Genomic DNA, 57,671 nt, shown 5'->3' with positions numbered 1-57,671 from the left:
ATGATTATGTTCTTAAATCTCTTGTTTTGGAAATAAAAATTAACGGGGACAGTTTTTGAATACACAACAAAGCCGATGCATTAAGTATCGGCTTTGTTACTTTTTAGGAGGGAATTTTATGACAAAAGGAGAACTAAAGGATTTAGTAGAAAAAGAGGGAGTAAAGTTTGTAAGATTACAAGTTACAGACATCAACGGCATGTTAAAAAATGTAGAGATACCAGTGGCAAGATTGGAAGAATCTTTGTCAGAAGGAACTATGTTTGATGGATCTTCTATCGAGGGTTTTGCAAGGATTGACGAATCAGATATGCTTTTAAAACCAGATATGGATACGTTTACAGTTCTTCCATGGACAGTTGAAAAGGGTAAAGTTGCAAGATTTATTTGTGATATCCTAACTCCTGAAGGAAATCATTTTGAAGGAGATCCAAGATATGTTTTGAAAAAAGTTATTAATCAATTGAATGAGTATGGATACGAAGGATATTGTGGACCTGAACCAGAATTTTTCTTGCTTCCAAGAGATGAAAAATCTAATCCTGTTTTAGAATTAGTAGATGATGGAGGTTATTTTGATTTACTACCTATCGATTTGGGTGAAGAAACAAGAAAGTATATCGTTGAAGCTTTTGGAGACATGAGAATTAATGTTGAAGCTTCTCATCATGAGGTTGCTCCTTCTCAGCACGAGATTGATTTTGAATATGACAAACTTTTGAGGACAGCGGATAACATCCAGACCTTTAAATTGGTTGTTAAAACGGTAGCTCTTTTGAGAGGGCTTCATGCCACATTCATGCCAAAACCTTTCGCAAATATTAACGGTTCTGGAATGCATACACACCTTTCTTTGTTTAACAATGGGGAGAATATTTTTTACGACAAGAATGCTGAAAGAGAGTTAAGCGATGAATTGAAATATTTTATTGGTGGAATTATTAAACATATAAAAGCAATTACAGCTATAGCAAATCCAACTATTAATTCTTATAAAAGACTTGTTCCGGGGTTTGAGGCTCCAACGAATATAGCCTGGAGTGTTTCTAATAGATCAGCTTTGATTAGAGTTCCTTCGACAAGGGGAAAAGGTACAAGAGCTGAATTAAGAAGTCCAGACCCAACTGCAAATCCTTATTTGCTCTTGGCTGTAGTGTTTGCATCTGGACTTGAAGGTATAAAGAATAAAATCGTACCCGAAGAACCTGTTATAGAAAACATCTACAAATTAAACGAGAAAGAAAAAGTTCACAGAGGAATAGATAATCTTCCTGATTCATTAGAAAAATCGATATTAGCGTTAAAAGAAGACAAATTTATTCAACAAGTTTTAGGGAAACACATAATTAGAAGTTTCATAGCAATAAAAGAACAAGAAATTCTTGAATACAAAACTCAAGTCACAGATTGGGAGATCAAAAAGTATTTAAAATATTTTTGATTAAGAAATTGCTTCCTAAATTTTTAGTGATTGTAAAAAAAATTAATAAATCAAATGATAGAATATAGTAAACAGAATAAATGGGAGGCAGGAATATGAATATCAAAAAAGCAATAATTTCTACTTATAATAAAGAAGGTCTTGAAGAATTTGCAAGATTTTTGTATGAAAATCACGTTGAAATTATTTCAACTGATGGAACTGCTGAGTTTCTTGAAAGCAAAGGAATCAAAGTTACCAAAATCCAAGATTATACAGATACACCAGAGATTTTAAATGGAAGGGTGAAAAGTATTCATCCAAAACTTTTTGGTGGTGTTTTGGCAAAGGTTGGAAATAAAGATCATGATGCTGATTTAAAGAATTTGAATATTTCAAGGATAGACCTTGTTGTTGTAAATCTTTATCCTTTTGACAAGGTAGCCGAAAAAACTACTAAAGAAGAACAACTCTTAGAATATATAGATATTGGTGGGTTTGCTCTTTTGAGAGCTGCTGCCAAAAATTATAGGGATGTTGTGCCCATTGTTGACCCTGCTGATTATAAAAGCGTTATAGACAGCATCGAAGACTGTGGAGATGTTCCTTTGCACAACAGAAGAAAACTCGCACTGAAATCTTTTTATTCAACATCCAGATATGATTCAACAATACATAAGATTTTTTCAGAACTTTTTGCTTCAGAGAAGTATGAACATGAGTTTTATGAAATTGTAGGGATGTTGAGATATGGTTCGAACCCCTTGCAAGATGCAACGTTACTTAAAATTGCCGAAAAGGAAAGTATGTTTGATTATCTCGAGAATTTAACAAAACACAAGAGCCCTACACTGAGAATTTTAAAAGATATTAAATTACTTTTCAACGTTGTATCAAAAACTGAGAAAGACTTTTTGGGTTTTGCAAAAAAAGGAGTTTTTGTTTTTGGTTATAACGACCCGTCTGAACAAGATTTTGAAAACTTTTTTAATCAAGCAAGTAAGATGAGAGGTGGAGTTATATTCACAAACAATGTTGAACTCATCAAAAAGCTTAAAGAGTTTAAAATTGACTGTATTTTGACAACTCAAGAGCTGGATAAAGAAAAGCTGTTGAGTTATAAATCAATGGTTTTCAAGATGGATAAAAAGATCATAAAAAAAGATTATGAATATTTAATAGATGAAGACCTTGTGATTAAACAAGAATATCGAGACTTGAATATCGATGCGGAGTACAACGAAAAGATAGCTTTTGAAATAGCCAAGCAACACAAATCAGATACTGTAGTTTATGTTAATAAAAATAGGATATTTTCAGGTGTTCAAAACGCTTTAAACAGAAAAATAGCCTTAAATATTTTAAAAATTATTTCAGATGAATACGACGGTGAATTAAAAGGTGGGACGCTTGTTTTTGATTCTCCAATTAACAGTGAATTTATTTTGAATAAAATATCAGAATGGGAAATTAAAAGTGTTATTGTTCCTCCGGCTTTACCTAAAGATGAACAATATCTTGAAATATTAAAGGAAAGGGAAATTAATGTTCTTGTTACTCCCAATAGATATCATAAGTATTGATTTTTTGATTATCTATGGTATAATACTATTCGGGACTTACAAGTGGCTGGGTCCCGCGCAACGAAAACTCGTGAATCTGGTCAGGCCCGGAAGGGAGCAGCCATAAGCGTTGTTTTTCGTGTGCCGCGGGGTGCTCAGCCACCTTTTTATATTTTTTTGATATAATGTCATTGAATAGATTTATAGGAGGGGTGAAATTGAAAAAATTGGTAATGATTCTAACTGTTATTATTATGTCTATAGGAGTTTTTGCCGAAGTATTCGCTGTATTGGATATTCCGCAGAGTATAGGTGCAGGATACAAAGATTCGAACAATTATTTAAAGATATCAAACAAAGACTTTTCTTTTTCTTACAGACAAACTTTTTTTGAAAACATTCAACCTTTTGTAAGCTTTAATTTTGCTATGGAAAATCCAGTACAAAACAATGATATAAATGTTGGACTCGATTTGATCTATGATAATTTCGATTTTGGAATAGGACTTTTTAACTCCTTCACTGAAACAGCTACTACCACTGATTATGCAGGCTATTTAGGAACTAACGTTTTTTTCAACGGGAAACTTTCTAACCTGATATTTGGGGCAAATTTATCTTATAGAATGATGAATGTAGTTAACACCGATGGCTTAAATTACTATTTTCAAGTTTTTCCTGAAGACTTAGCTCAATTGCAAGCTTTTAATGGGTATGTTGGCTATGAATTTTTTAATACAGAGGAATGGGATGTAAGATTTTATATAAACTTTCTTGGAAACTATTCTGTTATACCAGGAGGATTTATTTTTTATAAATTTGATCAAGATTATACTTTTACTTTAGAATTGACTTATATAGGTTTTTAAGAAATAAGGAGGAATATCTTTGAGTAAAAACAGAAAAGATAAAAAACAAAAGAGAGAAGATGTTCAAATTTTAGGACCTGAAGACTTAGCACATTTAGATGTTGACGAAGTTTTAGATTTAGTGGATAAAAAAGCTTTGAAAAAAAACAAAGAAAAAAAGAAAACACAAAAACCAGATAAATTTGAACACTATTATACAAAAAATCCAACATCAGAACTGACAACAAAAATATTGAACTTAAAATTAAAAAATGATCATGAATATACTTTTGAAGCTCCTTCAGGTGTTTATGGTAAAAAGAGAGTTGATAGAGCAACTATAGCTCTTATTGAGAATATGGAAATGGACGGTAGAAGGATTTTGGATATAGGTTGTGGCTATGGAGTAATAGGAATAACCATAAAAAAAGAGTTCCCCACTACCGAAGTATTTATGAGTGATATTAATAAAAGAGCTGTTGATTATGCCGGGAAGAATGCAAAAGATAATAATGCAGATATAGAAATTAGACACGGCTATTTGTTTGAACCATGGGAAGAAGAAAAATTCGATATGATTGTTTCCAACCCTCCTATTGTTGCAGGGAAAGAAGTATGGATGAAATTGGTAGAACAATCTAAAGACCATTTAAACGAAAATGGAACTTTACAATTAGTGGCCTTTCACAATAAAGGTGGAAAAAGAATTATGGAATATATGAAAGAAATATTTGGTAACTCAAAAGTTATTGCAAAAGATGGTGGAGTAAGGCTATATAAATCAGTAAAGGAAGATTAATATGTTTTTTGGATGTAAAAATATGGGCTTTTCATATGGAGAAAACAAAATTCTCAAGGATATTAATATAGAATTTGAAAAAGGTGAATTTACAGGTCTTGTTGGAGACAACGGGAGTGGTAAGTCAACTTTGATGAAAATCATGAGCGGTATTTTTACCGAATATGATGGTGAAGTTGTATTCAAAGAAGAAAGTTTAAATGAAGACACTAAAATTAAAGTTGGTTATATTTTCCAAAATCCAGAGAATCAAATAGTTGGAGTTACAGTCGAAGAAGACGTTGCTTTTGGACTTGAGAATATTGGCACTGAAAGAGAAGAAATGCTTAGAAGGATAAAATGGGCTTTGGAAGTTGTAGGGCTTAAAGGCCTTGAAAAGTCTGATCCTAATTCTCTTTCTGGTGGTCAAAAACAGAGACTTGCAATTGCTTCAATAGTTGCAATGGATCCAGAAGTTATTCTCATGGATGAGCCAACTACTATGTTGGACCCTGTGGGAAGAAGAGAAGTTTACAAGGTTATAAAAAGATTGGTGAACCTTGGTAAAACTATTATTATTGCTTCTCATCATTCTGCTGATTTAGAAGAAGTTTCAAGAATAGTTGCTTTAAAAGACGGTAAAGTTCACTTCGATGGAAAAAGAGATGAATTTTACAAAAATCATGATTTTAATATAGAATATCCCATAGAATTTGAAATAAAGAAAAAGATAAATAAAAACTACGATGAGTTGGTGAAGTACCTTGGGGATTAAAGTAGATAATGTTTCATTTACTTATGCAAAAAACACTCCTTTTCAAAAACAAGCTTTGAAAAATATTGAATTAGAAATCCAAAATGGAGAGTTATGGTTATTCATTGGTCATACAGGTTCTGGGAAAAGTACACTTATAAATACTTTTAATGGTTTGATATTTCCAGAAGAGGGAGATATTTACATAGACGATGTGTCTATTAAAGACAAAAAGAAAGATATTAGAGAAATCAGAAAAAAGATAGGTATCATTTTTCAATATCCTGAGACACAATTTTTCTTACCTACGGTTAACGAGGAGTTTGAATATGCTCCTAAGAATTTTAACGTTGAATATAATTTAGAAAAAACGAAAGAGTATATGGATATACTGTCTTTACCACACAACTATTTGGAAAGAAGTCCTTTTAATCTTTCTGGCGGAGAGATGAGAAAAGTGGCCATAATATCAGTCCTTTCTTACGATCCTGATTTTATAATCTTTGATGAGCCAACAGTTGGCCTTGATTATAAAACAAGAAAATCTGTTTTTAAAATGGTTAAAGAGTTAAAAAATAGAGGTAAAACTTTGATTTTGGCTACTCACTGGATTAATGAATTTGTTGAATTAAAGCCGAAAGTGTTAATGCTAAAAGGAGGAGACATTGCTTTTAAAGGTGAGTTTGATGATTTTATATCATTAAACATCGAAGAATTAGAAAATGCGGGAATTATTTTGGATAAAAAGTTGGAATTGTACAGAAAAGCATTGTTGAAAAATGAGATAGACCTTGCAAATAAGATAGCTTCAATATAAGATAGGATAAGTCCTATCTTTTTTTATGTATGTAAAAAAACAATATAAGTTAAGAATTTTTGAGGTAATTATCTATTATCCTTAAAAATAAGGGATTTTAGCGTTTTGAATTTTGTATAAAATCTAGTATTTTTGTTTTGACTGAAAAAATTTTCATAGTGAAGGTGAAAATATGGAAACAAAGATTCCAGCAAGAAAGGTAAAAAGAAGAAATATAAAACTTGAATCAGAACCTTTTGTTTTTCTAATAATTTTAGCAGGCGTTTTTGTCCCTCTTTCTTTATATATGGGACCGGCAAATCTTTTTAAAACCCTTATGGCAACAGCACATGACCTATTGCTTAATACAGTGTTTTTTATAATGGCTGTTGCTGTGTTAACAGGTGCTTTAGGGGCACTTCTGTCTGAGTTTGGTGTTGTTAATCTTATAAATAGATTGCTGAAATATTTAATGAAACCTTTATATCATCTACCAGGGGCTGCTTCTATTGGAATTTTAACTACTTTTTTATCAGATAATCCAGCTATTTTAACTCTTACAAAAGATAGGGAGTTTATAAAGTTTTTTAAAAAATGGCAAATTCCATTACTGTGTAATTTGGGGACTTCATTTGGTATGGGGCTTATAGTATCCACATATATGATTGCCCAGTCAGGTGAAATGGGAGAAAATCTTGTGAAACCAGTTTTTATTGGGTTGCTTGGTGCTGTAGTCGGTAGTATTATAAGTGTTAGAATGTTTTCTATTTTTACCAAAAGAGAGTATGGGGATGTAGAAAATGAAAGCGAAGAAACTGTAACCTGGAGAAAAGTTCGCGAGGGTACTGCGGGATCAAGAGTTTTAGACGCTCTTTTAGAAGGTGGAAAAGGCGGAGTTCAACTTGGCTTAGATATTATTCCTGGAGTTCTTATCATTTCTACTTTTGTAATGATAATAACTTATGGGCCAAAAGATATTGCTACTGGTTATCAGGGGCTAGCCTATGAAGGCGTACCTTTTTTACCTTGGTTAGCTAGTAAAATATCTCCAGTATTGGAATTTCTTTTTGGGTTTGAATCTCCTAAATTAATTGCTTTTCCTTTGACTTCCTTGGGGTCAACTGGTGCAGCTTTAGCGTTGATACCATCTTTTATTAAGGAAGGAATTTTAACAGGTAACGAAGTTGCTGTTTTTACCTCAATTGGGTTGACTTGGAGTGGATACTTATCTACTCATGTTGCTATGATGGATGCACTTGCATCGAGAAAATTAGCCAGTAAAGCTATTTTATCTCATACAATAGCTGGTTTGTTAGCAGCAATGTTTTCTCATTTTGTTTATACAATTTTTTGATTATCTATGTTGACAAGTTATTCTTGTGATTGTCGTTTAATCGTTTTATAATTGAATCATTTTTTAAATGGTTATATAATTGAATTGATAAGAGGAGGTGTACTAAAATGAGAAAATATTTTATTATATTATTGATTTTGTTATTATCTTTATTTGGATTTTCAGAAGATATAAGGAAAACACTTGTCGTTTATACAACAGGTAACGCAAATGATGCTACAGTTTTGAGAGAAAGTATTGCCTCAAGATTGAATTCTCAAGGTAAATACAGAGTTGTTACTTCTAACGACTTTTTATATAGGGATGTAATTGAAAAAATAAGAGGCAACAACACAAAAGCTCTAAAAGGTATAGATGCAGATGCCTTAATATTCGTTGAAATTTATGATACTTTTGAAGAGAAAAAATATAATAAGGATATAGAACAGTATTATTGGGAGTATAATATATGGGTAAATTATAAACTCATAGACATAAATACTGCAGAAGTAGAAGAAAATCAAAGATTTATGGGAAGAGGAACTTCTTATATAGATGGATTTAAATCAAGTTTTTCTGCTAACAGAGAAGCAAGAGATTACGCGATTTCAAGTGTTTCTTCTAATATAGTTACAAAATTGAACGCATTGTTTAAAATAAAGGCCAATATTATATCTGATATAATAGATGATTTTGTGAAGATTGATCGAGGAAGAAACGCAGGAATTTATGAAGGTATGGTTTTTCAATTTGCAAGTAGTGTTAATATGGGCAATGAAAGAAGGACTATTTTAGATGGTAAGTTGTATGTAAAAGAGGTTAGAGAAGAAACAGCTATTTTGAGAATTGCTGAATATCCAACAAGGTTCAGAGTTTCTAACGCTAGCTATGTTTTAGAAAATCCATATATGAACCCGTTTAGAGGCAGAGTCAATATTTACTACACAAATTTCAACTCAAGTGAAAGTGGCTTAGGTTTTAAATTTGGTATGGATAACTATGAAGGATTTTACTTTGCTTTTGATTTTAACTTTGATATTGCAAGTGACCAGTTAGATACTTTTACAGGCATTGAATTGGGATATATGATTTATGCCAACAATATGAGTGTTACTCCAAATATTGATTTAGGAGTGAAAACATCATTCAAATCAAATTATCCAACTCAAATATTCAATTCTTTTTATCTTTCACCAGGTGCAATGATGGAGTACAAATTGACTAAGAATATTGGTTTCTTTGCAGAAACAACTTACATATTTGATTTTCCTATAAAAAATGAAACAAATGTAACTCCTCTTTCGCCTGAAAATGGTTTGAAGATAAATATTGGCACAGAATTTATGTTTTAATTAATTATAAAAATGGCCGAGAATAGATTTATTTCTATTCTCGGTTTTTGTTATAATAGTTATATAAAATTATACTGACTGGGAGTTGAAATTATGATAAAAGCTGTTATATTCGATTTGTTTGGAACTCTTGTTGATGCAGATAATCTTTTTAAGCCAATAACATATGAATTGTCAATAGAAACAAATATAGATTTTGATGAAATTGAAGGAACAATGTATAATTTATATGAAAAGGTGTTCGATGGGCACCACGAAAAAGAGTTTAAACCAGAGAGATATTATTATAGGATTTTGTTTAACAAATTAAAAGTTTTGTATGGATTAACAGAAAATTCAGATTATTATGTTGATCTGATGTACGAAACCTTTGGAAGATTGAAAAAATATGATGATGCAGATATAATTGAAAAATTAAGGGATCAAAAATATAAAATAGGCATTATAACCAATGCAGATATTTATTTTGTTAAAAAAGTTTTGCAAAAAAATGATATATACTATGATGATTTGATCATTTCAGAAGATTCAAAAGTGTACAAACCTCATAAAAAAATTTTTGAAAGCTCTTTGGACAATTTAGAGGTTAATAAAGATGAAGCTATCTTTATAGGAGATAACGTTGAAGCAGATTATTATGGGGCTAAAAATTTTGGGATGAAAGCTTTGTTAATAGATAGAAGTGACAAATACAAATTAGAAAATGTTGAAAAGATAACCAATTTAAAGCAAATAGAAGATCATTTGAGGTGATTTTATGTATCAATTAAAATCTGAATACGAGCCACAAGGTGATCAGCCTAAAGCTATAGAAGACTTGGTAAAAGGTATTGATAATAACGATAGATTTCAAACTTTGTTGGGTGTTACTGGTTCTGGTAAAACTTATACAATGGCTAATATCATAGCTAAAACAGGCAGACCAGCTCTTATCATGTCGCCTAATAAAATTCTGGCTGTACAGCTTTACTATGAATTTAAGGAATTTTTCCCCGATAATAGAGTAGAATTTTTTATATCTTATTATGATTATTATCAACCCGAGGCGTATGTACCAACCAGAGACATATACATAGAAAAAAATGCGGACATAAACGATGTTTTGGTAAAAATGAGATTGTCAACCTTAAAATCTATTTTAACCAGAAGAGACGTTATTGTTGTTTCTTCCGTTTCTGCTATTTACGCTTCTGGGAATCCAAGAGATTTTCAAAGAATAAACTTGTATTTGAGAGCTGGGAAAAGGTATCCAAGAAGACAAATACTTGAAAAACTTGGTAAAATGCTTTATACCAGGAAAGAAGACGATTTTTCAGGAGGTACGTTTAGATGGAAGGGAGAAGTGCTTGAAATATACCCTCCATATGAAGACTTTGGTATAAGAGTTTTGTTTTTTGATGATGAAGTAGAGTCAATAGAATCATTTGATTTGTATAACAGGACGCCAATTGAAGAGTTTGATAAAATAACGATTTATCCAGCAAAAGAATTTGTGACTTCTGAAGAGAAAATACAAAATGCCATGTCTAATATTGAAGAAGATTTACAGAGACAGATAGAATTTTTCAAATCACGGGGTAAATTATTGGAAGCACAAAGAATAGAACAAAGAACAAGACAAGATATGGAATTTCTTGAAACTATGGGGTATTGTAAAGGTATAGAAAATTATTCCAGATATTTTGATGATAGAAAACCTGGAGATTCCCCCTGGTCTCTTTTGGACTATTTTGAAGATGATTTCATAACATTTATAGACGAATCGCATATAGCTGTCCCACAAATAGGCGGTATGTTCAAGGGAGATTATGCCAGAAAGAAGAATTTGGTTGATTTTGGGTTTAGGCTTCCGTCCGCTTTAGATAATAGGCCATTGAGATTTGATGAATTTCTTGAAAAAATAAAGCAAACTATTTTTGTATCGGCTACCCCAGGTAATTTTGAAATGGAGGTATCTGATCAAGTAGTTGAACAAATAATTAGACCAACAGGTCTTATAGATCCCGAAGTTGTCGTTAGAAAAACTGAGGGTCAAATAGATGAATTTGTTTCTGAACTTAATACGGTTGTGAAAAGGGGGGAAAGGGCTCTTGCTGTTGTATTAACAAAGAAAGATGCAGAGATGCTATCTGATCATTTAAATTTGATGGGTATAAAATCTCAATACCTACACTCTGAATTGGATACAATAGAAAGGTCAGAAGTTGTTAAAAAACTTAGAAATGGTGAAATAGATGTTGTAGTAGGTATTAACCTCCTTAGAGAAGGGTTAGACATACCAGAGGTATCTTTAATCGCCATAATGGATGCCGATAGAGAGGGCTTTTTAAGGTCAGAAACTACATTGATCCAAACAATTGGTAGAGCTGCAAGAAATGTAAATGGAAAAGTAATTTTATTTGCTGATAGAGTCACAGAAGCTATGAAAAAATCTATCGAGGAAACTAATAGAAGAAGAGAAATACAAATGCAATTCAACAAAGATAATAACATAACACCAAAAACAATAATAAAAAAATTACCAGACGATGTTTTTGCACCATTTAAATCTGAGATGGATGAAGAAGATTATGTTTTTGCCGTTGGTGAAGGAATGAAACCAGAAGATTATTATTATTTCTTAGAGGAAGAAATGTACAAGGCTGCTTCAGAATTGAGGTATGAAGATGCTGCTAATTATAGAGATGAGATGCAGAAAATAAAAAACCAACACAATTTGAAAGTATAAAAAAAATCAGGAGCGTAGCTCCTGATTTTTTAAGATTTTCTTAGTTTTCTCTTTTTCAAGAATTTATCAGTATCAAAGAAAAATCTGTAAATTCCAAACATGAAAAGAAATAGCAAAAATAAAGTGATCCACAACATTTCAATTCCACCTTCTGCTAAACCAAAAACACCAGTTCCTCTAATGATGGACATAGCCATTCCAAGAAACCATTGCCTTGATATAACTGCAACTATTGCAATTGCAAATAAAACAATAGGTAAGTCTACCCATAAAGTAAACAAAAAGGTTGCGGCTAAACCAACTATCCACAGGATGATGTTGTAAAGCTGCATTTTGGACATTTTTTGTCCTTTAGAACTATTTGACAAAGGATACACCCCCATGCAAAATGATATCAATTTGTCTCTATTATACATTAAATATTATAGTTTTACAAATATATAAATTACAAATTAATAGTAACTACTGGCAATTAATTGTTATCTTCTTCATTAATCTTGAGTAGTGCAAGAAAAGCATCTTGAGGGATGTTAACACTACCAATTTCACGCATTCTTTTTTTGCCCTCTTTTTGTTTTTCAATTAATTTCATCTTTCTCGTTATGTCCCCACCATAACATTTAGAAAGAACATCTTTTCTAAAAGCCTTTATAGTGGACCTTGCAATAATTTTTCCATCCGAGTACGCTTGAATAGGCAGTTCAAATTGATGTTTTGGAATTAAATCTTTAAGTTTATCTACAATTTTTCTTGATGTTTCATACACTTTAGATTCATGATCTATAAAAGATAAAGCATCAATGGGTTCTTTATTAACAAGTATTTGGACTTTTTTAAGATCAGATTTCTTGTATTCGGTAAATTCATAATCCATAGATGCATATCCCCTTGACATAGCTTTCATTTTATCAAAAAAATCAAATATTAATTCAGCAATTGGTATTTCAAAATGAAGAACAATTCTATCTTTACCAGCATTAGAAACAGATAAAAATTCCCCCCTCTTTTCTACTTGAGCTAATTGAACTAAATTCCCCATATATTCAGGAGGAGTTATTATGTCAAGCTTAGAAAATGGTTCAAAAACTTCTTCTATTTGCTCTTGTTCTGGAAATTCAGCTGGGTTATTAATTTCAACCATTTCCCCATTTTTCATTTTTGCTTTATAAACTACACTGGGTGCAGTAAGTATCACAGCGATTTCAAACTCTCTCTGAAGCCTTTCTTTTATAACATCCATGTGTAAAAGGCCTAAAAAACCACATCTAAATCCAAATCCCATAGCAGGTGAATTCTCAGGTACAAAATCAAGAGAAGCGTCATTTAGTTTTAATTTTTCGAGTGCTTTCCTCAATTCCTCATAATATTTAGGTAATCCCGGGTAAAGTCCTGCGTAAACCATAGGCTTTGATTCCTTGTAGCCAGGCAATTTTTCTTCAATAGGGTTATTGGCTAAAGTTATAGTATCTCCTACTTTTGCTTCCTCTATATCTTTAATTCCAGCAATAATATATCCAACTTCACCAGCAGATAAATCTTTTGATTCAATCATTTCAGGGTGAAATTCTCCCACTTCTGATACTTCGTATGTCTCGTTAGTATTCATAAGTTTTATTTTGTCACCTTTTTTTACAGTACCAGAAAAAACTCTCGCATAAATAATTACACCTTTGTACTTATCGTATTTGGCGTCGAATATTAGAGCTTTTAGTTTTTTGTCTTTCTGATCCTTGGACGCTGGAGAAGGCACTTTTTTAACAATTTGTTCTAAAAGTTCTCTTACACCATCACCTGTTTTAGCAGAAATTTTGTTTATATCTTCTGTGTCTATCCCAACTAAATCATTTATTTCAAGAATAGTTTCATCTGGGTTGGCGCTTGGTAAGTCGATTTTGTTTATAGCTCCAATTATTTCCAGTTCGTTTTCTAAAGCCAAATAAGTATTGGTTACAGTTTGTGCTTCTACACCTTGAGAAGCATCAACTAATAAAACAGCTCCCTCACATGCAGCCAAAGATCTAGACACTTCGTAAGTGAAATCCACATGACCGGGAGTGTCTATTATGTTTATTTCATATCTATTTCCATCTTCAGAATCGAAGAAGATTTTAACAGGTTGAGATTTTATGGTGATCCCTCTTTCTCTTTCTAAATCCATCATGTCAAGATATTGTTCTTGCATTTTTCTGTCTTCAACTGAATGAGTCATCTCAAGTATTCTATCTACTAAAGTTGTTTTTCCATGATCTATATGAGCTATAATAGATATATTTCTAATCAGTTCTGGCTCGTACAAAGTAAGCACCTCCACTAAAAAACTTTTTTCAGCTTTTATTATATCAAAACATAATTACAGAAAAAATAAAAGCCCTGTAAAATATTAATACAGAGCTCAAGTTTCTCTAACTATTAATTTTGATTCTATTTTTTTATGAGTGATTTTCTTTTCTTTATTTTCAAGAAATTTCTTAAAAATACCAACAGCATTATCTGCCATGAGTTCTAAAGGTTGGTGTATTGTTGTTAGTCCTATGACCTTACTTATTGGTATGTCATCAACACCAATCAAATTATAGTTTTTATTCGGTAAAAGATTTTTTTCGTTAAAAAAGTTTCTAACACCAAAACCCAACATATCACAAGTAGCAAATACATTAACTTTGCTTTTATTTATTGAATTTTTTGACGAATATTTTTTCATAGCCTCATATCCACCATCCCAATAGAGATCTGCGTCTATCTTTTTAACTCTTTTTTTATGTTTTTTCATTGTGTCTAAAAATCCTTCGTCTCTATATTTGAACACATGAGATGTGAAATCATTTTCAAGTTCTTTAAAAGAAATTAATAAATATTTTTCTGTTGTTTTGGATTTAGATAACAAATATTCTGCTGCTTTTACTCCGATATCATAATTATCTATATATATAGAATCGAATCTATCATCTTTTGAGTCAACTAAAATCAGTTTTTTTTGAGGTATCTTATCTTTAAAAATTTTCCTGACAGAAAGAGAAGAAATAAAAACTGCATCTGTTTGATATATTAAATCTGCCTTATTTTTAATTTTGGCAAGCGATATTTCATCTACCAATGGGAAAACTATCACCCTATAACCCATTTGCGCAAGGTTTTTTTCTATATACTTGTATAAAATTCCGTAAAATTCTCCCATATCTGGAATCACAAGAGAAATAGAGTTACCTTTTTTTGAAGATAGTGATCTGGCATGAAGATTAGGGGTATATCCTAATTCATCTATGGCCTTTAAAATTCTATTTTTAGTATTCTCGCTAACTTTACCCGAATTATTTATAACTCGAGATACTGTTGCTATCCCAGTATGAGATTTTTTAGCAACATCTTTTATTGTTGGAGCTTTATTACTTTTCAAAAGACTAACCCCCCCCTTATAAATTGAAAGCGCTTCCTAATCATTATACTACAGCTTACAAAGAAATTTTACAATTTTAGTTAACTAAAATAAAAATGAGATAATGTTCATTATATACAAATAATAACATATATTTCGAATTATTAGCATTATGAAATAAATTGATAGGGTGATAACATATAAATAATTATTATCTTTATTATTACAATTTTTTTTGGATACTTCTGACACTTGAAATATAGATGCTAATAATGTATAATTATGATGGAATTAAGACAAAGGAGGATACATAAATGAGCACTTTAGGAATACTGATGATTATTGTACATATAATACTTTCTTTAGGCGTTATTTTTTTCGCACTAAAAAGAATGCAAAGAAATTCTGAATTAGGTGGAGCATTTGGTGGTGGTGCGTCTCAAGCCAATTTTGGAAGAGAAAAAGGTATGGATTCAAATGCAAAATGGGCATTAGGTTTAGGCATAGTATTCATGTTTTCTTGTTTTTTAACTACATTAGTTTTAGCTTAAGTGAGGTAGGAATATTTTGACTAATCCACAAGACCAACTAAAAATTTTAAAAGAAAATGCGATTGATTTTATAAACGACAAAGAGTTTATAAATAAATTGAATGAGAAAAAAAAATTAAAAATTAAATTAGGGGTAGATCCATCAAGGCCGGATCTACATTTAGGGCATGCAGTTGTTTTAAAAAAACTAAAACAATTTCAGGATTTTGGGCATGAAGTAATTCTTATAATAGGTGATTTCACTGCTCGAATTGGTGATCCATCTGGGAAATCAAAAACAAGACCAATGCTTACCAAAGAAGAAGTTATTGAAAATGCAAAATCATATGCTGAACAGGCTTTTAAAATTATTGATAAAGATAAAACTACTCTAAAGTACAATGGTGAATGGTTTGATAAAATGACTTTCGAAGATGTTTTAAAATTGTCTTCAAAATATACTGTAGCAAGAATGTTGGAAAGAGATGATTTTAACAAAAGGTACACCAACAACCAGCCTATAAGCATTTCAGAATTTTTATATCCTATAGCTCAGGGTTATGATTCTGTTATGGTCGAGTCAGATGTTGAAATAGGTGGAACAGATCAACTCTTTAATCTTCTTGTTGGTAGAAAACTTCAAGAAGAAGAAGGAATGAAACCTCAAATAGTTTTAACTATGCCAATAATTGAAGGAACCGATGGGAACCTAAAAATGAGCAAAACTTATGATAACTATATAGCATTTACTGATAAACCAGAGGATATGTTTGGAAAAGTTATGTCAATCCCAGATACATTAATAGTAAAATATATGAAATATTTAACAGACATGACATCTGAAGATATAAGAAAGATAGAGGAATTGTTGAAACAACCAGAGACAAATCCAAGAGACATAAAAATGAATTTAGGTATGGCAATAGTTAGCGATTTCTATACTAAAGAAGAGGCAGAAAAAGCAAAAGAACATTTTATAAACGTGTTTCAAAAGAAAAATAACCCAGATGAAATGCCTTATTTAAATATTTTAAATGGTGAAATAGAAATTATAGACTTATTAATGAATAACAATCTTTTTGAAAGTAAAAGTGAAGCAAAAAGAATGATAAAGCAAGGTGCAGTTAAAATTAACGAAGAAAAAATAACAGACTTTAGAGAATTATTAAACTTAAAGGGGGGTGAAGTTTTAAGGATAGGAAAAAGAAAGTTCTTTAAAATATTGGTTTCTTAATTGATTGTTTCTAAAGTATTTTTGATTTTTACGGAATTTGTAGTATAATTACATAGTGGTTACAATAATTAACAACACTTATAAAAGGGGGTAATGAAACATGAAAAAAACATTGGTTCTATTTTTGTCTTTACTTTTTGTGATTTCTGCTTTTGCAGTAGGATTCCAAGACGTAAAAGAGGATCACTGGGCTTATGACTATGTTATGAACCTTGTGAACAAAGGTGTAATCCCAACTGATCAAAACACATTTAACGGTTCTCAAGCTTTAACAAGATCAGATGCTTCAATTTGGTTAACAAGAGCAATCATGTATTTAGAAAATTCTCCTATGATTGCAAAAGCTGAAGACATTGAAAGAATGGAAACAACATTAAAAGCTTTAACTAAAAAGGTTTCAGAAGATCCTGCTTCTATGCAAGCTTTAGAAGATTACAAAGCAAGAAGCACAAGAGCAATTTTGAAATTAAAATATGATGTATTTGCTCAAATTGATGAAATCGGGAAAGATATTAATGCAACAAATAAAAGAATTGACGCTTTAGAAGATTCTTTAGCAGCTGATCAAGACTTAATGTCAGATCTTAGAAATACATATCCAGATGTTAAAAAAGCTGCTTACAGAGCTAAAAACACAAGCGATTCATTATCACAAGATTTATTATTTTTAATGGGAGATATCGACAAATTAAGAAATGAACTTGGAGATTTAAAAGCTGCTCCAAGATTAGACACAGATCAAATGATGGTATTGGATTCAATTATGTCAACTTACCCAAATATGGCTAAAAAAGTAGCAGTTAACACAGATAACATTGAAATACTAAATCAAGAAGTAGAAGCTGCTAACATGAGAATTGACGAACTTGAAGCTTCTTCAGGCAACACATTCTTATGGATAGTTGCAGTTGCAGGTTTAGCTGCTGGTGTTGCTGGTATATTCTTACCATAATTGAATTAACTATTTAGAAATTTTTAGTTAATAATTAATGTAATACTTATTGACAAATGAATTTAACGTATGATATAATAAATTGAATATTTTATATTCATGAAGACAAAAAAAATAAAACTTTCAAAGGGGGTTTGGTTTTTCATGAAAAAACTAGTGGCTATAATAGCCGTATTAGCAATGGCGTTAGCTTCATTTGCTGGGATCACAGCTACAGGACCTAATTTTACAACGGCTGTATCTGGCGGTGTAAGTTTCGGCCTTTTGTTTGAAGAAACAGGTTTTGATTTATTTGTAGACAATGGTGCATTATACACAGCTGATTGGAGTATGTCAGTTTCTATTTCAGGTGAAAATGTAGATGCTGATTATCCTGCAACATTAACAGCAAATTTCGCAGGTTCATTCCCTAATTATGATGCAGTACCAACATTTTTAAGTGCTACATATGATGATGATATGATGACTTTAGGATTTGTAAATAGCCCTTATACTGGCACAGTTAATTCATATTATTTAGCAAACTATGATTATGATGGTAATGGTCTTGTAGATGATCCAATTGGTACAAAATATATGACAGCTAATTTCAAAGCCATTGACTTAGATTTTACTTATATCACATTGGATAATTTAGATACAAGACATGCTACTTCAGAAGCTGCAACATCAGTTGTTGCTGGTGATGTTATGGCTGTTAACTATCCATTTGCTTACGAATTAGGATCAGGTAATATTAACGCTGCTTTCTGGGGTGCAAATACAGATAGAACTGCAGTTACTTTACAATCAACAACAACATCAGGAAAATTTATGGGTTTTGCTGCTGGTACAGATTGGGCAGGAGCAGACATGGTTGATGGATTATATATGGCAGCTGCATTCGGTTTACAATCAGCTACTGATATAACTGCTTTTGATGAATCAGCTTACAGATTTAACGTTGGTTATAACAAAGATTTCTCTGTTGTAGAAGATCCAGCAGTAACAGTTACTCCACATGCTGACTTTGAATACAGAACAGATAATCCATTCCCATTTAGAGATACAGCTTATACAGCTGCAGCTTCAGAAATTGCTGCTGGTGTAGATGCTGAAGCTAATTTAGGTATGGCTGGGGTATTTGGACTATATGACACAGTTACATATGACTTAGGCGCATCACCTGCATTATCCTATGAATATGGTGTTACTTACTCAAATGAAGAAATTCATGAATTATTCAATGTTTCAGCTCAATTTGAAAAAATGGACTCAACAGAAGTTGCTACTCCATTTGGTTTAACAGCAAAAGTATGGGGTGGAATGTCGGAAGATATGTATGCATTTAGTTACAATGTAGAATTAGCTGGATTAAGTGGAGCTTTAGTTCCATTAACAGATATGGCAAGTGCAACAGACAAATACGTTGCTTACGCTTTAAACGCATCTGTTTACCCAGTTGAAAAAGTATCAATTGATGCATCATTATACAACTATACATTGAATGACTATGGGTATGATTCAATCGCTAAACTTGCAGAACCAGTTTGGACTTTAGATGCAACATACAAACCTAACACAATATTATCATTAGGTGGACATTTAGGTACAGAAGAAAACTGGGGAGATTTCACAGCTATTCACTGGTACTTATTTGCTAAAGCTTCATTCTCATTCTAAGATAAACAATATTGATTTTTTATAAATCAAAAACCTGGCTTGAAATATAGCCGGGTTTTCTTTTATTAACTCGGGAGGTTAATTATGAAGAAAATATTTTTAATCTTTTTTATTTTGTCTTTAGCTTTAATTTCATTTTCGTTTGAACAAAACCCAAACAATATATTCACTAAATATAGATTATATTTTAGTCCTGATGGGTTAGACTCATGGGCATCTTTTGATGTAAATTTTACCTCTGAAGATTATTTCTTGGAAAAAGATTCTAAAATTAAATATAAAATAAACTTAGAATATGTTAATAAGATAATTGAAGACGATATTTATGGTCAAGAAATAGTAATTGATAATCTCGAATTAGACTTTGAACAAATAAAACTTCAAATTAATGAAGAACAATTCAAACTATTTCCTGATTTTATTTTACATAACTTATATTTTTATTATAAGGATTTAAATGGAAAGTATTTAGAAAATAGATATATGATAGCTTATAATGAAAATGAAAAATTAGAATTAGATAATCTAATAAGAGACGATGAATTTGGTATAGGTTATGAAACAAAAATTAACAAGAATGAATATGAATTTGAGTTGTCTTATATCGATGAGGTTAAAGAGAAGACGTCATCAATTGATAGTAAATATGAGGATATAGTAGAACATAATTATGAAATAACAGAATTTGATAATAATAAAGTTATTGATTATGTTTATGATAAGGAAGATTTTGATTATTCAGAAACCTTTTTTGAATACAGTGATGTTTCTTATAAATTAGATTTTAATATAGATATGAAATCAGGGATTTTTAAAGGTTTTAGAACAGATACCATTTTAGGTATAAATTATAATTATGATTTTGATTATGAAAATAAAGAGGTTGTAGTTGACTATTTAAAAACTGAAAAAGAAGTGGATTCTAACTCATCAACAGTTACTAATAATATGGAACAAGAAGCTTTCAGTTACAAAGAATATACTAATTTTAGTAAAGAGATTAATTATGACTATCTTTCAGATACTTATTATGTTTATAATTATTTAGGAAATGGATTTTTACTAAAACCATCAATTAATTTATATTTAAAAGATAACTATTTCATAGTGACAAATGCGTACGATCATTTTATGAAACTGAGATATGATTTTAAGGGATTAAGTAGCATGAAAGCAACTTCAACTACTCTAAGTTTTGATACATTTTTCTATGGTAAAGATTATAATATAAATATTTTAAATGGTATTCAGTTCAAAATAAATAATGATAGTGAGATAGAAAATGCTTTTTATCTTGATATAAACAATATTTATAGAGGTTTTGAGAATATCAGACCAGAATTTAGAGTAGAGTATTTCAATAGCAAAGATATTAAAAATCTAACTATTCAACCAAGATTATTTGCAAAATATGGTAATTTTAAAATCAATATAGAGGATTACATAGACTATGATGTGATAGAAGAAGAATTAGAAAATACTTTTTTGATCAATCCATATTATGCTGTAGATGATTTAGAAATTGGAATAAAATTGTTTAATTTTAAGTATAGAGCTTTTGGAGATGCATATTATAAAGAGTTTTTAACAAAAACAGAAAATTTAAACTGGTATGTTTATTTAGAATTTTTAAAGTATTTTTATTTATAAAAAAAGTCTTTCTTTTTTAAGAAAGACTTTAATATTTGCTAAATTCTATTTTTATTCCGACATTTTCCAGTTTTTCTTTTAATTTTTCATAACCTCTGAATATGTGGTCTATATTAGATATAATGCTTTCGCCCTCGGCACTTAAAGCAGCTATCAATAAGGCTGCAGCAGCTCTTAAATCGGTTGCTTGGATTGGTGCCCCAGAAAGATAATCAACTCCATCAATAATTGCTGTATTATCTTCGAGTCTGATATTTGCTCCCATTCTGTTTAATTCATCTATGTGGTTAAATCTACTACTAAAAATATTTTCTGATATCGTCGATTTTCCTGGTATTAAAGAGGCTAAAACAGATATTTGTGGTTGTAAATCAGTTGGAAATCCAGGATATGGAGCTGTATCTATGTTCAAGTTTCTAACTTTATCAAAATCTGTTTTGCTGATTTTCACATATTTTTCTTCTTCTGAGTGGTCAAATGTTATTCCTATTTCTTCCAGAATGTTCAAAAGAATTCTTAAATCATCTATGCAAACTTTCTCTATTTTCAAGTTATCTCCCAAAATCGCCCCCATGATTATATATGTTCCTGCTTCAATTCTATCTGGACTTACAGAGTATTCTATTCCTTTTAGCTCTTCTACGCCTTTTATGGTTATTATTGATGTGTTTTTCCCTTCTATATTTGCACCCATTTTTGAAAGAAAATCTATTAGGTCAGTTATTTCTGGTTCCATAGCACAATTGGATATTTTTATAGTTTTTCCTTTTAATAAAACTGCTGAGGTTATTAGATGTTCTGTTGCACCTACACTTGGAAAAGGTAAACTTATATTTATTTTATCTTTTGAGTTAGTTATTTTACCAATTACATAGCCATGTTCTGTTGTACTCTCAATCCCCATTTTTTTGAGCCCTTCAAGATGGTAGTTAACAGGTCTAACTCCCAAAGAACATCCTCCAGGTAGAGCGACTTTCGTTTCTCTTGTTCTTAAAGTTAAGGGTCCATATACATTAAAAGATGCTCTCATTTTTCTTACTGGTTCGTAAGGGATCTCACCTTTCAGTTCTTGAAACTCTTCTATGATAAGTTGATCATCAGATTTTTTTATTGATTTACCAGAGTATTCTAATATTTCCAGCATTGTTTGAACATCTGCAAGATCTGGTACGTTATTTAGAACTACTCTATCTTTTGTCAGTAAAGTAGCAGCCATAATAGGTAATACGGCATTTTTTGAGCCAGATATCTTTATCGAACCACTAGCAACTTGTGGCCCTTTAACTATTAGTTTATTTGAAGAATCTAAATTTATTGCATTCATTTAGTTAAACACCCCCCATATAAAATTAAAACTCTTCCAAAATTTTGTAAACATCATCTGTTGATATTTTGTCTCTTGGAATATAATAAGATTTTATTTCACAAGTTTCTGAATAATCTGTTAACATTTTTATTCTATCGTTTATTCTATTTATAATTTTATCAAATATATCTTCAAAAATGTCAGTTAGCAAGATAATGAAAGTATCTTTTGAATATCTAAAAATATAATCTAAAGGTATTCTTACACTTTCTCTTAGAATTTTTCCTAACTGTCTTTCAATTATTTTCTTTTCTTCGTTCAAATTTAATTTATTTAAATGAGGTAGTTTAATAATTACAATCCCCCATTCATTATTAGCTTCAAATGCTTTTTGAAAATAAATGGCAAAAAATTTATCAAAGAAATCTTTCGAATAAACCCTTGTATTTTCATCTATTATCTTTCTGTTTACAAGGTCTTCTACAAATTCTTCAAAACTCAAGAACTCTTGTTGGATTAGTTCGTTGTGTTGTTTTACAACTTCATCCATTTCTAATTCTTTCTTTTTCAACTCATCTAATTCTTTTTCCAATTTCACAATACGTTCTTTCATTTCATTATAGTTATCCCCCATTATAAACCTCCTTTTGATTTCTACCAGTTTTTATTACCAGTAGGCTGCTTGGTCCCATTCAAAACTTCTTCAGCATAGTCGCTTACTTTTTCAGAAAAATAAGTTACAGCTCTGTCGTTTGAATAGTTTAATTCTCTATAAAGAAGGATACTTTGATCTTTTCTGAATCCACTTAACACAACAGAATTTTCATATATTTTGATTAAATTATCATCGAAGTTTTCCTCTTTAACTTCCCAATTTAGTTTCAAATTATAATTTTTTAATAAAACAATTTTGCTATCCCTTTTGAAAAAATCAACATCTGAAATTTCATTAGAATATGATAAAAAAGAACCTGACTTAGAAAGTATTGATTGAATTACATTATCACCTGATTTTGAATCAACTTTTAAAATAGGATATACTCCAGCAGTTTCAAAACCTCTAATCATTCTATAGGTTATCTCAGAAATTATGTAAGGTGATTTGGCTATATATTTTAGCTTGTCTTCTTTTGAATCGTTTAACGGTTCAAGGTTACCAAATATAACAAAGTCAATTTTTTTTTGTTTTAGTAATACTCCAATATCTTTAAAAAATGATTCAATAAGACTATAATTTCTGATAGTTCCCAAACAAAGGTAACATAATTCCTCATCAAAATCATTCAAGTTTAAAATATAACCATTTAATGAATCGTTTTTTGGTATTATTTCTTCATAACTTTCATATACTTTCCCAATTATTCTGTTTTCTGTATTTATAAGATCTATAGCTGAAAAAGAAAATATGTTAATCAATATAAAAACCATTATTAAGAATTTTTTCAACAGCATAAGCAACACCTTCTTCATCATTTGAAGGAACTATATATTTTGCAATATTTTTAACTTTCTCATGGGCATTTCCCATTGCATAAGAATTTTCTGTTTTTTCAAGCATTGCAATATCATTTTCTGAATCACCAAAAATATGAGCCTTTTTTAAGTTTAAATTGTATATTTTAGAAAGCTTTTCTAATGCAATTCCTTTCGAAGCATTTTTTGGAATAATATCCAAAAATGAGTGGAATGACATTATTATATTTAAGTAGTTTCCAAATTTCGTGTTTAATTCTTTTTGAACTTTTAATAACCTTGAATTATCACCAACAGCTAAAATTTTTAAAGGTAGATTTTTATTTTTGTTTATATAATCTATTAAGTCATAAACTACTTCATATTTTACTGATGCGTGTTTTGCATAATCTTTTATTTCTTGATTATCTTCTTCAACAATCAATTCATCTTTTACATATATTTGCCTGTGTAAATTTATTTTTTTCAAATATTTCACTATGTCAATCGCAATTTGAGCATTTACGCCTTCTTCTACTAAAACTTGGTTTTGATTGTCTACAACGTAAGAGCCATTATAAGAAACAATATGTGCATAATTTTCAACAAAAGGGATATAATTATCTATAATATGCATCATAGAACTATACATTCTGCCACTTGCAAGTACCAAATTATTTTTATTTACTATAATATTTTTTAAAGCTTCTTTATTTTTATCTGATACTTCTATGTTTGAATTCAAAAGAGTTCCGTCAAGGTCAAAAACAAAAGTATTCATTTTTTAATCTCCTATTTATATTTTATCATATTATGTTTTTATTCGTTAATTAAAACATAATTGTTGTATTTTTTAAAATTATTTGAATCTATCAAATCAGATAGAGATTCAACATATTTTTCTCTTTGTTGGGAATAATAAAGCAGTCCTTCTGTTAATCTTTTGTTTTTTATTTCATTATTTCTTATTTTTCTAAAGTCTAAATAATAATCTAAAGTGTTTAATTTTAAAGCATAACTTTCCATAGAATCGACTAATGAATCAAATTTTTTAACTTCATAAGTTTCACCTTCTGGTCTTCCTGTAGGTACTATACCTGCTCCTTCTTCCCATGTCCACTCACCAAAAATATTGTTGCCTTCAATTGCAAATCTGGAAGTTCCCCATCCCGATTCTTTTGCAGATTGGCCAAGGGCTATATGTACTGGTATGGGTTTAACTCTCCTCAACAAAATATCTCTATCATCTGTTAAATATTTTTCAGTTAATCTTTCACTTACATTTCCATTCAAAATATTCTCCCGTTCAATTTCAATATCTTTGTTTACTTTATTAATTATTGGGAGCATTATTTTAATGAAGATATTTTTTCTTTTATTAACATCATAGATATCATTTAAATTATTTGGAAATTTTTCTACTACAACAGTTGGAATAATTTCATCTTCTAAAGTATAGTTGATTTGTTCAAAATAATTGTCCAGATCTTTCCAGTCTTTATAATAAACATAATCCCAATCTATTTTTTTTTGTGTTATTTCTCCTTCTGATTTGTAATTACCTTCCAAAGTAAAAATAAGATAAAAAGTAAAAATTATAGAAATAATTATGTAAAAAATTGCCCATTTATTCTTCATAAAATCACTCTCCAATATTTCTTAATAACCAGTATCTAACTTTTTCTTTTCCAGATTCTGTATCTCTGGCAAATATAGCAATTCTATTTAGCAATTGATTAGATGTAAAATAATTAGTAGAATAAATTTTATTACCATCTTTGACAGTATCCAAAAGTCCTTCTTGAGAAATGTATAATTTTGTGTCTCTTATGTTGTCGTTAGTTGTCAAAGATATTTGAAATTCTTCTCCTAACGTTATTTCAACTGGGTATCTGTCTTTGGTTAACAACGCTTTCCTATTCAAAATATAGCTTAGATGTGATTCAGTTGCCCAATCTAATAGTAAAGGTTCTCTTGGGATGAAATATTTTCCATATTCTTTGATATATGGTCCCATATCCTGAGTAAAAGCGTATTTGAAGTTGTTATCTTTTAATATATCGTCCATTCCATAAGTATAATACCCATAAGGATAAGCATATATTTCTGATTTATACCCCATTTCGTCTTCAAAGGCTTTTTGAGATTTTATTAGGTCTTCTTCAAAAAAGTTTAGAGTATATTCTTTACCATTTTGTTCTAACATATATAAAAAATTATCATGCTCATGAGAATGTAATCCCAAAGTTAAACCACTGAACTCATCTAATTGCCTTATTTGTTCCCAGGTGAGATAATCAGGATATCCCACATTACCTGTATTTATAAATAGAAGGTAAGGTATATTTTCTTCTTTAAAGAGCTTATGTGCTTTTGTGGTTGTTTTATATCCATCATCAATTGTAAATAACACTGCATTTTCATAATTTTTATCTCCATTCACATATGATAAAAAATCCTGGTGATCTAATATTTTATACCCTTTTTCTTTAACTATTTTTATGTGATTTTTAATTTCTTCAGTAGATGTACTAGTCGAGGGATATCTCTCATCATCAAATCTATGATAAAGAAAGATATAAACTTCTGAAAAAGACATTAGTGCAAATACTAAAGCAATCATAGTAAGTATAATTTTTTTCATTTTAGCACCTCTCGTAATTAAAATTTTATAATAAAAATGAACATATTTAATATTATCACATAAAGGTTTTCATTACTTTAAAATAATAAAAATATATCTTTGATAAAGTTTAATTTGGGAGGTGTGATTTTGAGATATATAGATACACACTCACATACTTATTTAAAACGTTTTAACGAGGACAGAAAAGAGCTTTATTCAGAAATATCTGAAAAGCTTGATTATATAATTGATATCGGGATAGGCAAAGATTCTATTGACAAGATTTTAGAAAGCGTTAATAAGTATGAATTTATTTTTGGAACAGTTGGTTTTCATCCAACAGAAACAGAAGATTTTGATGATGATGATATTTCTCATATGGAAGAGGCTCTAAAAGAAGAAAAAATAGTTGCGATTGGTGAGATAGGTCTTGATTTTCACTGGGATACTGATAGAAATAAGCAGTTTAAAGCACTTGGGATGCAGATGGAATTGGCAAAAAAACACAACAAACCCATAGTATTTCATATTAGAGATGCTTATGATGAAGCTTATGATTTTATTAAAAAAACAGGTATTCCTGAAGCTGGTGGGGTTGTTCACTGTTTTTCATCAAATTGGGAAGACGCAAAAAAATATTTAGACTTAGGCTTATATTTGGGGTTTGATGGTCCTTTAACTTATCCTAAAAATGATGATTTGAGAGAAGCATTGAAAAATACACCAATAGACAGGATATTGCCAGAAACAGATTCTCCGTTTCTTCCACCAGTTCCTTTTAGAGGGAAAAGAAATGATCCTTTAAAAGTTGAGTATGTTTATGAAGAAATTTCAAGAATTAAAGAGGTTTATGATGAAAGAATAGCTTCTCAGTTAAAAAGCAACTCAAATAAATTATTCAAGTTAGATAGATAAAAAAATAGAGATAGTTTTAAAAACTATCTCTATTTAATTTAGTATATCGTTTTCAGATATTAAATTCCCATTGAAAGCATCTTTCCCAGTCATAGGTTTTTTGCCGGGGAACTGAATTTTTGATATTTTCAAAACACCATTTTTAGTTTCAATCAAAAGATCACTATTTTTTAAACCTACTATTTTCCCTGAGGTTCCTTCAACTTTAGTTTTATAAATTTTACTTCCAAATAATTTCACTTTTTTGCCTTTATGCAATGCAAAAGTTCCAGGGAAAGGATCAAAAGCTCTTATCTTATTATGAGTCTTTTCTGCATCTTCAAAATTTAGCTTCATTTCATCTTTTGAAATTTTATTTGCATAAGTTGCTTTCGAATGATCTTGTTCAGTCAACTTTATGTTTTCAAAATTATTTATGAAATCTTCTAATGACTTTTTTGATATTTCTAACAATTTATCGTAGACTTTTTCTAAATTATCATTTTGTTCAATCTTAATTTTCTTTTTTAAAGCTATAGGCCCTGCGTCAAGTTCTTTAACAATTTTAAAAATTGATATGCCAGTTTCATCTTCACCATTTTCAATAGCCCTTTGCATAGGTGCTGCGCCTCTATATTTAGGAAGTAATGAAGTATGTAGATTCCAACAACCGTATTTAGGCATCGAAATTACCTTTTCTCTTAGAATTTTACCAAAAGCAACAGTTATAATAATATCTGGATCTATGAACTCTAAATCATCGTATATCCCTTTCATTTTTCCTGGTTGAAACAACTGTATTTTATTTTCCGCAGCGATTTTTTTTACTGGTGTTGGTCTTAATTTTTTTCCTCTACCAAAAGGTTTGTCTGGTTGAGATACTACTGCAGCAATGTTAAAATTTTGGGTTACAAGATGTTCTAATATTTTTGCAGCGAATTCAGGAGTACCCATAAAAATTATTTTTAAATCTTTGGGATTTTTCATGGTTCGATTACTCCAAGCTCTTTCCCTTTTTTCTTTCCTTCTTTTATTAATTCATTTAATCTTTTTTTAATTCTTTGTTTGGCAACTACACTGAGTTTGTCGGTGAATAAAATGCCGTTTAAGTGGTCATTTTCATGCTGGAATATTCTTGCAGTATAGTCTGTTAATTCTTCTTCTATTTTTTCGCCACTTTCGTTATAGTATTCAACAGTAATAGTCTTTGGCCTTTCAATTTCTGCAAAAACTTCAGGTATGCTAAGACAACCTTCTTCAAATATGATTTGATCTTCACTGAAAGATTTTATTTTTGGATTAATAACAGTTTTTTTATTTTCACCATCATCCATAACAAAAAATTTATAAGACATTCCAACTTGTGGAGCAGCCAGCCCGACTCCATCTAATCTATACATTTCTGAAAACATTTTTTCAATCAATAATTTTAATTCTTCATCGAATTTCTCGATTTCTTTAGTTTTTTTCCTTAACACAGGGTCACCAATTAACCTAACTTCCATAGTTTCACTCCTCTATTACTCTAATCAATTTATCTAAATACTCTTTATTTGTTAAGAAAACAGACAATGGAGTTATTGAAACATAATTTTTATTGACATAGTGATAGTCTGAGTTCTCCGTATCGTCATCTTCTACAATTTTACCAAGCATCCAATAATAAGAATTCCCATACGGATCTGTTCTTTCATCAAAATAGTCTTCATATCTTCTGGTGCTTTGCCTTGTTACTTTGAAACCTTTTATTTCATCTATAGGGATATTCGGAACATTTACGTTTAAAGTAGTGAATTCAGGTATCTTCTTAACATCTATTTTATTCAACAAGTCTATTATAACTTGACCTGCTGTTTCAAACATTGGATCGTTAAATTCAGCAGATGAAACTGCTATTGAAGGATAACCAGTAATAGCACCTTCCAATGCAGCAGATACTGTTCCAGAATATAAGATATCAGTCCCCATGTTTGCGCCCCTGTTTATGCCACTAATAACCAAATCAAAATCTATATCTTTATATATTGCCAAAGCCCCTAATTTAATACAATCAGCTGGTGTACCATTAACAGCATAACCAAAAAATTCTTGATTAATTTCCACTTTTTTTGCCCATAGAGGGTTTCTAATTGTTATGGCGTGTCCCGTCGCAGATCTTTCTACATCTGGAGCAACGATATAAACTTCATGGTCTTTTTCTAAATAATTTTTTAAAACGCTTATTCCAGGTGCCATTATACCATCGTCATTTGATATCAATATTTTCATATTACACCTCCATAAGTAATATTAACATTTTTGTTTTATGAGTCTATTAATAAGAATTTAATATTAACGCAAATTGGATAAAATTAATAAGAATTGTCTATATGTTATAATATCATAAAATAGCATAAGGGGGTATTTTTATGAAAACAGAAATGGAATTTAAGGAAATAAGTAAAAAACATTTTTACACAAAAACACCTACGGGGCACGATGTACACACAGACGCAAATATTGAAATAGGTGGTACAGATTCTGCCCCAAGACCTATGGAGTTAATGCTTTCTGGGTTGGCTGGATGTACTGGTGTGGATGTTTCTATGATTTTAGAAAAAATGAAAGTTGAGTATGAAGAGTTCAAAATAAAAATTGAAGCAGATAGAAGAGAAGAACAACCAAGAATATATACCGATATCAAGATAGTGTATATGTTTAAAGGTAAGGATTTACCTATGGAAAAATTGGAAAGAGCAGTTAATTTATCTCAAGATAAATACTGTGCTGCATCTGCGATTTTCAAAGGTACTGCTAACGTAGATTACGAAATAAAAATAATAGACTAAAATTTGGGGGGATATTGACCCCCTATTTTTATATTAAAAAAATAAAACTTTTACCCTTAGAATATAATATTTATGGTAAAATATCTTTGAAAGTAGGTGATTTTATTATGGCGAATGTTAATAACATAAATGTCGTTATAGAAAAAGCTAACGACAGGATGAAAGAAGTTAAAAATACTATAGTTGTTATGTCAGGTAAAGGGGGAGTTGGAAAATCAACTGTTGCAGTAAACTTAGCAATTGCACTTTCCTTAGAAGGTAAAAAAGTGGGATTATTAGATGTTGATTTACACGGCCCCGACGTAGCGAGAATGCTTGGGGGAAGAGGACAATACCCAACTCAAGTGGGAGATGAAGTAGTTCCCCCCGAAGTAAACGGAGTTAAAGTTATTTCTATGTCTCAGTTCTTGAAAGAAGAAACATCTCCTGTTGTTTGGAGAGGCCCTTTAAAAACAGGAACAATTCTTCAATTTATTGGAGATATTGATTGGGGAGAGCTTGATTATCTTATAATTGATTCACCGCCAGGAACGGGAGACGAACCTTTAACAGTTTTCCAAAATCTCAAAAATATAACTGGTTCAATAGTAGTTACAACTCCTTCTGTGGTTTCTCAAGATGATGTTGAAAAAGCCATTAACTTTTTAGGGATGATGAAACAAAAGATTTTGGGATTGGTTGAAAACATGTCATATTTTGTATGTCCTGATTCGAACAAAAAACATTTCATCTTTGGACAAGGTGGGGCGAAGAAATTGGCAGAAAAATACGATTTAAATGTTTTGGCTGAAATACCAATTAATCAGAAAGTTAGAGAAAATATGGATGATGGGAAGCCAACTGCATATTTTGGGGATCCAGAAATTGTAGCTCCATACATCAATTTAGCAAGAAATATTATTGATCAATACGACAAATAATTTAACATAAGGGGGTTATTTTCCCCCTTTTTATTTAGGGAGGGAAATTAAGTGAAGAAATTATCATTTATTTTATTATTGTTTTTAATGACTTTAATAACATTCTCAACAACTGTAACTTTTATTTTTGATGCAAAAGAAGCGGAAGAAGTATATTTAATAGGTGATTTTTTAGAAAATGGAAAACAAAAAATGGATAAATCTTTTACTGGATTATGGAGATTGAAAGTTAATTTAGAAGAAGGGAAATACTTATATAAATATGAAATAGATGGGGAGGAAAAAATCAATTATTCAAATACACAAATTGATTTTAAAAATGGCGAAGTTTATAATTATAGAATAGTAAAAGGAATGTATTTTGAATCAGTAGGAGATGGAATAGTTAAAGAAGCCATTCATGAAACAAGCAGAGAATATATTAATCCTGTAAAACCTGGCGAAATATATTTATCCCTTAAAGTTAGAAACAATGATGTTGAAGATGTTGTTTTAGAAGGGAATTTTTTATCGTCTAAAAAACAAGTTATAAATAATGATGATATGCTCGAATATAGATTTCATGTGTTAACAGATGCTTCCCTATTAAAGTATAGATTTAGAATTATTGACGGACAAGAAATTATAATTGGTTATAATAATACCGAAGCTCCATTTGAATTTGACTTTAATAATCCAAAAATAGCCTTCTTCAATGTACCTGATTGGGCAAAAGGTAGAGTATTTTATCAAATATTCACAGATAGGTTCAGGAATGGAAATAAGGAGAATGATCCGATTTACACCCCAAATTGGTATGGAGATCATACAAAAGACAAATTAATGTTTAACCATTATGGAGGAGATCTTGATGGAGTAATCCAATCAGAAGATTACTTCAAAGAATTAGGAATTCAGGGAATTTATTTCAACCCTATTTTTGAATCTATTTCTACCCATAAATACAACACTACTGATTATCTGTCTATAGATCATAGATTTGGTACAGAAAAGACATTTGAAAATTTAGTTGATATGCTTCATTCAAATAATGTGAAAATTATTTTAGATGGGGTATTTAATCATACAGGAACGGAATTTTTTGCCATGCAAGAAAATTTTGAAAAACAAAAAGAATCTAATTATCTTGATTGGTATTACATAAAACAGTTCCCAATTGAAGAAAAACCAACATCCTACGAATCTTGGCAAGGATATGCTTCTTTGCCAGAGTTAAATATAGATAATCCTGAAGTAAAAGCTTTTTTCAATAGAGTTATAGGAAAATGGATGATGAAGAATATAGATGGTTGGAGGCTTGACGCCGCTGATCAAGTTCCAAAATATTTTTGGAACAACTATTTTTATCCAAATGTAAAATCCATTAATGAAGAAACATTTGTTGTTGGGGAATATTGGAAAGATTCAACAGAATATTTCCAAGCACCCTCTTTTGATGGGGTTATGAATTATTTGTTTAAAGATGCAGCCTTATTATATGTAAAAAATGGTCAAGCTAAAACATTTGTAGATTCAACAAATCGTTACCTAAACAAATATCCTCCTCAGGTTGTTCATTCATTGTGGAATTTGTTAGGGAGTCATGATACAGAAAGAATATTTACTATGTTAGATGAAGACGTTGAAAGGATGAAGATGATTTCAGCTCTACAAATGACTTTTGTTGGGGCTCCTTTGATATATTACGGAGACGAAATTGGTATGACAGGTGGTAATGATCCTTTTGACAGAAAACCATTTCCATGGAAAAAAGAAATGTGGAATGAAGAAATATTTAACCACTATAAAAAGATGATCGAATTGAGAAAAATAAGAGAATCGCTTCAAATAGGTGATTACAAAGTTCTCGAAGCAGAAGATGGCTTACTGATTTTTGAAAGAAGCACACAAAAAGAAACAACAACAGTAGTAATAAATAGTAAAAACAGTCCTATTAAAACCAACATTTTGAATGGAGAATTTAAGGATTTATACAATGATGATATAATAGAAGGAGTAACAGAAGTTCCGGCAAAATCATTTATGATTTTAGAAAAAAAATAAAGTGGTGGAAAAATTGTATTATTATGAATTGATACCTTTTGGAGGAAGACTATACAATACTTATACATTTAAATCAAATAACCCTTTGGCTGTTGGTCAAAGGGTTATTGTGAATTTAAGAAATAAATTAACTTCTGCGCTGGTATACAAACAATCCGAAGAAATCCCCAATGTAAAAATTAAAGAAATAGAATTTATATTGGACGAGAAACCCTTGATTGATGCAAATCATATCAAATTTATAGAAAAAACTGCAGAAGATTTATTAATACCAATCTCTGAAATTGTAAAAATGATGTTCCCCTCTACATCAAATGATCTTTTTAGAATAAGAATAGTTCCATTGAATCCAATGGTGGGGTTTGACAAACCTATTTTTTTAAATGACTATTTCAGAAAATTCAAAAATAAATCTGAGGCGAGGAAAAAGTTAAAAAATCTTATTGATTCTAATTTAGTTGAATTAGAATCCTACACAAAAAAGCAAAGAACAAATAAAAAATCTGTGTATATTGGGTTGAATAAAAATCTTGATGGAGTACCCAATATTTCAAAAACTGCTGATAAATTGATAAACTATCTAAGAATAAATGGTGTAGTATCACTTGAAGAAATATATTCAAAAAATATAATCAAAAAAAGTTCTTCAACAATTGACACATTGTTTAAACACAAAGTTATAGTAGAAAAAAATTTGAAGAATACAAAAACCATTTCCAATACAGTTGATCTGACAGATGAACAAGAAAAAGCTGTTGAAAATATAAAGAAATTTAAAGACAAACCTCATCTTTTATACGGTGTAACAGGAAGTGGAAAAACTGAAGTATTTTTTGATATTGCTCAACCACTTTTGGAAAGAGGGAAAAAAGTTTTGATACTCGTACCAGAAATTTCTTTAACACCACAAATGTTTACAAGGATAAAAAAACGTTTTGCTTCTTATAAAGTAATCACATATCATTCAAATTTAAAGCCGAAAGAACGTCTAAATAATTGGTATGACCTTGTTAATGGAGAAATGGATGTTTTAATTGGTACAAGAAGTAGTATATGGATGCCCATAAAAGATTTAGAAATGATCATAATAGATGAACAGCATGATGATTCTTTTTACCAAGATGAACAGGTTATTTATGACACAATGCGAGTTTCTGAGATCAGAAAAGAAATTGAAGATTTGAATTTGGTTTTCGCCTCAGCAACTCCAAGGTTGAACGAGCTTATAAAAGCCAAAAATGGTGATTATTATTTACAGAAATTAGAAAAAAGATATCTAACTAAAATGCCAGATGTTGAAGTAATTGATATGAAAAAAGAGAAAAAAGTTAGCTGGTTATTTTCAAAAAAAACCTTGGTAAATATTAAAGAAATCCTTGACCAACAAAATAAGGTAATAATTTTCACGCCAACAAGAGGACATTCCAATTACGTTTTATGTACTGATTGTGGACATGTTTTTAAGTGTGACGATTGCGACGTTTCTCTAACATATCACAAAAGCGAAGAAAAACTTGAGTGCCATTATTGCGGGAAAGACTATCAAATTCCACAGAAATGTGAAAAATGCGGAGGATATAACCTTCAAACAAGGGGCTATGGAACCGAAAGAGTCGTCAACGAAATGGTTAAATTTTTTCCCTCTACAGAAGTTTTGAGGGTAGATAGAACAGTGATAAATTCATTTGATGATTTGAAAAAAACTTTTAAAAGGTTTTATGATAAAGGTCCTAAAATAATAGTAGGCACAAAAATGATCACCAAAGGATTGGATATCAGCGACCTTAAATTAGTAGTAATAATGGATTCAGATAGGTATTCCTATTTTCCCGACTATAGGTCTTATGAAACTACTGCTTCATTAATAATGCAAGTTGCAGGAAGAGCAGGAAGAAAAGGTTCTGGCAAAGTTTTGATTCAAACTTTTAACCCAGAAGATGAAATATTTCATGCCATCAAAAATCATGATTATAATTTAATAGCTAAAAAAGAGTTTGCAAAGAGAGAAAAATATGGGTACCCACCTTTTTCAAACTTAATATTGATAATGTTGAAAGATAAAGACAAAAATAAATTGGAGCAAAAAGCGCAAATAATAAAAAATGAGTTTAAAAATTTGAATATAAACATTAATGGTCCTATAGATCCACTTATAAAAAAGATAAAAGGGGAGTATAGGAAACAATTAATTATAAAACAAAAAGATATTTCAAAAAAAGATTTATTGACGATTCAAAAAAAATATGATAATGATATGAAGTTGTTTTTAAACCCTCCTACCACTTTTTTATAATTTGACTTAGAAACAAAACCGTGGTAACATGTTAATATAAGAGTAAAAAATAATATTTTTATTTAATTTTACAAATTATGCAGTCTTTGTCAATCAAACTGGAGGTGGTTATATGGAATTTAAAGTTTTTGTAAAAGATATTCAGTTAACTCCAGCACTTCAAAATTATATTGAAAAAAGAATGAGTAAGCCGGATCATATGTTGAAAAAACATGAGGATTTATTATCTCCTGCTGATTTTAGGATCCAAAAAGAAGGCGGTATTTATAAAGTTGAAATTACCGCACACTTTAAAAAATTCAATAAAATCATAAAAGTTGAAGAAAAAGATGGAGATTTATATGAAGCAATTGATAATGTGACAGACTCTTTAGAAAGAAAAATAAGAAAATTAAAAACAAGAATACAAGAACATGATTCTAAAAAACAATTTAACGAAGCAATTAAAGATACAGAAGAAAACGAAGAACAATCAAGAATTAGAAAAACAAAAAGATATGATTTATCTATGATGCCAGCTGAAGAAGCACTTTTACAAGCTGAATTATTGGGACATAATTTTTTTGTATTTAGAAATGCAGATACAAATGAAGTTAACGTAGTTTATAAGAGGAATAATGGTTCATTTGGATTAATTGAATTTGTAGAATAATTAGTATAAAAAAAAGAGAACTCTTTTGAGTTCTCTTTTTAGTATGTTAAATACCTAATAATCTTTTTATTTTATTTTGATCAAAACCAACAATAGTCTTGTTCCCGATTTCTATTACTGGGACACCCATTTGCCCAGTTTTTTTTATCATCTTTTCGGCTGCTCTCTTATCTTTTGATACATCATAATCCTTAAATTGTAATCCCAACTCCTTAAAATACCTCTTTGCTCTTTTACAATGAGGACAGCTTGGAGTGCTATAAATTGTAATTTTAGTATGTTGCATAATTCACGACCTCCTTATACCTATGTGTGGTATTTTTAAAATTATATCAGAAAAAATATATAATTTTTTTAAAATAATGTAAAACGTTAATAGTAAAATATTGAAGAAAATTAAAACCAGAAAGGTAGAGATGTTTAAATGATTTATGAATATGATAAAAAAATAAATGAAGTAAAAAAAGAAGTCAAAGAAAAATATACAGAATATACAATAAAAGCGCCATATGAAGAAAAGTTTCATAAAGAGAATGAAAACATGATTTTTAGAGTATTTGAAAATAAAAAAAGTTTAAAAGGGGACATAGTTTTTATTCATGGTATAGGCCCAAATAATATTAAATATCTTCAATGGTACGCGGAATATTTTAGTAAAAAAGGATACAGAACAACAATGACTATCTTGCCTTACCACTATAAAAGAAAAAATTCTGATCTGATAGATGGAGAGCCTTTTTATTCTGCAGAACCAGACAAATGTATCCAATTATTTCATAATGCTGTAAAGGATATAAGAAAAACTATTGATTATATCTCTAATTTTGATGGTTTTGATAATAATAAACTTCACTTGATGGGAGTGTCTTTTGGAGGAATTATCGGGACTTTAGTTTTAGCTTTGGATGATAGAATAAATAAGGGTATATTAACTATAACTGGAGGGAACTGGAGATGGATTAACTTTCATTCTCCTTACACAGATAAAGTTAGAGAAGAATATAGAACAAAAGGTAACGCTTATGGGTGTAATGGAGAGGAATTTTGTGCCAAAAATTTTAGAAGCGATGCACAAAAATTTGTCAAAGATAATTTCAACAGTGTGGATGATATTTTCACGAAATCGCCGATACCTTGTTATGCATATGATCCATTGTCTTTTGCCCCGTTTGTGGAAAATAAAGTTTTATATATCCAAGGTAAGTATGATAAAATAATTCCAAAGAGGGCGTCTGAAGATTTATATGAAATGTTTCCGAACGCTAAAAAGAAAGTTTTTCCAGCGGGCCATAAATCATCTATATTGTTTAGAAGAAATATTGCAAGGTGGGCCATAAACTTTATAGAAAACGAGTGAATGAAATGAACAAAGGTACTTATATATTATATATAAAAATTGAAAGAGATTTTTCTTTCAGAACATCGAAAAAATTGTTCAAGATCAAGAGAGGGATATACGTTTATGTAGGATCAGCTTTAAAAAACTTACATCAAAGAGTTGGAAGACATATTTCTTATAAAGAGGGAAAATACAAAAAGCATTGGCATATAGATAATTTACTTGAAAACGGAGAAGTTATAAGAGTGGTTCTAATTCCAGACGGAAAGTATAGAGAAATAGAAATATCAAAACTTTTTAACTCTGAGTTTTCACCTGTTAAAGGGTTTGGAGCTTCTGATATAAAAGAACTTGATTCTAATCTATATAAAATTGATAATCTTGAAAAAGCTTTTGATTTAATAAAGAAAATAAATTAAAGCCCTTGAATTAATCAAGGGCTATTTATAATCATTTTTTATATATGAGGTCTACTGAAATACTTGAGTTGGGGTTCATCTTGATCTTAATATTTATTTCACCTTTTTTAGAATCGTTTATTAGCGTATCGTAATCATCATTCACAGAGTAATCATCCAACTGTATATTAGCCGATTTTTCAGAAATCAATACCCATTTGTAATCATCCGAGTGGTTTGTTAAGTTGATATTTCTTTGAGTCATCCTTGTTTCATTATTTATTTTTACATCTGAAATAATGTTATTGGAATAGTAAAAGTTCCAACTTTTATCCATGTTTAGCACAATTGATTCACCGATCGAATAGGAATCTATGTTGATTTTGTTTAATGGAACAGTTTCATTATCAAATTTTTCGTTAATCCACAATTTACCTTGTGGTATTTCTATACCCAGGCCGTTTTCTTTAGTGTTCTCTATATGACGAATTATGTAAGGATTGGCATTTTGAGTTGTATAGGGAAGTGGTATTTCAAGGTAATCCTCAAAAAGAAGAATTTTTCTTGTATCTATATTTATGACAGATTTGTCAGAATTTATATCTAAATTACCTAAATCGAGTGTATAAATATTTTGAACTATGTCTTCCTGGAAATCATAAGATTTTGATTCTGCTGCTATGTTTCTTGTCATCAAGCTAAAATTCTGGATATTTTCTTGAAGGTAATCGTTAATCAAATAAACTCTCGAATTTTCAAGAGTTTCTGCACCCGATATTTCAACATTTTTTGTGAATTTTCCATCGGGGTATAATTCATAAATCATACTCCAACTAGCCTTTTTATATGTTGCAACTAAAACATTTTGCTTTGCGTAAATAGACAAATGTTTAGAATTTTTTATAAATGGAAAGTTTTTTTTATCTGTAGTGGCCCATTTTCCAAGATTAGAGTTGTAGAACAATATTTTGTTGCTATCAACCACTTCAAAAATATTATCTTCAATTTCTTTTATTTCACCTGTAAATTGATCTAAATCCACTAAATTAAAACTGAAGTTGTATTTATTTGTTTTAATACTCCATTTTTCACTACCTTCCACCCATAAAATATTTTCATCTTCTGACATTATGTGATCTCCTGGTTTCATTTCTTCAAAATTCACTATCGCATCTTTAAAAATCAGACTCAAAGGATTTGAAAAAGCTAAAAATGAAATAGTTAAAACCATTAAAAATGTGAGTTTTTTCATTAAAAATCCCCCCTTTTATCATTTAATTACATTATAACAAATTAATTTAAAAACTTATTAAAAGTTTTTATATATGGTATAATCTTTTGTGTTTTTAAATCTTCTCGGAGGTGTTTTTTATGAAAAAAGTTGCTTTGATTGGATTTGGTGCGGCAGCTATTGGGTTTTTAAAAGGGATGATAGATAATGGTAATATTAAAGATTATGAAGTAGACGTTTATGAAATGGGAAGAGATATTGAAAATTCTGGATTTGGTGGTCTAAAATACGATGGGAAATTATTCATATCAAAAAATATGGGTGGAGATTTAGAAATACCGACTAATATTCAGAGAGAAATTGTAGAATTTTTTCTTGAAAAGGCTGATATGATAAGTTATGAAAACGGGAAAAAGGTTTATAAGAAAGATATAGAACATGGATTATCTTTTGATGATGAAGATCTCTTTAAAAAGTTTTATAATGAAGGTTTTGAACCAGTAAAATCGGAATTTTTTCATATTGGGACCGATGCATTAGCTGACACAGTTAAAAAAATATACCAGGATTTTGAAAAAGAAGAAAATATAAATTTTCATTTTAACTCAAAAATAGAAAAGATCAATAAATTCGAAAGCCATTATACTATAAACAACATAAACAAAAATTATGATCACCTAATTTTGGCAGTTGGAAGAAGGGGACACAAGCTTGTTAAATCTTTGATTGCACAAGAGCCTAAAATAGTTTTATCAAACAATAAGGTAGATTTGGGGGTGAGATTCGAACTTCCAGATCATGTTGTTCAAGAACTAAACGATAAAATGTATGAATTTAAGTTAAGATTGAAAACCAAAACTGGATATACCGTAAGAACATTTTGTAATAACCCTTCAGGAGAAGTCACGTTAGAGAAATACGATGATTTCGTAACTGTGAATGGTCACGCAAAGGCGAATAAAAAAACTAAAAATACGAATTTTGCGATATTAGTAACTCATTCGTTCACACAACCATTTAATGACCCAATAGGTTATGGCTCATATATTTCTAAGTTATCTAACATTTTATCTGGTGGAGAAAAGGTAATTCTCCAAACTTATGAAGATTTTTATAATTCTAATAGAACTAAAAAGGTAGGAAGAGTTGAACCAACACTATCAGATGATTCTTATATTTTGGGCGACTTAAATTTGGTCTTTCCAAGAAAAACTGTTGAGTCTATAATTGATTTTATGGAAAGGCTAAATGAAGTGATTCCGGGAATAACTTATCCAGATAATCTTTTATATGGTGTAGAAGCGAAATTTTATGGAAATAAAGTGGACAATAGCTTATTTGATAACCTCAAAATAATAGGGGATTCTTCTGGTTGGACAAGATCAATTACTTATGCTGCAGCTCATGGATATCTAATATCTAACACTTTATGAATGACTTTTAAAAGCCCCAAATTTGGGGCTTTTAAAAATTTGTGAATTAATTATTATTAACTGTAATAATAGGTAAAAATAAATTAACTGTTAGGTTATTAACAGTTATTTTTTTTATGAGAAAATATTATCGATTTTGATGTATCGATTTTGATATATTTATAATGAGAATTTTTTCACAATAGGGGGGGTAAAAAATGAATAAGAAAAGTATAGTGGAAACATACATACTGAAATTTTTATCAAAAAAAGGGAAAGCCTCAGGATACGATTTAATTAAAAGTTCAAAAGATAAAAATATCATAATATCTACGGGATCTATTTATCCCAAGTTAAAAGATCTGAAAGATAGAAAAATAATAGACTTTGAAATTAATGGAAGAAAAAAAGAATATTTTCTAACATCAAAAGGTAAAAAGTATATAGACAAACTTAATAATAGTGATCAAGTTAATGATTATTTCAATAAAATAAAGCTTATATCTGAATGTAATTGTGCCAATGTTTCAGTAGAATTTAGGGAAGCAATTAACGAATTAATCAAATTATTTTCTTTTGCAGATTGGAACGGCCAAGATGATCTTAAAAAAATTAAGAATAAATTGAATTTTTTAAAAGATAAAATTGAAAATAAATTATTAGAAGAGGTGAAAGAATGAAAATAGTTATAGTTGGAGGAGTAGCAGGTGGTGCTACTGCGGCGGCAAGATTAAGAAGATTGTCAGAAGATGCTGAGATAATAGTTATAGAAAGAGGAGAATATATTAGTTTTGCTAATTGTGGGTTACCTTACCACATAGGAGGAACTATTGAATCAAGAGAAGAGTTATTGTTAGAAACCCCTGAATCATTTTTAAAAAAGATAAATGTCGAAGTCAGAAACCATACAGAAGCTTTATCAATAGATAGAGAAAATAAAAAAATATTGGTTAGAGATAGAAAAAATATGGAAGATTATAATTTAGATTATGATTACTTGATTTTATCCCCTGGAGCAAATCCATTTGTACCACCTGTTGAAGGATTTGACAAAGAAGGGGTCAAGACATTAAGAAATGTTAATGACATGGATAAAATAATTAATTATATAGAAGAAAATGAGGTTAAAAATGCGGTTGTCGCTGGTGGAGGTTTTATTGGTGTAGAAATGGCTGAAAACTTGACGGAAAGAGGTATTCGAGTTTCATTAATTGAAACGGCTGATCAAATAATGAATACAGTTGATTTTGAAATTGCTTCAATAATTCAAAATCATATGAAAGAACACGGGGTTAATCTAATAATGGGAAATGCCATAGAAAAAATAGAAGGCGATAAAGAATTTATTGTGAAACTTTCCAACCATAAAGAGATAAAGACCGAATTAGTCATTTTGTCAATTGGAGTTAGAGGAGAAATAAAATTAGCCATTGAAGCTGGGTTAAAGATAGGTAGAAAAGGTATAACTGTTGATAGGCATATGAGGACTTCAGATAAGAATATCTTTGCTATTGGGGACGCTGTTGAAATACAACATCTTATAAGCGGAGAAAAAACAAATATTCCTTTAGCAGCACCAGCAAACAAACAAGCAAGGATAGTTGCAAATAACATTATTAAAAATAACAGTGAAGAGTATAAAGGCAGTATTGGTACATCTATTGCGAAAGTATTTGAAATGGCAATTGGTTCTACAGGATTGAATGAAAAACAATTACAAGCTATGGGAATAGACTATATATCCTCGATTACAAATTCTAAAAACCATGCTGGTTATTATCCTGGCGCATCACTTTTAACAACAAAGCTACTTTTCAAAAAAGATGGGAAAATACTTGGTGGACAAGTCGTTGGAAAAAACGGAGTAGATAAAAGAATTGATGTTCTTGCCACTGCGATTAGCGGTAACATGACAGTTAGTGATTTAACAGATATAGATTTTGCTTATGCACCTCCTTTTGGATCAGCAAAAGATCCTTTAAATGTAGCTGGATACGTTGGAGAAAATATTTTGAATGGAGAGATTGAAACAATAGAATGGAATGAGTTAGAAGATTTAGAAAATTTTGTTTTGATAGATGTGAGAAATCGAGATGAAATAAACGAGAAAAACATAATTGGGTTAAAAAATGAAATAAATATTCCTTTCCCAAAGTTGAGAGAAAAATTAGATACTTTAGATAAAAATAAAACATATATAACATACTGTACACTTGGAATGAGAGGTTATTTTGCATACAGAATATTGAAATTGAACGGATTCAAAGTAAAAAATCTTAATGGTGGATTTACTGTTTATGCCAATGCAAAAAAAGCTGAGATAATGTTGAAAAATTCATAAAAAAAGAAAGCCAATTAATTTTGGCTTTCTTTTAATATTTTTTCCATTTGCACATGTGGTATTCCAGCTTCATAGAAAAATTCGTCAGATAAAGATTCAAAACCTAAAGATTTGTAGAAATCGATAGCGTTTTTTTGTGAGTTCAAAATCAATTTTGAAACTTTCTTTTTGCCAGCCTCATTTTCAATGTTTTCCATGATTTCTTTTCCAAAACCTTTACTCCTTTGTTCTTTGATAACTGCAACTCTTTCTACTTTCCATGTATCTTTATCTATATAACGTACTCTTGCAGTAGCAACAGGGGTGTTTTCATATAGCCCTAAAAAATGAATGCAAGCAGGATCAAGCCCATCTAATTCTTCTTCTACTGGAACTTTTTGTTCTTTTATAAAAACTTCATTCCTAATATCATAAGCTAATTTAAAAAATTCAAAATCTTTGAATAAAAATGTGAAAACTGATAAAGCCATTATAAATACCTCCGTTTTTTAATAAATTATAACATACATTTTATTGACAATTTACTATTATTATAATATAATAAAATTACCTATTACTCAGTTTTGGGATTTACCCATTACTTAGTTTTAGGAATATGAATTTAGGAGGAAACAATATGTCAAGAGGATTAGAAAATGATGTGACAAAAGGAATCGTTGAAGAATTTCAAATTAACGAAAAAGACACGGGGTCAGTAGAAGTACAAGTGGCTTTACTTTCTGCAAGAATCAAACACATTACCGAACATTTAAAAAAACACCCAAAAGATTTCCATTCAAGAAGAGGTTTAATGTCAATGGTTGGTAAAAGAAGAAAGATGTTAAAATACTTGAAAAAAGGAAAACCAGAGTTATATCAAGAATTAATTAAAAAACTTGGAATAAGAGGATAATTTTTAAAGCGGGGCTAAAAGCCCCGCTTTATTTTAATAAATACTGCTAATTATGGTAGAATATATAAGAATAGATATTAATTAAGAGGTGAAAATTAAATGAAAAAATGGGAAAAAGAAATTTTCGGAAGAAAATTATCTATTGAACACGGTAAAATGGCAAAACAATCATTGGGTTCAGTTGTATTAAATTTCAACGAATCGACAATTTTAGTAACTGCAAATGCGAGTGAAAAGCCAAAACCAGGTACAGATTTCTTACCTTTAACAGTAGATTTCAAAGAAAAATTCTATGCTGTAGGTAAGATCCCAGGAGGATTTGTTAAAAGAGAAGGAAGGCCAAGTGAAGAAGCAATATTATCTTCAAGATTAATAGATAGACCTATTAGACCTTTATTTCCAAAGAATTTTCACAATGAGATTCAAGTGATATCTACAGTTTTTGCAATGTTAAGTGATGACAGCATTGAAACTTGGAGTATTACTGGAGCATCATTAGCACTAAACTTATCACCAATTCCTTTTAATGGGGTTGTAGCAGGCGTAAGAGTTGGTTATGTGGATGGGAAATATGTTGTATTTCCAACTCAAGAAGAATTAGAAAAATCAAAAATGGATATAATCGTAGCAGGAACAAACGAAGCAGTAACCATGGTTGAAGGCGAATCTTTAGAAGTTACTGAAGATGAAATGGTGGATGCTTTGATGTTTGCACATGATGCCATAAAGGAAATTATAAAATTTGAAGAAGAAATTATAAAAGATTTCAACATTGAAAAATGGGAGGTTGAAGAACCAGAATGTCCAGAAGAATTTTTAAACGATTTTGAAAAACTAATAGATGAGGAAGAAATAATTAAAAGATTGTTAGTTGATGGAAAGAAAAATAAAGATAAAAATTTAGCTGAATATAAAAAATCAATTTTCGAAAAATTTGAAGAAGAATATTTAGATAAATGGTCAGAATCTTTCTATAACGAGAAAAAAGGTTTCTTAAACGAAAAATATGAAGAAATTTTTAAAAATACAATGAGAAGATCTATCCTTGATGAAAACAGAAGGGCTGATGGAAGAGGAGTAGATGAAATAAGACCCATTGAATGTGAGACAGGCCTTATTAACAGAGTTCATGGTTCAGCTTTATTCACAAGAGGTGAAACACAATCACTTGGTATTGTCACCTTGGGAGCTCCAATGGATGTGCAAATGGTAGATACTATTTTTTCTGATGAAGATAAAAGATTTATGTTGCATTATAATTTCCCACCATATGCAACAGGTGAATCAAAGCCATTAAGAGGACCAGGAAGAAGGGAAATTGGGCATGGACACTTAGCTGAAAGAGCGCACAAAAATTTAATTCCAAGTGAAGAAGAATTCCCATACACAATCAGAATGGTTTCTGAAATATTAGAATCTAACGGTTCTTCATCAATGGCTTCTGTATGTTCTGCTTCATTAGCTATGATGGATGCTGGAGTACCTTTAAAGAAACATGTTGCTGGTATAGCAATGGGGTTGATATTTGAAGAGGATAAAAATGTTGTTCTAACAGACATCTTAGGAATTGAAGACCATTTAGGGGATATGGATTTCAAAGTAACTGGAACAAGAGAAGGAATAACAGCTTTCCAAATGGACGTTAAAGTTGATAAAGTCACCAGAGAAATAATGAAAGTGGCTTTAGAAAAAGCCAAAATTGCAAGAAATCATATTTTAGATTTAATGTATGATGCTATTCCTGAACCTAAAAAAGAAGTTTCAAAATTTGTACCAAAAATAAAAACTGTTCAAATTCCTCAAAAGAAAATTGGAGACGTAATTGGTCGTGGTGGAGAAGTTATCAAAAAAATAATGGAAAATTACACAGTAGAAGTATTTATAGATGACAGTGGATTGGTAAAGGTAACAGGTTTTGACACTGATAAAATTGATCAAGCAATTAATCATATAAAAAATCTTACCACTGATGTTGAAAGAGGAAATATATTTGAAGGTAAGGTAACAAGAATAGAAAAATATGGATTATTTGTAGAAGTTTTGCCAGGTAAAACAGGATTATTGCATGCTTCTAATATGAAACCTAAGCCAACTGAATTTAAACTTGGGCAAAAAGTACAGGTAAAAGTTTTAAAAGTTGAAGGACCAGGTAAATTCCAATTAGAATTATTAGAAGAACCAAAAGAAGAAAAGGATGGAGGTCAATAAGATTGTTTAAAGTAAATAAATTAAAAAATGGATTAACTCTTTTATTGTTGAAAAGGAAGACAATGAGAAGTGCCTCCGTATCTTTTTGTGTAAAATCTGGTTCTGTTCATGAAGAAAATAATATTGCCGGTGTGTCTCATTTTATTGAGCACACCGTTTTTAGAAAAACTAAAACAAGAAATATAAAAGAAATCAAAAAGCCTTTAGAAGAAGTTGGAGGTTCATTAAACGCCTTCACAGCAAGAAATCTCACTCTTTTTTATTCTAAGGTTCCGAGTAGAAATATAAACATAGCTATTGAAATCCTATCAGACTTAACATTCAATGCTTCTCTTGAAAAAGACGATATAGAAAAAGAGAAGAAAGTTATATTAGAAGAAATTGCAATGTACGAAGATGATCCAGTTGATCAAATTTTTGAAAATCTTTTCAAAAATGTGTATGATGAAAATTTTGGTAGACCTATAATAGGTTATAGAGATACAGTTAAAAATATGGATGAAAAAACCCTTAGAGAGCATTATTCAAAAAACTTTATTCCTGCAAACACAATAGTTTCAATAGTAGGGAATTTTGATGAAGAGGAAGTAATTAGATACTTAGAATCAATGGAAATTAACAGAGATTCAAAAGAGCCAAACAAAATTTTAAGCCCAAATATATCAAAAGAAGAGATAAATGTAGTAAAAAAGAAAAAAGATCTATCTCAAAACTACTTAGTTTATGCTTACGAAGCTCCACCAAAATATAGTAAAGACTATTATGCAACACTTGTGTTGAATACCATGATGGGTAGTGGGATGAGTTCGCTGCTTTTTACCAACATTAGAGAAGAAGCTGGTTTAGTATATGAAGTAGCTTCTGATTACAATTCTTATAATGACAGTGGTTTATTTATGATATATGCGGCAACATCTGATGAGAATGTTGAAAAATATAAAGAAAAAATCGATGAAATTACAAAAGAGATTTATAAACGCGAAGATTTAGAAGACTGGGTGAATTATGGGAAACAAAGACTTATAGGTAAAATGACAATTGATATAGAAACAAACATGGCGTATGGTATGAAGATATTAGATTTATATTTGACATATGGTAAAATTGTTAATATAGATGAAATAGTAAAAAAAATTGAAGAAGTTTCTTTAGAAGATGTCGTAAGAGTATCGAAAGGTATTTTTAGTAATAATAAATTCGTATCTGAGTTGAACCCGGAAAAATAATAAAGGGGGCTTACTATGAAAAAAATATATATATCTGATGTTAATCCAGGTATGGTAATAGCAGAAGATATTGCTAGAAATTCAATAATTTTATTATCTGAGGGAAATGTGTTAACTGCGAAAGACATTGATAAATTAAAAAAATATGGTGTAAAGGAAGTTTTCGTGTACGATGAAGAAGATTTTACAATGGAAAGCAAAATCAACATACAATTTCCTGAACTACCTCCTGTAGTGCCCAATAAAAAATATAAAAAATGGTCTGATCAGTTTGAAAAAGTAATTGATATAACAAAACTTGATCAAAGTGACGAACAACTAAACCAGATTTCCGAAGACATTTACAAATCCTTTTTAGAAAAAGAAGATGTTGTGTTAAATCTTTTCCATAACATAGGTTCGGAAGCATTGTCTGCTCATAGTATAAATACCGCGATTATTTCTTCTATTATATCAGTAAAATTGAATATGCCTTTTGTTTTTACAAATCAGTTATTGAAAGCAAGTCTTTTACATGACATTGGTTACAGTTTAATTGGAGAAAGGGTGATCTTCGATTACGGGCATATCGACGATAAAATAGTGAAATCTCATGTTATATCTGGATATAACGCATTAAAAAACATGAAGGATAAGATATCTAAAGAAGTCATAGATGCCGTTTTTAATCATCATGAAAGATTTGATGGTACAGGAATATTGATGAAAAAAAAGGGAGACCAAATAAATCCGTTGGTTAGGATTTTGCAAATAGGAGATGCTTACGACGCGTTAATCGAATCAGAGCAAACTCCATATGAAGCTATTAGTTACCTTCTTAAACAATCAGGAAAAATGTTTGACCCTTATTATGTAAGTACTTTATTCTCAATAACAGGGTTATATCCCACCGGTACACAGGTTTTACTTAATAACGGTGATGTTGCCACAGTTGTTAAAAAAGGGAAGGCATCTGTTTTTCCCATTGTCAACGTAGATGGAGAAATTGTTGAAACCGGTTCTAATTCTGGTATATATATAAAAGAAGTTATTAAATCTTGAATCTCTTTGTATCAGTAGATAAAATAGAGCCTTGGAAATATATTTTAAATGCGAACATCCCTGAGTTAAAATTATCAAAAGGGATTATCATAACAGAAAAAATAAAAGAAAACCTTTTAAAAAAGGGAATTTTTGTTATACCAATTATAAAAAACAGTGCAATTGAATACGCTGTTTTGAGAAATGAACTTGTAGAGCAATCATATAACAAAGTAAAAGAATTTTGGAGTAGTTTATACGAAAAACAAAAAATTGATAAAGACCAATTTATAGATGTTTCACAAGATATAGCTGAATCGATTATAGATAATTTTGATGATGATGTAATATACATACCGTTGAAAAAATTACAAAATTTTGACGAATACACTTATACTCATTCTTTAAATGTTTCTATAGTGGCTACTTTAATCACAAAAGCAATGGGTTTTGATAATTTTCTTGTAAAAAAAGTTTCTTTATCTGCTTTACTACATGATATTGGAAAATCAAAAATAGATATTAACCTCATAAATGCTCCAAGAGGATTAACTAAAGAGGAATTTGAGCAAATAAAAAATCACGTGAAATACGGCAAAGAAATTTGCTATGAACAAGGTATAGATGATGAAAACATAATTTCTGGTATTCTTTATCATCATGAAAGATTCGATGGAAGAGGGTATTTAAGCCGTCTAAAAGAAGAAGAAATTCCTATTTTTGGAAGAATAATAGCTATTGCAGATGTATATGATGCTTTAACATCTAAAAGAAGTTATAAGGGGTGTTGGAATAACTACAAAGCGGTTTCTCATATAATTCAAAATTCTACAAAAATGTTTGATCCTGATTGTGTATCTGCATTTGTTAAGGTTTTTGGTATATATCCTCCAGGCACCAAAGTTCTTTTAAGTGATTATAGAATAGCTACAGTAATAGCAAGTAAAAAAGATAATGAATTACAGCCTTTACTTCAGATTGGAAATCAAATTGTTGTTGATTTAGCTTCTGAGAAGAGCTACATTTTAAAAGTTTTATAAGGAGCAATAAAAATGAAAAACATGTCAGAAAGTCTTGAAAACTATTTAAGAGCAATTTATATATTACATATTGATGGAAAAATACCGAGAATAAAAGATATTTCAAAAATGCTTGATGTTAGGGATGCATCTACTGTTGAAGCTATTAAAAGACTTGAAAAATCCGGAATGATTACACATGAAAAATATGGATATATAAATCTAAATGAAAAAGGACTTGCCTATGCTGAGAGGGTATACAGAAAATATATTACATTGATAGACTTTTTTGTCAATATACTTAATCTTTCCAAAGAAGAATCTTATAAATTATCATGTGGTATAGAGCATCACATGACAAAAGATTTTTTTACTTCATTAGAGGCGATGATGCTTTTCATAAAAAGGAATCCTATAGAATATACAAAGATGAAACAGTTTATCAAAAAATACTCAAATGAAATGCCTCATGTTTTTAGGACCACTCTTGAAGAGGTAGAAGAAGGAGAAGAGATAAAAATAATTAGTTTATCTGGAAGTGAAGATAAAAAACAACAACTTCTAAAACTTGGAATTTATCCAGGATTATCTCTCATATTGAATAAAATTAAAGATAATTATATTGAACTTTATTTAAAAGGGAAAAATATTTTGATTGAAAAAGAGAATGCAAAATTCATTATTGTAGAATAGGAGGATAGAAAAAATGCTATCTAAAGTAAAAAAAGCTGTAGAGTATATTAAAAACCAAACAGATGAAAAACCTTTAATAGGATTGATTTTGGGATCAGGTTTGGGCTATCTTGCAGACAAAGTAGAAAATTCAAAAGAAATTAAATATGAGGATATTCCTTTTTTCCCAAGTTCAACTGTGAAAGGCCACGAAGGGAAAATGGTGATAGGTAATTTGGAGGGTATCCCAGTTATAGCATTAAAAGGTAGATTTCATGCTTATGAAGGAATAAATATAAAAAAAATATCCTTTCCTATATACATAATGAAAGAACTGGGAGTTAAAGGTTTGATATTAACAAATGCTGCAGGGGGTATAAACAGAACATATAGTCCTGGAGACATAGTTGCAAATATTGATTATATAAACCTTTCAATGAAAAATCCTTTGATCGGTCCAAATTATGAAGAATTAGGGCCAAGATTTGTTCCAATGGCAAATCCTGTAGATAAAAAATGGCTGGATTCTATTATTGAACAAGCCTCTAATATAGATATAAAAATTAAGAAAGGTACATACGCCTGGTTTTTAGGGCCAACATACGAAACACCAGCTGAAATCAAAATGGCTGAAAAATTTCAAGCCGATTTAGTAGGAATGTCTACAATGCCAGAAGTTATTGCGGCAAATCATGCAGGGATTAGGGTTGTTTCGTTTTCTGCATGTACAAATATGGCAGCTGGAATACTGCCAGAACCTTTAAATCATGAAGATGTGATGAAAGTTACAGATAGGATAAAGCCTAAATTTGAAAATGTTGTGAAGATAGCCTTGAAAATGTTTTAAGGAGGGTAAAATGAGAGATAAAATTATAGAAGAAATCAAAAAAGCAGATACTATAATGATTGCTGGGCATATAATGCCTGATGGAGATGACATTAGCTCTGTATCGTCTTTGACATATGGTTTAACTATGTATGGGAAAAAAACAGTTGGAATAATAGATGATGAAATCCCTGAGTATCTCGAAGAATTCAAATTCGTTAAAAAATACATAAGAGATTTTGATTGCGCTAAAAAAAATCCTTCAGACTTGATAATAATTGTAGACGCTTCTTCTCCTGACAGAGTAGGAAGAGTACAAGAACTTTTTGAATATAGAAGAGTAATTGTTATTGATCATCACGCTACTAATACAAACTTTGGGAACATTAATTGGATAGATCCAAGTTATGCATCAACAGCTCAAATGGTAAAAGAAGTTTTAGAAGGATTAGATGTGAAATATAATTCTGAGTTAGCTACAATGAATTTGACTGGAATAGCAACAGATACAGGGTTCTTTAGATATTCAAATACCGATCAAAAAGTTTTTAGAGACGCGGCAGATTTGATCGAAAAAGGCGCAGAACTTAGCAAAATAACTAACTCAGTTTTAGAAAATAAACCTATTGAAAATTTACTGTTGTTAAAAGACGTGATAGATGAAATGGAATTTTATAACGATAATAAAATCGTTATATCTCATGTGAAGCTGGATATGATTGAAAAATACAATATTTTACCAAAAGATATCCCTCCTTTTGTTGGGGATTTAAGATCATTAAAGGGTGTTGAGGTTGCAGTTATGTTCAATGAACATGAAAAAGGAGTTTTTCATGTTTCTATGAGGTCAAAGGAATGGTTTGATGTTTCAAAAATAGCCTTTGAAATGGGAGGAGGAGGCCACCCAAGAGCTGCAGGGTTCTCTTCGGATAAACCTCTCGAAGAATTGAAAAATATTACGTTATTAAAAATCAAAGAGGTCTTTGAAAAAAAATGATTTATATTTTTCTGTTTTTTATTTGGATGGTATTAATTGGAGATTTCTCTGATTTTTCAATAATAATTGGAATCTTTTTTGTGGTTTTATCAAATTTAATAACTGGGATTTTCTTTGAAAGAAAAATAAAAGGCATGGTAGAAATTTTGATTTCTACCATTGGTTCTATTTTGAACATGTATAAAACGGCATTTCAATTTATACCTTTAATTTTTAAAAAACATTACTCAGGATTAACTTTTATTGATCTAAAAGGAAAAACAGATGTAGAAAAAGTAGCGATAGCAGACGCTATAACATTAACTCCAAAAACATTGTTCGTTGATGTTGATGATGATAACGATAATTTGATAATACATAGAGTAGAGAATACTCCTGAAAAAGCTCATTCATCTAAAGGAGTTTGGGAAGGTGATCTATTTGAATAACTATGTTTTAAATCAAATTTTGATAATCATTCCTTTTTTTCTAACTTTAATAAAATTATTTATGGGCCCAAATCAATGGGAAAGGCTTTTGGCATACACCTCATTTTCTTCAAAAATTACAGTTATAATGTTATTATATATTTTCTATACTGATCAATTTTTTTTGCTTGATATGATTATTATTTTCTCACTTTTGAATGTTTGGGGAGTTTTAATTGCCACTAAATTTTTAGAGAAGGGAAGGTAAAAAAATGATATCAGATATTTTATTTTATATTGGAATTTTTTTCTTCTTTATAGGTAGTATAGGTATGTTAACTATGAAAGATTTTTACACAAGGGTTCAATCAGCTGGAATAGCTGATACTATTGGAATATTTACAATACTCCTTTCATTTATGATAAAAAGCCCAGATAATATAGGAAAACTAGTATTGATAGCTTTATTAATACTTATAATTGAACCTGTTATTTCACATATTCTTGCATGGGGAGCTTCAAGAAGTGACATAAAAGTAGGCGGAAAGAAAAAATGATGATATTTAACTATTTTCTAATGACAGTAATAGTGGTGGTTGCTTTATACATATCATTAATCAAAAATCACATAAATGCGCTGTTAGCATACGGGATTTTTGGAGCTGCATTGTCAGCTATTTTTTTTATTCTAAACGCTCCAGATGTTGCAATTGTTGAAATAACAGTTGGAGCTGCATTTATTTTTTTCATATATCTCATTGCAATGAAAAAAGTTGGTAAAATAAAAGTATATTACGTTTTAACTCCTTATTTAGTGGAAAAAAAACAAAATACTTTAACAGGGTTCGAGTTTTATATTATTGATAAATTTGTTGAATTAAAAGGTTTAGAGGTTGAATATATTCAAGTTGAAGAGAATGAAGCTATAGAAAAATTAGAAAAAGATGGAGATGTTTTAATAGGTGGACATACTAACACAGGTGAAAAGAATATAATTACATCAAAAGAAATTTTGCCAACTAAGATATTATCTGTAGGAAACCCAAAAATATCTTCATATGGTTTATTTGAAGATGACAAAGATATGAAAAATGATTTAGAGAATTTCAATGATGACTTCCTAATAGATCTTATAAGATATAAATATTTATTATATTTAGGAAAGACATTTGAGAATAATGAAATAGGAGAATATAAAACGTCTGGTTATAAATTTGTTTTTAACTCAAAGAATGAATTTTTGAAAGAAGAATTTGATGAATTTATCGATGATTTAAAAAAGAATAGTCAAGAAGAATATCAAGAAATGATTAGGAGGTATATAGGATGATAAGAAAAATTCTTTCTATTATTTTGTTGACTTCTATTTTTTTTCTTTTTGTATTAAATGTAGATTTTGGAAGTTCTACTTCCTCTTTTACACCTGAGCTGATAACAAGAGAGAATGGTTCTCAAAACATGGTTTCGTCTATAGTTTTAGATTTTAGGCTGTTTGATACATTCTTTGAAGTGTTGGTATTTACAATAGCTATAATTGGGGTGTCTTTTTACATGGAAAAACTTCCAGAATATAAAGGAGAAGATACAATAGTATCTTCTCCTGTAATACAAATAATGACGCCTATACTCTTCCAAATAATAGTAATGATTTCACTATATATAGCTTTAACAGGGCATTTGGGGCCTGGTGGTGGTTTTGCGGCAGGAGTTATGATGGGTACAGGATTAATAGGAGTATCTTTTGTGAAACCCATGGACGAAATAGAAGACATTTTTAAAAAATCCAAAATAGAAAAATTTAAAATATTATCTCCGTTATTTATAATAATATACGGGATAATGGGTGTTTTATGGGGGGATGCTTTCTTCGCAAATTTCCCTTTTACAGGTAAAACTGGAGAACTATTGAGTGGTGGATCGGCAATTTTACTCAATTTTGTTATAGGTTTTGAAGTATTTGCAGGTACATGGACAATTTTATATAAATTTATAAAACACAGGGGGTTATTATGAGTTTATATCAAATCCTTTCATTCTTAGTTTTCATAATAGGTCTTTTTGGAGTTATTAACCAAAAAGATATGATACTAAAACTTTTAAACTTAGGAACAATACAATCCGGAGTTGTTCTACTCTTTATAACAATATCTTATAATGGCCATTCTCCAATAATAACTCCAGGGATTGAAACTTATTCTGATCCATTAATACATTCATTTCTCTTGACTGTTATTGTTATAGGTTTTGCAAACCTATCCTTGATGTTGGTTTTCTTAATGATTTTATCTAGTAAGATAAAGACTTATCAGATAGACGAAATCGAAAGAAAAATAAAATGAATTTTTTTATTCTTACTCCATTAATATTTTTTTCAACTTCCATATCTCTTTTTTTCTTATATAAACATAAATATTTTCTAATAAATTTAACTTATATCTCTACTTTTATGTTATTGATATTTTCGAAATATCAATCTTTTGTTTTGGGAGATTATGGAAGAAATATAGGTATTCAACATGTTCTAGAATATGAGAATAAATTAATACTTGTATTTTTTTTCTTGCTCTCTTTTTTAACATACACAATATTCTTCTTAAAAAAAGAAAAGTATTTTTTAATGATTTTTATGATTTTAAATGGAGCAATAATAAACTTCTTTTTAAGTAGAGATTATTTTAATATTTATGTCAGTCTTGAACTAATATCAATGTCCCTATTCTTGTTAGTTGCTTTTGATAGAGAGGTAAAAAAAGTCTGGGCCTCTTTAAAATATATGATCTTTTCCAGTATAGCCTTGAATTTTTATTTGATAGCTATTGCGATACTATATTCAAATACAGGTACATTAAATTTGATAGAAAATCTTAGCTTTGAAAAACCATTATTTTTTCATACATTTCTAATAACTAGCCTATTGATAAAATCAGGTGTTTTCTTTTTATCTGGTTGGGTTTTAGATGTACAAACTCATTCTGTCCCTGGAATATCTGCAATATTAACTGGTGTTGTAGAAAAGATGGGGCTATGGTTGATCTTTTTATTGTATCCTACGATGAATGATGGAATAAAAAATTATTTAACAATTTTTGCATTGATAACCCTTTTTTTAAGCTATTTATATCTCATTTTCCAGAAAAAAATTAAAAAAGTTTTTGCTGTATCAACAATGTCACAGGTTAGTTATGGATTACTTATAATAATTTTTTCCAGAGATTTATTTGTATATTTTTTTATATACCATATGATAACAAAAGGTATTATATTTATTTTAATAGATAAAATCTTCACAGAAAAAAACATTATCTATATAAAAAATATGAAAGAAAAAATAATTAGATATGACACATATTTGATGATATTTATATTATTATTCAATCTCACAGGAGTCTATCCTTCTATACTATATCTACTAAAAAAGAATATAGGTTATACATTATTCCTAAATTCAATAATATTTTTAGTTGGGATATTTTTTGGAAAAATAATAAGCAATCTGAATATAACTGAAAAGGCAAAAAAAATGAACAATATTATAATTCCATTATCTTCATTACTTATAATCATAAATTTATATTTACAATCAGAAAATATTTATGAATCTATAATAGGTTTCATATTTTTTATTTTTGGGTTTGTTATTTATAAAATATTCAAAGAAGAATCATTTGAAAAAGATTTTTCAATTTTTGACTTTGATAAAAATTTATACTATATATACACCTTCGTTTTAATAAGTATGATATTTGAACTAAAAGGAATGATCTAAATTGTTTTTATTTGCCGCTTTAATCCCGTTTTCAATTGGAATAATTCAATATCTATATCCAAAGAAAACTAAAGAATTTTCAATAGTAAATTATTTATTTACAATATTAATAATAACATTCTCTAAACCTCAAAGCCTATATCTATCTTCCAATAATATATTCAACGGAATTGAGTTAGAATTCAACATTGAAATAAAATTATTATTGATATTAATGAACATATTTTTTATGATAATTTTTTTCAAATCATATAAAAAATATTCTAAAATATTCATTTTACTATGGTTCATGTTGAATGGTTCTTTAAACACTTTTTTTACTACAAGAGATTTTTTTAATATATATGTACATTTAGAGCTAATTTCAATGTTGATCTTTCTTCTCATAGCTTTAGATAGAGATGAAAAAAAGATTTGGGCCTCATTGAAATATATGTTTTTAAGTTCAATAGCTTTTGAAATATATCTTATTGGTGTTGCGATCATTTATAAAGATACAGGAAGTATAAACATAAATTATGTAATAAATCATGGTAATATATCCCAGCTTGCTTTAGAATTTATCATAGTGGGGGTTTTGATTAAATCTGGCTTTTTCTTTATTTCAGGTTGGCTTGAAAATGCCCATGGAGAAGCTGTTTATGGAATATCACCTATATTATCTGGAATAATAGTAAAACTTGGATTGGCAATTATTTTTCTTATAATTCCACTTTTAAATGCTCAAAACAGAGAATTGCTTATTACTTATGCATACATAAGTTCAATAATGGGTGGAGTATTTATGGTCCTTGAAAAAAATTTGAAAAAAATGTTGGCATATTCGACCATGGTCAGTACTTCATATATGTTAATTGTTATAATTCAAAATCCAAATTCATTTTTTTACTTTTTTATAACTGATATGTTTATAAAAGGATTCTTGTTTATGGGAGCTGACGAAATAAAATCCATCACCAAAGAAAAAGTAATAAAAAAAATAAAAAAAACAAAAATACCTTTATCTTTATATGTGCTAATAGTACTTAATTTATTTTTGATAACTGGGATTTATCCATCGATCATAAACAATATAAAATATGAATTAATAATTAATAACAATATTTTGTATGTTGGTTATTTTCTATATGGTGCTTTTGTGTATAAGATATTAAAAAATTTATCATTCAATAAAACATTTAATTTTAATTATTGGTATGCCTATATAATTACTTTCTCATTCTTAATTTCGTCTTTTTTTATACTTGATTTTCATATAAAAGAATTTTTTATAGAAATAGTGTTATTTATATTAGGTGTTTTATCATACAGGATGATAGAAAAATCAGAAAAAATCAAAAAAATCGATTTATCAGTTGTTCATAAGTTTGACTTTACTATTATTTATCAGATAACCATACTGCTTATAATACTTATTATAAACACTTAAAGTAATTGATTAACAATAAATTGTAATTTTATTTACCATACGTTCATTGACAAAACAAGCGATAATGTGATAATATTATCTTCGGCTTTCGAAGCCGAAGGAAGAAGAAAGAAAAGAAGCTCTTTGACAAGTGGATAGAGGCCAAGCCAAGAAAGAAAAGATGTCAAGTGTAAGAAACAGTCAGTGACTGAGAAGACAGGAAAAAGGACTGGAAGAAGGGTTTGATCCTGGCTCAGGGTGAACGCTGGCGGCGCGCCTAACACATGCAAGTCGAACGGAGAAAGGGGAGCTTGCTCCTTGAGTATCAGTGGCGAACGGGTGAGTAATACGTAGGGACCTACCTCACGGACAGGGATAGCTACTGGAAACGGTAGGTAAGACCGGATAATATCGAGAGATAAAAGCAGAGAAGCGCCGGGAGAGGGGCCTACGACCCATCAGGTAGTTGGTAGGGTAAAAGCCTACCAAGCCGACGACGGGTAGCCGATGTGAGAGCATGATC

Annotated in this window: 57 protein-coding genes, 1 rRNA gene and 1 other RNA gene; 44 read left to right on the top strand and 15 right to left on the bottom strand. The window is 29.8% G+C overall.

What is annotated here, in order from left to right; genetic code table 11:
- Positions 1–118: 118 nt before the first annotated feature.
- The 11 genes from glnA (at position 119) to uvrB (ending at position 11,571) form a co-directional block, all read left to right on the top strand.
- Positions 119–1,441 (top strand): type I glutamate--ammonia ligase, encoded by a 1,323-nt coding sequence (glnA, locus tag BLS00_RS05420; protein WP_091403460.1) that lies wholly within the window; start codon positions 119–121, stop codon positions 1,439–1,441.
- A gap of 95 nt (positions 1,442–1,536) precedes the next feature.
- Positions 1,537–3,003 (top strand): hypothetical protein, encoded by a 1,467-nt coding sequence (locus tag BLS00_RS05415; RefSeq protein ID WP_091403458.1) that lies wholly within the window; start codon positions 1,537–1,539, stop codon positions 3,001–3,003.
- Positions 3,004–3,047: 44 nt separating this feature from the next.
- Positions 3,048–3,146: signal recognition particle sRNA small type (ffs, locus tag BLS00_RS05410), an RNA gene on the top strand.
- A 54-nt stretch (positions 3,147–3,200) separates the two neighbouring features.
- On the top strand, positions 3,201–3,851 hold the full coding sequence (locus BLS00_RS05405) for a hypothetical protein (RefSeq protein ID WP_091403457.1): 651 nt from the start codon (positions 3,201–3,203) through the stop codon (positions 3,849–3,851).
- Positions 3,852–3,987: 136 nt separating this feature from the next.
- Entirely contained in the window at positions 3,988–4,629 is a 642-nt protein-coding gene (locus tag BLS00_RS05400; protein WP_091403780.1) for a class I SAM-dependent methyltransferase, read from the top strand.
- A 1-nt stretch (position 4,630) separates the two neighbouring features.
- Positions 4,631–5,383, top strand: coding sequence for an energy-coupling factor ABC transporter ATP-binding protein (locus tag BLS00_RS05395; RefSeq protein ID WP_091403456.1), 753 nt, complete (start codon positions 4,631–4,633; stop codon positions 5,381–5,383).
- Positions 5,373–6,179, top strand: a complete 807-nt coding sequence (locus BLS00_RS05390) for an ATP-binding cassette domain-containing protein (RefSeq protein ID WP_091403454.1) — start codon at positions 5,373–5,375, stop codon at positions 6,177–6,179. Before BLS00_RS05395 ends, BLS00_RS05390 begins: the two co-directional genes overlap by 11 nt.
- A 172-nt stretch (positions 6,180–6,351) precedes the next feature.
- Positions 6,352–7,512, top strand: a complete 1,161-nt coding sequence (locus BLS00_RS05385; RefSeq protein WP_091403453.1) for a CD0519/CD1768 family membrane protein — start codon at positions 6,352–6,354, stop codon at positions 7,510–7,512.
- 107 nt (positions 7,513–7,619) lie between these two features.
- The gene (locus BLS00_RS05380; RefSeq protein WP_091403451.1) at positions 7,620–8,843 is read left to right on the top strand and encodes a hypothetical protein; all 1,224 of its coding nucleotides are present in this window, start codon (positions 7,620–7,622) and stop codon (positions 8,841–8,843) included.
- Positions 8,844–8,936: 93 nt separating this feature from the next.
- Positions 8,937–9,596 carry an HAD family hydrolase gene (locus tag BLS00_RS05375; protein WP_091403450.1) on the top strand — a complete coding sequence of 220 codons (660 nt, stop codon included), beginning with the start codon at positions 8,937–8,939 and terminating at the stop codon, positions 9,594–9,596.
- Positions 9,597–9,600: 4 nt separating this feature from the next.
- Complete coding sequence (uvrB, locus tag BLS00_RS05370) at positions 9,601–11,571, top strand: excinuclease ABC subunit UvrB (RefSeq protein ID WP_091403448.1); 1,971 nt, start codon at positions 9,601–9,603, stop codon at positions 11,569–11,571.
- A 29-nt stretch (positions 11,572–11,600) separates the two neighbouring features.
- On the opposite strand, the gene BLS00_RS05365 is transcribed toward uvrB, so the two are convergent.
- The 3 genes from BLS00_RS05365 to BLS00_RS05355 form a co-directional block, all read right to left on the bottom strand.
- Positions 11,601–11,939 carry a hypothetical protein gene (locus BLS00_RS05365; RefSeq protein WP_091403447.1) on the bottom strand — a complete coding sequence of 113 codons (339 nt, stop codon included), beginning with the start codon at positions 11,937–11,939 and terminating at the stop codon, positions 11,601–11,603.
- A 104-nt stretch (positions 11,940–12,043) separates the two neighbouring features.
- A complete protein-coding gene (gene lepA / locus BLS00_RS05360) occupies positions 12,044–13,867 on the bottom strand; it encodes a translation elongation factor 4 (RefSeq protein ID WP_091403445.1) in 1,824 nt (607 codons plus the stop codon).
- A 96-nt stretch (positions 13,868–13,963) separates the two neighbouring features.
- Positions 13,964–14,965: a LacI family DNA-binding transcriptional regulator gene (locus BLS00_RS05355; RefSeq protein ID WP_091403444.1), complete on the bottom strand. Its 1,002-nt coding sequence runs from the start codon at positions 14,963–14,965 to the stop codon at positions 13,964–13,966.
- Positions 14,966–15,258: 293 nt separating this feature from the next.
- Here BLS00_RS05355 and secG point away from each other — a divergent pair, with 293 nt between their 5' ends.
- The 5 genes from secG to BLS00_RS05330 all read left to right on the top strand — a co-directional run bounded on the left by secG (position 15,259) and on the right by BLS00_RS05330 (position 20,972).
- A complete protein-coding gene (secG, locus tag BLS00_RS05350) occupies positions 15,259–15,495 on the top strand; it encodes a preprotein translocase subunit SecG (protein WP_091403442.1) in 237 nt (78 codons plus the stop codon).
- 16 nt (positions 15,496–15,511) lie between these two features.
- On the top strand, positions 15,512–16,708 hold the full coding sequence (tyrS, locus tag BLS00_RS05345) for a tyrosine--tRNA ligase (RefSeq protein WP_205742439.1): 1,197 nt from the start codon (positions 15,512–15,514) through the stop codon (positions 16,706–16,708).
- 100 nt (positions 16,709–16,808) lie between these two features.
- Positions 16,809–17,660, top strand: coding sequence for an S-layer homology domain-containing protein (locus BLS00_RS05340; RefSeq protein WP_091403439.1), 852 nt, complete (start codon positions 16,809–16,811; stop codon positions 17,658–17,660).
- A gap of 144 nt (positions 17,661–17,804) precedes the next feature.
- Positions 17,805–19,322, top strand: a complete 1,518-nt coding sequence (locus tag BLS00_RS05335; RefSeq protein WP_091403437.1) for a hypothetical protein — start codon at positions 17,805–17,807, stop codon at positions 19,320–19,322.
- An 84-nt stretch (positions 19,323–19,406) separates the two neighbouring features.
- Entirely contained in the window at positions 19,407–20,972 is a 1,566-nt protein-coding gene (locus tag BLS00_RS05330; protein ID WP_091403436.1) for a hypothetical protein, read from the top strand.
- A gap of 28 nt (positions 20,973–21,000) precedes the next feature.
- Here the strand turns inward: BLS00_RS05330 and murA are convergent, their stop codons facing one another.
- From murA to BLS00_RS05300, 6 genes are read right to left on the bottom strand one after another with little or no spacing between them, the layout of a single operon-like run.
- Positions 21,001–22,296, bottom strand: a complete 1,296-nt coding sequence (gene murA / locus BLS00_RS05325; protein ID WP_091403434.1) for a UDP-N-acetylglucosamine 1-carboxyvinyltransferase — start codon at positions 22,294–22,296, stop codon at positions 21,001–21,003.
- A 25-nt stretch (positions 22,297–22,321) separates the two neighbouring features.
- Positions 22,322–22,912 (bottom strand): diguanylate cyclase domain-containing protein, encoded by a 591-nt coding sequence (locus BLS00_RS05320; RefSeq protein ID WP_091403432.1) that lies wholly within the window; start codon positions 22,910–22,912, stop codon positions 22,322–22,324.
- Positions 22,913–22,932: 20 nt separating this feature from the next.
- Positions 22,933–23,730, bottom strand: coding sequence for a hypothetical protein (locus tag BLS00_RS05315; protein WP_091403431.1), 798 nt, complete (start codon positions 23,728–23,730; stop codon positions 22,933–22,935).
- Positions 23,687–24,511, bottom strand: a complete 825-nt coding sequence (locus BLS00_RS05310; protein ID WP_091403429.1) for an HAD family hydrolase — start codon at positions 24,509–24,511, stop codon at positions 23,687–23,689. The genes BLS00_RS05315 and BLS00_RS05310 overlap by 44 nt, the downstream gene beginning before the upstream one ends.
- A gap of 38 nt (positions 24,512–24,549) precedes the next feature.
- On the bottom strand, positions 24,550–25,368 hold the full coding sequence (locus tag BLS00_RS05305) for a glucosaminidase domain-containing protein (protein WP_091403428.1): 819 nt from the start codon (positions 25,366–25,368) through the stop codon (positions 24,550–24,552).
- A 4-nt stretch (positions 25,369–25,372) separates the two neighbouring features.
- Positions 25,373–26,374 (bottom strand): polysaccharide deacetylase family protein, encoded by a 1,002-nt coding sequence (locus BLS00_RS05300; RefSeq protein WP_091403426.1) that lies wholly within the window; start codon positions 26,372–26,374, stop codon positions 25,373–25,375.
- Between the two features lie 129 nt (positions 26,375–26,503).
- On the opposite strand from BLS00_RS05300, the gene BLS00_RS05295 reads away from it, so the two are divergent.
- Entirely contained in the window at positions 26,504–27,271 is a 768-nt protein-coding gene (locus BLS00_RS05295; protein ID WP_167849017.1) for a TatD family hydrolase, read from the top strand.
- A gap of 33 nt (positions 27,272–27,304) precedes the next feature.
- On the opposite strand, the gene fmt is transcribed toward BLS00_RS05295, so the two are convergent.
- From fmt to surE, 3 genes are read right to left on the bottom strand one after another with little or no spacing between them, the layout of a single operon-like run.
- Positions 27,305–28,237 (bottom strand): methionyl-tRNA formyltransferase, encoded by a 933-nt coding sequence (fmt, locus tag BLS00_RS05290; protein WP_091403422.1) that lies wholly within the window; start codon positions 28,235–28,237, stop codon positions 27,305–27,307.
- Complete coding sequence (gene def / locus BLS00_RS05285) at positions 28,234–28,755, bottom strand: peptide deformylase (RefSeq protein WP_091403421.1); 522 nt, start codon at positions 28,753–28,755, stop codon at positions 28,234–28,236. Before def ends, fmt begins: the two co-directional genes overlap by 4 nt.
- Positions 28,756–28,759: 4 nt before the next feature.
- The gene (surE, locus tag BLS00_RS05280; RefSeq protein ID WP_091403419.1) at positions 28,760–29,518 is read right to left on the bottom strand and encodes a 5'/3'-nucleotidase SurE; all 759 of its coding nucleotides are present in this window, start codon (positions 29,516–29,518) and stop codon (positions 28,760–28,762) included.
- Between the two features lie 140 nt (positions 29,519–29,658).
- On the opposite strand from surE, the gene BLS00_RS05275 reads away from it, so the two are divergent.
- The 5 genes from BLS00_RS05275 (at position 29,659) to hpf (ending at position 35,986) form a co-directional block, all read left to right on the top strand.
- Positions 29,659–30,078, top strand: coding sequence for an OsmC family protein (locus tag BLS00_RS05275; protein ID WP_240724354.1), 420 nt, complete (start codon positions 29,659–29,661; stop codon positions 30,076–30,078).
- Positions 30,079–30,185: 107 nt separating this feature from the next.
- A complete protein-coding gene (locus tag BLS00_RS05270; RefSeq protein WP_091403776.1) occupies positions 30,186–30,998 on the top strand; it encodes an Mrp/NBP35 family ATP-binding protein in 813 nt (270 codons plus the stop codon).
- A gap of 51 nt (positions 30,999–31,049) precedes the next feature.
- Positions 31,050–33,041 carry an alpha-amylase family glycosyl hydrolase gene (locus tag BLS00_RS05265; protein WP_091403418.1) on the top strand — a complete coding sequence of 664 codons (1,992 nt, stop codon included), beginning with the start codon at positions 31,050–31,052 and terminating at the stop codon, positions 33,039–33,041.
- 13 nt (positions 33,042–33,054) lie between these two features.
- Positions 33,055–35,334, top strand: a complete 2,280-nt coding sequence (gene priA, locus BLS00_RS05260; RefSeq protein ID WP_091403416.1) for a replication restart helicase PriA — start codon at positions 33,055–33,057, stop codon at positions 35,332–35,334.
- A gap of 112 nt (positions 35,335–35,446) precedes the next feature.
- Positions 35,447–35,986 carry a ribosome hibernation-promoting factor, HPF/YfiA family gene (gene hpf, locus BLS00_RS05255; protein ID WP_091403414.1) on the top strand — a complete coding sequence of 180 codons (540 nt, stop codon included), beginning with the start codon at positions 35,447–35,449 and terminating at the stop codon, positions 35,984–35,986.
- A gap of 46 nt (positions 35,987–36,032) precedes the next feature.
- Here the strand turns inward: hpf and BLS00_RS05250 are convergent, their stop codons facing one another.
- Positions 36,033–36,272, bottom strand: coding sequence for a glutaredoxin family protein (locus BLS00_RS05250; RefSeq protein ID WP_091403412.1), 240 nt, complete (start codon positions 36,270–36,272; stop codon positions 36,033–36,035).
- A gap of 138 nt (positions 36,273–36,410) precedes the next feature.
- On the opposite strand from BLS00_RS05250, the gene BLS00_RS05245 reads away from it, so the two are divergent.
- Entirely contained in the window at positions 36,411–37,343 is a 933-nt protein-coding gene (locus BLS00_RS05245; protein WP_091403411.1) for an alpha/beta hydrolase, read from the top strand.
- Between the two features lie 5 nt (positions 37,344–37,348).
- Positions 37,349–37,744 carry a GIY-YIG nuclease family protein gene (locus tag BLS00_RS05240; RefSeq protein WP_091403409.1) on the top strand — a complete coding sequence of 132 codons (396 nt, stop codon included), beginning with the start codon at positions 37,349–37,351 and terminating at the stop codon, positions 37,742–37,744.
- 31 nt (positions 37,745–37,775) lie between these two features.
- On the opposite strand, the gene BLS00_RS05235 is transcribed toward BLS00_RS05240, so the two are convergent.
- A complete protein-coding gene (locus tag BLS00_RS05235; RefSeq protein WP_091403408.1) occupies positions 37,776–38,975 on the bottom strand; it encodes a hypothetical protein in 1,200 nt (399 codons plus the stop codon).
- 119 nt (positions 38,976–39,094) lie between these two features.
- On the opposite strand from BLS00_RS05235, the gene BLS00_RS05230 reads away from it, so the two are divergent.
- The 3 genes from BLS00_RS05230 (at position 39,095) to BLS00_RS05220 (ending at position 42,707) form a co-directional block, all read left to right on the top strand.
- Complete coding sequence (locus BLS00_RS05230) at positions 39,095–40,387, top strand: NAD(P)/FAD-dependent oxidoreductase (RefSeq protein WP_091403406.1); 1,293 nt, start codon at positions 39,095–39,097, stop codon at positions 40,385–40,387.
- Between the two features lie 197 nt (positions 40,388–40,584).
- Positions 40,585–41,046 carry a PadR family transcriptional regulator gene (locus BLS00_RS05225; RefSeq protein ID WP_091403405.1) on the top strand — a complete coding sequence of 154 codons (462 nt, stop codon included), beginning with the start codon at positions 40,585–40,587 and terminating at the stop codon, positions 41,044–41,046.
- On the top strand, positions 41,043–42,707 hold the full coding sequence (locus BLS00_RS05220) for an FAD-dependent oxidoreductase (RefSeq protein ID WP_091403403.1): 1,665 nt from the start codon (positions 41,043–41,045) through the stop codon (positions 42,705–42,707). Before BLS00_RS05225 ends, BLS00_RS05220 begins: the two co-directional genes overlap by 4 nt.
- A 14-nt stretch (positions 42,708–42,721) precedes the next feature.
- Here BLS00_RS05220 and BLS00_RS05215 read toward each other — a convergent pair whose 3' ends face one another.
- Positions 42,722–43,177, bottom strand: a complete 456-nt coding sequence (locus tag BLS00_RS05215; RefSeq protein WP_091403402.1) for a GNAT family N-acetyltransferase — start codon at positions 43,175–43,177, stop codon at positions 42,722–42,724.
- Between the two features lie 146 nt (positions 43,178–43,323).
- Between BLS00_RS05215 and rpsO the strand changes: the two genes are divergently transcribed.
- The 17 genes from rpsO to BLS00_RS05130 form a co-directional block, all read left to right on the top strand.
- Positions 43,324–43,599, top strand: a complete 276-nt coding sequence (gene rpsO, locus BLS00_RS05210) for a 30S ribosomal protein S15 (protein ID WP_091403400.1) — start codon at positions 43,324–43,326, stop codon at positions 43,597–43,599.
- 99 nt (positions 43,600–43,698) lie between these two features.
- Positions 43,699–45,807, top strand: a complete 2,109-nt coding sequence (locus tag BLS00_RS05205) for a polyribonucleotide nucleotidyltransferase (RefSeq protein ID WP_091403399.1) — start codon at positions 43,699–43,701, stop codon at positions 45,805–45,807.
- Positions 45,808–45,809: 2 nt separating this feature from the next.
- The gene (locus tag BLS00_RS05200; RefSeq protein WP_091403397.1) at positions 45,810–47,033 is read left to right on the top strand and encodes a M16 family metallopeptidase; all 1,224 of its coding nucleotides are present in this window, start codon (positions 45,810–45,812) and stop codon (positions 47,031–47,033) included.
- A 15-nt stretch (positions 47,034–47,048) separates the two neighbouring features.
- Entirely contained in the window at positions 47,049–48,074 is a 1,026-nt protein-coding gene (locus BLS00_RS05195; RefSeq protein ID WP_091403396.1) for a cyclic di-GMP phosphodiesterase, read from the top strand.
- Positions 48,071–49,093, top strand: a complete 1,023-nt coding sequence (locus tag BLS00_RS05190) for an HD-GYP domain-containing protein (RefSeq protein ID WP_176759848.1) — start codon at positions 48,071–48,073, stop codon at positions 49,091–49,093. Before BLS00_RS05195 ends, BLS00_RS05190 begins: the two co-directional genes overlap by 4 nt.
- 12 nt (positions 49,094–49,105) lie before the next feature.
- Positions 49,106–49,765: a metal-dependent transcriptional regulator gene (locus tag BLS00_RS05185; protein WP_091403393.1), complete on the top strand. Its 660-nt coding sequence runs from the start codon at positions 49,106–49,108 to the stop codon at positions 49,763–49,765.
- Between the two features lie 13 nt (positions 49,766–49,778).
- Complete coding sequence (locus BLS00_RS05180) at positions 49,779–50,591, top strand: purine-nucleoside phosphorylase (protein ID WP_091403391.1); 813 nt, start codon at positions 49,779–49,781, stop codon at positions 50,589–50,591.
- A gap of 10 nt (positions 50,592–50,601) precedes the next feature.
- Positions 50,602–51,567: a DHH family phosphoesterase gene (locus tag BLS00_RS05175; RefSeq protein ID WP_091403389.1), complete on the top strand. Its 966-nt coding sequence runs from the start codon at positions 50,602–50,604 to the stop codon at positions 51,565–51,567.
- Positions 51,564–51,995, top strand: coding sequence for a Na+/H+ antiporter subunit E (locus BLS00_RS05170; protein WP_091403388.1), 432 nt, complete (start codon positions 51,564–51,566; stop codon positions 51,993–51,995). Before BLS00_RS05175 ends, BLS00_RS05170 begins: the two co-directional genes overlap by 4 nt.
- Before the next feature lie 61 nt (positions 51,996–52,056).
- On the top strand, positions 52,057–52,242 hold the full coding sequence (locus tag BLS00_RS10905) for a monovalent cation/H+ antiporter complex subunit F (RefSeq protein ID WP_375338214.1): 186 nt from the start codon (positions 52,057–52,059) through the stop codon (positions 52,240–52,242).
- Between the two features lie 4 nt (positions 52,243–52,246).
- The gene (gene mnhG, locus BLS00_RS05160) at positions 52,247–52,531 is read left to right on the top strand and encodes a monovalent cation/H(+) antiporter subunit G (protein ID WP_091403385.1); all 285 of its coding nucleotides are present in this window, start codon (positions 52,247–52,249) and stop codon (positions 52,529–52,531) included.
- Positions 52,528–53,304 carry a hydrogenase subunit MbhD domain-containing protein gene (locus BLS00_RS05155; RefSeq protein ID WP_091403383.1) on the top strand — a complete coding sequence of 259 codons (777 nt, stop codon included), beginning with the start codon at positions 52,528–52,530 and terminating at the stop codon, positions 53,302–53,304. Before mnhG ends, BLS00_RS05155 begins: the two co-directional genes overlap by 4 nt.
- Entirely contained in the window at positions 53,301–53,987 is a 687-nt protein-coding gene (locus BLS00_RS05150; protein WP_091403381.1) for an MnhB domain-containing protein, read from the top strand. The genes BLS00_RS05155 and BLS00_RS05150 overlap by 4 nt, the downstream gene beginning before the upstream one ends.
- Positions 53,984–54,313 carry a cation:proton antiporter subunit C gene (locus tag BLS00_RS05145; protein WP_091403380.1) on the top strand — a complete coding sequence of 110 codons (330 nt, stop codon included), beginning with the start codon at positions 53,984–53,986 and terminating at the stop codon, positions 54,311–54,313. The genes BLS00_RS05150 and BLS00_RS05145 overlap by 4 nt, the downstream gene beginning before the upstream one ends.
- Positions 54,314–54,420: 107 nt before the next feature.
- Positions 54,421–55,740, top strand: coding sequence for a proton-conducting transporter transmembrane domain-containing protein (locus BLS00_RS05140; RefSeq protein WP_176759847.1), 1,320 nt, complete (start codon positions 54,421–54,423; stop codon positions 55,738–55,740).
- A 1-nt stretch (position 55,741) separates the two neighbouring features.
- A complete protein-coding gene (locus tag BLS00_RS05135; protein WP_091403377.1) occupies positions 55,742–57,169 on the top strand; it encodes a proton-conducting transporter transmembrane domain-containing protein in 1,428 nt (475 codons plus the stop codon).
- 209 nt (positions 57,170–57,378) lie between these two features.
- A 16S ribosomal RNA gene (locus BLS00_RS05130) occupies positions 57,379–57,671 on the top strand; the annotation flags it as partial.

It is taken from the genome of Geotoga petraea (assembly GCF_900102615.1).
GTDB lineage: Bacteria > Thermotogota > Thermotogae > Petrotogales > Petrotogaceae > Geotoga > Geotoga petraea.
Note: the sequence above shows the minus strand (reverse complement) of the source record. Positions and strands in the feature narration are given on the sequence as shown.

Excerpts from the sequence above, each read along its gene's own strand:
- glnA (WP_091403460.1), top strand. The coding sequence starts at position 119 with ATGACAAAAGGAGAACTAAAGGATTTAGTAGAAAAAGAGGGAGTAAAG.
- BLS00_RS05415 (WP_091403458.1), top strand. The coding sequence starts at position 1,537 with ATGAATATCAAAAAAGCAATAATTTCTACTTATAATAAAGAAGGTCTT.
- BLS00_RS05395 (WP_091403456.1), top strand. The coding sequence starts at position 4,631 with ATGTTTTTTGGATGTAAAAATATGGGCTTTTCATATGGAGAAAACAAA.
- BLS00_RS05385 (WP_091403453.1), top strand. The coding sequence starts at position 6,352 with ATGGAAACAAAGATTCCAGCAAGAAAGGTAAAAAGAAGAAATATAAAA.
- BLS00_RS05380 (WP_091403451.1), top strand. The coding sequence starts at position 7,620 with ATGAGAAAATATTTTATTATATTATTGATTTTGTTATTATCTTTATTT.
- BLS00_RS05375 (WP_091403450.1), top strand. The coding sequence starts at position 8,937 with ATGATAAAAGCTGTTATATTCGATTTGTTTGGAACTCTTGTTGATGCA.
- uvrB (WP_091403448.1), top strand. The coding sequence starts at position 9,601 with ATGTATCAATTAAAATCTGAATACGAGCCACAAGGTGATCAGCCTAAA.
- secG (WP_091403442.1), top strand. The coding sequence starts at position 15,259 with ATGAGCACTTTAGGAATACTGATGATTATTGTACATATAATACTTTCT.
- BLS00_RS05340 (WP_091403439.1), top strand. The coding sequence starts at position 16,809 with ATGAAAAAAACATTGGTTCTATTTTTGTCTTTACTTTTTGTGATTTCT.
- BLS00_RS05335 (WP_091403437.1), top strand. The coding sequence starts at position 17,805 with ATGAAAAAACTAGTGGCTATAATAGCCGTATTAGCAATGGCGTTAGCT.
- BLS00_RS05330 (WP_091403436.1), top strand. The coding sequence starts at position 19,407 with ATGAAGAAAATATTTTTAATCTTTTTTATTTTGTCTTTAGCTTTAATT.
- murA (WP_091403434.1), bottom strand. The coding sequence starts at position 22,296 with ATGAATGCAATAAATTTAGATTCTTCAAATAAACTAATAGTTAAAGGG.
- BLS00_RS05320 (WP_091403432.1), bottom strand. The coding sequence starts at position 22,912 with ATGGGGGATAACTATAATGAAATGAAAGAACGTATTGTGAAATTGGAA.
- BLS00_RS05315 (WP_091403431.1), bottom strand. The coding sequence starts at position 23,730 with ATGCTGTTGAAAAAATTCTTAATAATGGTTTTTATATTGATTAACATA.
- BLS00_RS05310 (WP_091403429.1), bottom strand. The coding sequence starts at position 24,511 with ATGAATACTTTTGTTTTTGACCTTGACGGAACTCTTTTGAATTCAAAC.
- BLS00_RS05305 (WP_091403428.1), bottom strand. The coding sequence starts at position 25,368 with ATGAAGAATAAATGGGCAATTTTTTACATAATTATTTCTATAATTTTT.
- BLS00_RS05300 (WP_091403426.1), bottom strand. The coding sequence starts at position 26,374 with ATGAAAAAAATTATACTTACTATGATTGCTTTAGTATTTGCACTAATG.
- fmt (WP_091403422.1), bottom strand. The coding sequence starts at position 28,237 with ATGAAAAATCCCAAAGATTTAAAAATAATTTTTATGGGTACTCCTGAA.
- def (WP_091403421.1), bottom strand. The coding sequence starts at position 28,755 with ATGGAAGTTAGGTTAATTGGTGACCCTGTGTTAAGGAAAAAAACTAAA.
- surE (WP_091403419.1), bottom strand. The coding sequence starts at position 29,518 with ATGAAAATATTGATATCAAATGACGATGGTATAATGGCACCTGGAATA.
- BLS00_RS05275 (WP_240724354.1), top strand. The coding sequence starts at position 29,659 with ATGAAAACAGAAATGGAATTTAAGGAAATAAGTAAAAAACATTTTTAC.
- BLS00_RS05270 (WP_091403776.1), top strand. The coding sequence starts at position 30,186 with ATGGCGAATGTTAATAACATAAATGTCGTTATAGAAAAAGCTAACGAC.
- hpf (WP_091403414.1), top strand. The coding sequence starts at position 35,447 with ATGGAATTTAAAGTTTTTGTAAAAGATATTCAGTTAACTCCAGCACTT.
- BLS00_RS05250 (WP_091403412.1), bottom strand. The coding sequence starts at position 36,272 with ATGCAACATACTAAAATTACAATTTATAGCACTCCAAGCTGTCCTCAT.
- BLS00_RS05245 (WP_091403411.1), top strand. The coding sequence starts at position 36,411 with ATGATTTATGAATATGATAAAAAAATAAATGAAGTAAAAAAAGAAGTC.
- BLS00_RS05240 (WP_091403409.1), top strand. The coding sequence starts at position 37,349 with ATGAACAAAGGTACTTATATATTATATATAAAAATTGAAAGAGATTTT.
- BLS00_RS05235 (WP_091403408.1), bottom strand. The coding sequence starts at position 38,975 with ATGAAAAAACTCACATTTTTAATGGTTTTAACTATTTCATTTTTAGCT.
- BLS00_RS05230 (WP_091403406.1), top strand. The coding sequence starts at position 39,095 with ATGAAAAAAGTTGCTTTGATTGGATTTGGTGCGGCAGCTATTGGGTTT.
- BLS00_RS05225 (WP_091403405.1), top strand. The coding sequence starts at position 40,585 with ATGAATAAGAAAAGTATAGTGGAAACATACATACTGAAATTTTTATCA.
- BLS00_RS05220 (WP_091403403.1), top strand. The coding sequence starts at position 41,043 with ATGAAAATAGTTATAGTTGGAGGAGTAGCAGGTGGTGCTACTGCGGCG.
- BLS00_RS05215 (WP_091403402.1), bottom strand. The coding sequence starts at position 43,177 with ATGGCTTTATCAGTTTTCACATTTTTATTCAAAGATTTTGAATTTTTT.
- rpsO (WP_091403400.1), top strand. The coding sequence starts at position 43,324 with ATGTCAAGAGGATTAGAAAATGATGTGACAAAAGGAATCGTTGAAGAA.
- BLS00_RS05205 (WP_091403399.1), top strand. The coding sequence starts at position 43,699 with ATGAAAAAATGGGAAAAAGAAATTTTCGGAAGAAAATTATCTATTGAA.
- BLS00_RS05195 (WP_091403396.1), top strand. The coding sequence starts at position 47,049 with ATGAAAAAAATATATATATCTGATGTTAATCCAGGTATGGTAATAGCA.
- BLS00_RS05185 (WP_091403393.1), top strand. The coding sequence starts at position 49,106 with ATGAAAAACATGTCAGAAAGTCTTGAAAACTATTTAAGAGCAATTTAT.
- BLS00_RS05180 (WP_091403391.1), top strand. The coding sequence starts at position 49,779 with ATGCTATCTAAAGTAAAAAAAGCTGTAGAGTATATTAAAAACCAAACA.
- BLS00_RS05175 (WP_091403389.1), top strand. The coding sequence starts at position 50,602 with ATGAGAGATAAAATTATAGAAGAAATCAAAAAAGCAGATACTATAATG.
- BLS00_RS05170 (WP_091403388.1), top strand. The coding sequence starts at position 51,564 with ATGATTTATATTTTTCTGTTTTTTATTTGGATGGTATTAATTGGAGAT.
- BLS00_RS10905 (WP_375338214.1), top strand. The coding sequence starts at position 52,057 with ATGGGCCCAAATCAATGGGAAAGGCTTTTGGCATACACCTCATTTTCT.
- mnhG (WP_091403385.1), top strand. The coding sequence starts at position 52,247 with ATGATATCAGATATTTTATTTTATATTGGAATTTTTTTCTTCTTTATA.
- BLS00_RS05155 (WP_091403383.1), top strand. The coding sequence starts at position 52,528 with ATGATGATATTTAACTATTTTCTAATGACAGTAATAGTGGTGGTTGCT.
- BLS00_RS05150 (WP_091403381.1), top strand. The coding sequence starts at position 53,301 with ATGATAAGAAAAATTCTTTCTATTATTTTGTTGACTTCTATTTTTTTT.
- BLS00_RS05145 (WP_091403380.1), top strand. The coding sequence starts at position 53,984 with ATGAGTTTATATCAAATCCTTTCATTCTTAGTTTTCATAATAGGTCTT.
- BLS00_RS05140 (WP_176759847.1), top strand. The coding sequence starts at position 54,421 with ATGTTATTGATATTTTCGAAATATCAATCTTTTGTTTTGGGAGATTAT.